Genomic DNA, 56,693 nt, shown 5'->3' with positions numbered 1-56,693 from the left:
GGATTCCGCGTTCGACCAGCCGCTTGAGCTTCAGCCGGACGTTGTTGACGTTGCTGGGCACGATCTCCAGGTCCATCGCCTCGCAGACCGCCCTCTGAGTTCCGCGCCCGCATCCGGGCCGGGACCGGTGCGCCTCAGGGTTTGTGCGACCCGCCGTCGATCTCCGCACCACCCCGCCGTGTGTCGCGGCACATGTCGCGGCACACGGCCCACTCTCGAGGCTGCTTCAGACGAACGCCACCGTCGTCCTGGTACATGGGTCACGCACATCTCCTGGATCTTCGGTCCGCTACGGGTAGGGCGTGCACCCCTTTTCGGAGCCCCCCGGCGCTGCTCCCGTCGGCCTCCCGCTCATTCATCGGGGGCGCCGAGATCCCGGCCCTGCCGTCGGCAGTCCAGGAGGAGCGGGTCGCTCGGGCCGTGCACCGCTTGCATCCCCTCCGGCCACTCACCGCATCTGCCTCCCCTGACCAGGTCGCGGCCGTCCTGAGCCGCGCTTCGTGCTGTCGACGCGGCATGACACTCGGGCGTCACCGCACAGCGCTTTGTCTTCTCCGTCAGAAAGGTTCCCCTACATGACCAGCCTTCCCAGCCGACGCCGTCTGCTGGCCACCGGCGCGGGTGCCGCGCTCGGCTTAGGCACAGCCGCCGCCTCCCCCTCCGCGGCGTCCACCACTGCCCGGACAACGGGAGTCGCCGAGGAGACCCGCACACTCGACGAGCTCTACCAGGCCGCCCTGGCGGAGGGCGGAAAACTCGTGATCTACGCGGGCGGTGACGTCTCGACGCAGGCGGACGGCCTCCGTACCGGCTTCAAGAGCAGCTTCCCCGGGATCGATCTGACGCTTGTCGTCGACTACAGCAAGTACCACGACGTTCGCGTGGACAACCAGTTCGCCACCGACACTCTCGTGCCTGACGTCGTACAACTGCAGACCGTCCAGGACTTCGTGCGCTGGAAGGAGCAGGGGCGTCTGCTCGCCTACAAGCCGGCCGGTTTCTCCCGGGTGTACGCCCCTTTCAAGGACCCCCAGGGTGCCTGGGTCGCCGTGCAGGTGAGTGCCTTCAGCTTCATGTACGGCCCGGCGGCGGTCGGTTCGGACGTGCCGACCAGCCCGCTCGACCTCGTCGATGCCAAGTGGAAGGGGAGGATCGCTTCTTCCTATCCGCATGACGACGACGCGGTGCTCTTCCTCTACACGCTCTATGTGCAGAAGTACGGCTGGGACTGGCTGGCCCGACTGGCCGCCCAGGACCTGCAGTTCGCCCGCGGCAGCTACACCCCCCGGGATGCCGTCACCAGTGGGCAGAAGATGATCGGCGTCGGCGGCTCCGGCGCGCCTCTGGCCACCGGTCCCGTCAAGTGGGTGCTCCCCGACGCGTCGACGCCCTTCATGTCCTGGGGACAGCGGGCCGCGATCCTGAAGCGGGCCAAGAACCCGACCGCGGCCAAGCTCTACCTCAACTGGCGGCTGTCCACCGGGGAACAGCAGTCCGCCACCAACGGCTGGTCGGTCCGTACGGATGTCACCCCGACAGCGGGCTTGAAGCCCATCTGGCAGTACCGGAACGGGAACCTCGACGGATTCCCCCGCTTCATGGCCGACCGTGCCGCGATCGAGCGCTGGAAGCAGACCTTCGCTCTCTACTTCGGAGAGGTCAAGGGCGACCCGTCGCCGGGCTCGCTCGGGGTGCACCCGGGAGCCTGACCCGATCTCCGGTACGGGGACGTTGTGCGCAGGCGGGCCTGGGTCAAGGGCAGCGAGCGGGCCTCGTGATGAAAACGCGGTATCGCCTGGGTCACGGCAGGAGTGACCGGTTCCGCGCCGGTCGGCCTCGGTGGTCGATCACGTCGTCGCGGGGTCTTCAAATGGTCGCCAACGTGCACATGCAGGGCAGTCAGGTGGGTCTCCGACCCGGTCGTCGCGACCCGGTGTCGCAGGCCCACCCCGCACTCGGAAATCGTGCAATCGGTGCTATTCGTTAAGCCGTTGGGGTCAGCCGACGTTCACCGAGTAGGAGCTGCTGCTCAGCTTGCCTTTGCCGCGGAAGACCTCGGTGCCGGCCTCGACGCTGGTCAGGTATGCGGTGTTGGTCAGCAGCCTGCGCTGGACGAGCGCGTCGGCCATGGCGGTGATGTCGGTGGTCGCGGAGTTGGTGTTGGCGACGCGGACGTAGGAGTAGACGTTCCAGCTGCTGACGACCTTGCCCGCCTGGTCCTTGTTGACGATCTTCCCGACGTACAGGTCCCAGGCCGTGCCGCCGACGGTGACCCGCTCGCGTTTCGTGCCCAACGGGCCCGCTCCGCCTTGGCGGTTGAGCCAGATCATCATCTCGTCGTGGGGCTGGTCCTGCCAGTTGGGGTTGGATTTCTGGTGGAACCAGACGTCGTAGGAGACGTTCATGACGGACGGGGTGTTCTGGGTGATGCCGAAGGTCCAGTTGGAGCTGATCTTGCGGCGGCTGTTGAGCTGGACGGGCAGCTTGGTGGTGGTGTCCTTCCAGCCCCAGTGCCACCCGAGCACGACGCTGCCGTACGCCTTGACGCCGTTCGGATTGCCGCCCGACCAGTCGAAGGACGTCTCCCAGTTGACCTTGCCGGCCCGGTAGGAGTTGAGCCAGGTGCACTGCTTGCCGGTGGCGCCGCTGGCGCCCCAGACGTTGTTGTTGAGGTAGTACGGAGACGCCTTGACGGTGTTGAAGGCAGTGCAGTTGTCGGCGGCCTGTGCGGCGGAGGGAGCGAGCAGGAGCGGAGCGGCGACGGCGGCCGCGACCGACGCGGTGAGTGCCTTGAGGGTGAACATCGGTGGCGCTCCTACTTGTAGGTGATGTCGGAGGATTTGTAGATGCAGTTGCGTCCGTCGGGTCCGGATCCGACCTTCGCGGGTTCGCCCGAGGTGACCCCGCGGAACTTCTGGCAGACGACGATCTTGCGCGCCGGGTCGCCCTGGATCGTGATGCGGGACAGGCGGGCGGTGTCGCCGTACGGCGTGGAATTGATGCCGACGATGTCGAGGCCGGGGGACTTCACGGTGACGTTGTCGAGGACGACATGGCGCTGGTACTGCGTCTTGCAGTTGCCGCAGGAGCGGTAGAGCTTGCCGAAGTTCTCGACCTTGAAGTTCCTGATGACGAACGTGCCTGGGCCGTTCTGCTGGAACACCTTGTCGGCGGCCTTGCGGGCGCCGCCGCCGTCGATCGTCATGGTCTGGTTCGCGGCGGTGCCCTTGAAGGTGGCCGCGTCCTCGCCGACGTCCTCCCACCACACGTTCTTCAGCGTGCAGGTGCCCCGGCAGTGGATGCCGTCGGCGGCCGGTGAGCCGATGATCACGTTCGAGACGGTGGCCTTGTCGGCCAGCTCCAGGATCGGCGGCTGGTTCTCGGCCTGGTCGCCGCCGCCGAGCGCGCCGGTGCCGACGAAGCGGGTGAAGTCGAAGTCCCGGCTGCCGGTGACTTTGATCGTGGCGGACACCGGCTGGACGCGCTTGGCGGCCGGCCAGTCGGCGGCGGGGCGGGCGGAGTCGCTGGCGCCCGGGCGGTCGGCCGCCGCGACGGTGCTGGTGACCGAAGGGACGAGTACCGCTGCCGCGAGGACGGCGAGGGGCATCAGGGTGCGTTTTGAGCTGTACATAGTCGGATCGTTGACAGAGGCCCGGTTCCGGCGCGCGCCGAGGCATCCGAATGTATGACCGTCACCCTCGAACGGATGCCTGTTCGTACGCTGATGGTGTGAACGAGGCCTGGCGCCGCCCACGCATGGTCGACGTACCTGGAGTACGAGCACCGCGCGATGGCCGAGGGAGTGGTCGAACCGGGCCGTCCCGTTGGGCGGCAGCCTCGACGCGATCGCCGACTGCCGCCGCCCCCGGACGACTGGGGCCCTGCGACTGAGCGGTGCCCGGCATGGCCCCGGCCGGGACGTTCTCAGGTCAGGCCGGCTGCCAGGAGAGGATCGCCTGGTACTGCGCCTCGATGCCGCCCGCCGCGATGATGCTCGACGGAACCTGGTCGGCTGCGGTGATGTTGTGATTGTTCTCGATCAGGACGCCCTTGCTGTCGTAGTCGGTGGGGCCGCTGGGCCAGTAGTTGCCTTCGATGTCCGTGGGGTCGTATGTCCCGTCGCCTGCGGTGTAGTTGCCGTGTTTGCTGCCCCAGGGGGAGACGTTGATGTTCCATACGGCGTTGCCGAGGATCGACACGTAGGTGGCGCCGTTGTCGGTGTACAGGACGTGACCGCCGGAGGTGTTGAGCTGGTCGTGGACCACGTTGCCGCTGACGTGCTCACCGGTGGCCATGGAGGTGCCGGTGATCCCGTTCGTGTAGACGGCTCCGCCGTCGCCGAGGAGCGACATGTGGTCGTAGATCAGGTTGTTCGAGATGGTGTTGTTGTGGGAGTAGTTGGGCTGTGCGGGCAGGCTCACCTTGTCGGGCCAGCCGCCCCAGCCGATGGAGATGGCTGTGTAGGGGACATGGTCGATCTGGTTGTGGGTGACGGTCGAGGTCTCGATGTATCCGGCGTCGATGGCGACTCCGCCGTGGTACTCGGCGGCGATGTCGTAGAAGTGGCTGTCCTTTACGGTGATTCCGCTGGTGTGCTGGGCGGCGCTGCTGGGCTGGGGGATGTCCACGCCGCCGAGATCGAGGCCGTTGCCGGAGATGTCGGTGAACACGCAGGCGGTGACCGTGGCGTTCTGCGAGCCGTTGCCGAGGTCCAGTCCGGCCGCGCCGAGGTGGACGAAGTAGTCGTGATCGAAGTGGATGCTCTTGTCGTAGGTGAAGCGCACCGCGCCGGGCATCTTGGTCCAGTTGCCGTAGGGGCAGGTGCCGCCGGGGACGAAGTCGCACAGTCCCTGGGTGGCGTAGCCGGTGGTGCCGGTGACCTGGTAGGTGGCCTGGATCTCGGAGAAGCCGGTGCCGGTGTTCGAGGTGGTGTAGTTCGCGTAGCTGAACTGGATGCCCTGGAAGCCGACATGGCTGGGTTCGTCCGAGGCCTTGCCGGAGGACGCCATCAGCGTGTCGAGTGAAGGCGCCTCGACGTCCGCCGTGGCCAGGTTCTCCCCGGAACGCGGGATGTAGTAGAAGCGGTGCTCGCTCTTGTCCAGGTAGAACTCGCCCGCCTTGTCGAGGAGTTCGTAGGCGTTCTCCACCGCCGTCGGCTTCTCGGTGATGGACTTGCGGCCGACCAGGTTGTAGGTGCGGCCGGAGTCGTCGGTGCGCATGACCCGCTGGGTTGAATTGTTCCAGCAGGGCTGGGCCATGGTGATGGCCGTACTCGTCACCGAGGCGACCGGGCAGCGCGGCTCGGTCCACAGTCCCAGGCCGCCCCGGTAGACGAACTCGATCGCCGACGGGTTGCGCCAGCCGGCCATGGGGTCACCGGACGCCGTGGTGTACCCGGTTGCCGTCTGCGTCACCGACACCGGCAGGGCGCCCGTCGCGCGTTGGGCACGCACTCCGTCGACGTAGAGCTGCCGGGTGTCCAGGCCGCTGGGGGCCGGGGCGGACCAGATGTCGCTGCCCGTACTGGTTCTGGCCCAGCCGGTGATGTGGGCGCCGCCGCTGATGACCGGGGTCTGTCCGGCCGCCGCCTTCCACCAGACGGTGCCGGCCGTACCGCCGCCTGAGTCCGCGGCGGTGAAGGTCAGCGTCTTGGTCAGCCGGTAGACGCCGCCGGCCAGGGTCACGGTGATCGGGCCGGACGTCGATGTGTCGATCGCCCGGACCGCGGTCTGTGCCTTGGTGAGGGTGCGGAAGGGGGTGGCGGCGCTGGTCCCCGGGTTGTCGTCACTGCCGGTGGGCGAGACGAAGTAGGTGACCGCACTCGCCGCGTGCGCGGGCAGGGTCAGCACTGCGATGGGCAGAAGGGCACAGACGAAGGCCGCGATGACACGGTAAGACCCGATGAATAACCGGAGTTTCTTCGCGGGTCTCGTGACGTGCGCATGCTCTCTTGTGGGAAACATGCTGGAAAGGTAGGGGTGTTGAGATGAGGCGTCAATGACTGTGACGATGAGACATCGGATCAATTGCTCAGGCTGTCGGGCTGCGTTCAGGCTCCGGTGATACGGGAGTTGACGCGCCGCATCCAGTCCCGGTCGGTGTGCCACATGGGGTGGTGCGGGGCCGCGTTGGAGGTCAGGACGACGCCGTGGAAGCCTGCGGCGAGGCAGCGGTCGACGACGTACTCCGCGATGTCCTTGCCGACGGCGTCCTCCTCGAAGCGGGTGAGGAGGGGGGGTGTAACCCACGACGCTCTCGCCGAGGACGGCCAGGATGCCGCGGTGGCGGGCGAACTCGGCGACGGCGTCGACCCACCGGGCAAGCGTCTCGCGCATGGTCTGCCGGTGCGCCGGATAGTTCTTGTAGAGCAGAGGTCCCAGCGGTCGGGGTCCACCCAGTCGTGTGCGTAGAACAGTTCGCGGGGGATCCCGGTGGCGGCCAGGCGCCAGGGTTCGTCCGGCTGGTAGCCGGCGAAGTCGGGTGCGTCGGGCCGCAGCATGGCGGCCAGTTCGGGGGTGGGCTGGCCCGCGCAGCACATCACCGAGCATGTGCGGACGATCATGTCGGGCAGCGTCGACGAGCTGGAGGCCGCCGCCCGGGAGATTCCGTGAGGTGAGGATCAGGCCGCCCCGTTCCGCAGGGCGGGCAGGGAGGCGGCCGAGGTCAACGGGCGTGGTGCGTTGCCTGGGGCGATGAGGACGACGGTGCGGGTGGCTGCGTGGGTGAGGGCGGTGGTGAGGCTGCCTTTCGCGAACTGGGTGAGGGGGCCGTGCGGTGAGCGCCCGGCTGCCACGGCGCGAGCGCTGGTGTCGGTGTCGGTGGCGTGCCGGGCCAGTACGCGGTCGGCGGCGGTGTGGTCGCCGATGCCGGCGAGGATCTGGCCGGTCGCCGCGACGCCCTGCCGGGCGAGGTGGGCGGTCGAAGTGGGCGGTCACGGCGGTGCGGGCCTGGTCGTGCGTCTCCGTGCCGACGGCCAATTCCCCTACGGCAACGGACAGTTGGACATGTGCGGCTTCGAGCGGGCCGTGCGTGTCGCGGCGTCGACGATGGCCGGCGCCCGGTCATGGGCGGCTACGGCGACGATGACCGGCGGTGTGCCTCAGCTCGCGGCGCTGCCGACGGGGACGAGAACGGGGATGAGGACGGGGGCCGTCAACTCGCCCGCGCCGGTGCGCTGTTCGGCCTCGCGGAGCAGACCGTGACCGCTGGCCAGGACGGGAATCGCGAGCGAGCGGGCAGGCAGGCAGGCGGCGCCCAGGTCGAATGGGGCTGCCGGAACGGGCCGGCGGCAGATCCGTGCGGTGTGCTGATGTGGGCTTGTCCTTCAGGGAGTTGAGCGGGAGGGGCGATACGCCAGGAGGGGGACTGGCGGTCCTGGATCGCTTGAGCCAGGGCGGGGAGGTCGACTTTCACGGCCTGCTGTTCCTGGCCGGTCGACTCCTCGCCTCAAGACCCGTGTCGGCCGCCTCCACCAGGACGCCCAGGCCGTCAGTGCGGTCCGCGGTGCGCCGCGCACCAGGTCCGCGCGCTCCGGCCGGGCGACGAGCTGGGTCATGTTCGGCTGGGAGACGCCCTCGGCCCGGGCCAGGTTGGTGAGCCGGTACAGGCCCTCACGGCCCAGATGTCCCAGCACGGCGGAGGCGGCCGTGCTCAGTCCGCCGGTGACGGAGGGAAATAAGATGTGGTGCTGAAAGGATCCGGCTGCTGCCGGACAGTACGGGGTGTGGAATCCATGACGGAACAGGAGGCGCGCCGGATGCGGCGGGCGCGCTTCGAAGAACTGGCCTATCTGGTGGTGGAACCGCTGCACCGGTATCTGCGGCGACGGACGAGCGCCGACATGGTCGAGGACGTGCTGTCGGAGACGATGCTGGTGCTGTGGCGCCGGCTCGACGACGTGCCCGGGCTCGGCGCGGGTACCGAGCCCGAACCGCCTCCCGAGCCGGACGACGTGCTGCCGTGGTGCTACGGAGTGGCCCGCGGGTGCCTGGCGAACGCCCGCCGTGCCGACGGGCGCAGGCTCCGGCTGATGGAGCGGCTGATCCGGAGCCACGAGCAGTCACCCGAACAGGCCGCCGATCACGGCGAGTTGCACGCCGCGCTCGACGCCCTCGGCGCGCTGGACCGCGAGGTGGTGCGGCTGTGGGCGTGGGAGGGACTGGCGCCGCGGCAGATCGCGGAGGCGACCGGGCTGACCTCCAACGCGGTGAGCATCCGGCTCCACCGGGCGAAGGCGAGACTCGCCGACCGGCTCGGGCGAAAGGATGCAGAACGGGCCGGACACAAGACGGATGAAGGAAGGAGCAGTCGATGAACGACGACGAGTTGCTGGCCAGGCTGAAGTCCGCGGACCCGGCGCTGACCGGCAGCGCTCCGCCACCCGACGTCAACCGCCTTGTGGAGGACACCTTGAACACCGACACCGCACTTCGGTCGGCGACCGCCGCTGCCGGAATCACGGCAGCGGGACGGGGACGCCGTCATGTCTTCGGACTCGCGGCGGCCGCCGCGGTTCTCGTGCTCGGCGGCGGCATCGCCGGAGGAATCATGGCCCACGACGGCAACAACGGCAGCAGCGCCAAGGGCCCTTCGACCCCGGCCGGCGCGCTGCGGCTCACCGCCCAGGGCGGCTCCGGCAAGTGCGCGGTACCGGGCCTGAACACACTCAGCAAGTACCCGGTCCTCTTCGAAGGAACGGTCACGTCCGCCGACGGTTCGACGACCACCTTCCGTGTCGACCGGTGGTTCAAGGGCGGCGACGCGAAGACGGTCGTGGTCGAGAGCGACACCGAGATCCCGGAGACGCTGACGTTCGCGGAGGGTCAGCACTACATCGTCGGCGCCGAGAACGGTTTCGTCCCGCCGTGCGCCGCGATCGACGCCTCGCCCGACACCATCAGCGAGTTCCGCCAGGCGTTCGGCAAGTGACCCGACCCGATCACACGGAGTCTGCCAGCAGACCCCGGGCGAACTCGTGCGCCGGGTCCGCCAGGGTCTGCCGGAGCCCGGCGAAGAGGTCGGCCGCCGTCGTGCCGGACCACGAGGCGGGGAGGAGGGTGCTGGGCAGCCCCGGGTCGAGGTAGGGCAACCGGCGCCAGGCGGTGAGGACTTGGACGTAGTCGACGAACGCGGCCCGGTCGGACACCTCGCCCGGCCCGGCCCAGCGCCGGGCCATCGGGGTGAACTCGGCGACGAAATCGTCGTAGAGCTTCTGGAGTGCCGCCAAGTCCCACCAGCGGCCCACCTGTTCGGCGGGGTCACCGAAGGCCACATAGTCGCCGCGGAAGAGATCGACGTACTGGTCAAGCCCGTGTTGGAGCAGGTGCTCGCGGGTGTCGTCGAGCGCGTGGGCCGGGGCGATCCAGATCCCCGACGAGACCGTGCCGAAGCCCAACCAGGCCAGCCGTGAACGGAGTTGGTGCCGCTGCTGGCGCTCGCTCTCCGGTACCGAGAAGACGGCGATGACCCAGCCGTCGTCGGTGACGGCATGGCGTTCGAAGATGCGCCGGTCACCGGTCTCCAGGACGGAACGGGCGTACGGCGAGAGCGCGTAGCCCGCACGGCCGTCCCGGCGCTCGGCCACCAGGATCTCGCGGCGCTTGAGCCGGGAGATCGACGAGCGGACCGCCGGGGCGTCCACGTCGAGTTCGGCGAGCAGTCGGATCAGGGTGCTCACACTGATCCAGCCGCCGACCTCGCGCGCATAGAGGCCGTACACCGTCACGATCAGGGATCGCGGCGGTGCGGGCTGGCCCGGGCTGTCGTCTTCGAGATCGCTTGCCGTCACGATCGTAGTATTTCAGTGCGCCCTGGAGCTGTCCGATGCAGCCCGGACGTCCGTCGCGCCCAGCGCCGCACGCCAGGCGGTCGGCCAGGGCGCACTGGAACCGGTCTCCTTGTCGGGGACGTGGACGGTGACGTAGCTGCCCCGCGCGGCACGGCGGTGCCGCTCGCCGTCCTCGGACGTGCGCCACACCTCGAAGCCGAAGGTCATCGAGGACCGGCCGAGGCGGACCAGCTCGACCCGCGTCTCGACCTCCTCGCCGAACCGGATCGACGCCTCGAACTCCACCTCGTAACGCACCCTGGGGGCCACCGGGAAGTACCCCGGGACGCCGTACGCGCGCATCAGCTCGGCCTCCGCCGCCTCGGCGAAGCGGACGACGGTGGTGTTGTGGTAGATCCCGGCCGCGTCGGTGTCGATCCACTCCAGGCGGGTCCGGTGGACGCCGAAGGGGCCGCTCATTCCGCCGCCTTGCCCGGAGTCCACCGCAGGTGCACGGCATCCCGTGGCGTCTCCCGAAGCAGCGCGAGACGCGGCCGGACCGCGTCGGTCCGCGACGTCGGCGGCTTCCGCCGCCCGGCCGCGAACTGCGCCGGCCAGTCGGCACCCGCGCCCCGGTACTCCTGCTCGGCCGCCGCCTGCAGCGTCCACTGCGGGTTGTAGAGATGCGTACGGCCGAGCGCGCACAGGTCGGCCCGCCCGGCGAGCAGAATCGAATTCACGTCGTCGTACGACGAGATCGCTCCTACGGCGATCACGGCCGCGCCCGCCGGAGCGGCGACCTCGTGCCGGATGCGGTCGGCGAACGGGGTCTGGTACGAGCGGCCGTACGCCGGCTTCTCGTCCTGGGTGACCTGGCCGGACGACACGTCCACGGCAGCCGCGCCGTGCGTGACGAAGGCGTGCGCGATCTCGACCGCGTCGTCCTCGGTGTTCCCGTCGGGGGTCCAGTCGGTGGCGGAGATCCGTACCGTCACCGGGCGGTCGGCGGGGAACGCGGAGCGTACGGCGTCGAAGACCTCCAGCGGGAAGCGGAGCCGGTTCGCCAGGTCGCCGCCGTACTCGTCGGTGCGGTGGTTGGCCACGGGGGAGAGGAAGGAGGAGAGCAGATAGCCGTGGGCCGCGTGCACCTCCAGCAGGTCGAAGCCCGCGTCGGCGCCGCGCCGGGCGGCGGCCACGAAGTCGGCCACGACCGCGTCCATGTCGGCCCGGGTCATCTCACGCGGCTGGTGGCATCCCGTGCCGTAGGGCAGCGGGGACGGGCCCATGACCTCCCAGTTGCCCTCGGGCAGCGGCTCGTCAATGCCCTCCCACATGAGCCGAGTTGAGCCCTTGCGGCCCGAATGGCCCAGCTGGAGGCCGATCTTCGCCGTGCTGCGGTCGTGGATGAAGGACGTGACCCGTCTCCACGCCTCGCGCTGTGTGTCGTTCCACAGGCCCGTGCAGCCCGGGGTGATGCGGGCCTCGGGGGAGACGCACACCATCTCGGTCATCACCAGGCCGGCGCCGCCGAGCGCCTTCGAACCGAGGTGGACGACATGGAAGTCGTCCGGCACTCCGTCGACGGCGGAGTACATGTCCATCGGCGAGACCACGATCCGGTTCTTCAGCTCCAGGCCGCCGATGCTGAACGGCTGGAACATCGCCGGAGCGGACTCGGCCGCGCCCTGGGCGTCCGCGAAGCCGCGTTCGATCAGGTCGGCGAAGCCCGGGTCGCGGTCCTTGAGGTTGTCGAAGGTGATCCGGCGGGAGCGCGTGAGCAGGTTGAAGCAGAACTGCGCGGGGTCCTGCCCGGCGTAGCGGCCGATGTTCTCGAACCACTTCAGCGAGGCCTGCGCGGCACGCTGGGTCGACTCCACCACCGGACGCCGCTCGGTCTCGTACGCCGTCAACGCCTCGTCCACGGTGGGGTGTTCGTGCAGACACGCGGCGAGTGCGAGGGCGTCCTCCATGGCCAGCTTGGTGCCCGAGCCGATCGAGAAGTGCGCGGTGTGGGCGGCGTCGCCGAGGAGGACCACGTTGTGGTGGTGCCAGCGCTCGTTGCGGACCGTCGTGAAGTTGAGCCAACGGGAGTTGTTGGTCAGGAGGTTGTGGCCCGCGAGTTCCCCGGCGAAGATCTCGCGGATCCGGGCGACCGAGTCCTCGTCGCTGATTCCGGGCGGGAACTGCGTGCCCTCCGTCGAGTCGAGGCCCGCCCTGCGCCACACGTCCTCGGCCATCTCGACGATGAAGGTCGAACCGCCGTCGGAGAAGGGGTAGCCGTGGATCTGCATGGTCCCGAACTCGGTCTGCTTGACGAGGAATTGGAACGCCTCGAAGACCCGGTCGGTGCCCAGCCACATGTACTTGTTGGTGCGTTGGTCGAGGGAGGGGACGAAGGCGTCGGCGTACTTGGTGCGCACGGCCGAGTTGATGCCGTCGGCGGCGACCACGAGGTCGTAGGACAGGCGCAGTTCGTCGACGTCCGGGGCGAGGGTGCGGTAGTGCACGGTGACACCGAGCTCGGCGGCCCGCTCCTGGAGGATGTGCAGCAGGTCCTTGCGGGCCATCGCCGCGAAGCCCTGGCCGCCGACCGTGAAGGGGTGTCCGTCGAACTCGATGTCGATGTCGGTCCACCGCGCGAACCGGCTCTCCATCGCGTCGTGCACGACGGTGTCCGCGTTCTCGATCCCGCCCAACGTCTCGTCGGAGAAGACCACGCCGAAGCCGAAGGTGTCGTCGGGCGCGTTGCGCTCCCAGACGGTGATCTCATGACCGGGGTCGAGCTGCTTCATCAGCGCGGCGAGGTACAGCCCACCAGGCCCGCCGCCCACGATCGCGATCCTCATGCCTGGTTCTCCTTCTCGACGATCCGACGCAGCAGGAAGTGCTGAAGCTTTCCGCTGGTGTTGCGCGGCAGGGCGTCGCAGAAGCGCACCGCGCGCGGGTACTTGTACGGCGCGAGGTGCGCCTTGACGTGGTCCTGGATGTCCTTGACCTTCGCCGCGTCGCCCACGACGCCCTCCGCCAGGACGACGAACGCGCAGACCACAGAGCCTCGTTCGGGATCGGGCTTGGCGACCACCGCCGATTCGACGACGTCCGGGTGGGTGTTGATCGCGGACTCGACCTCGGGACCGCCGATGTTGTAGCCGGAGGAGACGATCATGTTGTCCGTGCGGGTGCGGTAGTAGAAGTAGCCGTCCTCGTCGCGCACGAAGGTGTCGCCCGTGACGTTCCAGCCGTTCACGACGTAGTTCTCCTGGCGCCGGTCGTCCAGGTAACGGCAGCCGACCGGGCCGATCACGGCCAGCCGCCCCTCGATTCCGGGGCCGACCTCCTCGCCGTCCAGGTCGAGGACGGTGGCCCGATATCCGGGAACCGGCCTGCCGGTCGAGCCGGGCCGGATGTCGTCGCCGGCGGCGGAGATGAAGATGTGGATCATCTCTGTGGCGCCGATGCCGTCGATGACCTTGATCCCGGTCTCCTCGTACAGCTGCTGCCACACCTCTTCCGGTATGTGCTCCCCGGCACTGACCGCGGCGCGCAGACCGTGCAGCCGGTCCGCCTTCCCGGCCTTGAGGATCTGCCGGTACGCCGTCGGCGCGGTCGCCAGTACGGTGACGCCCGCCTCGGCGACCAACTCGGCCAGCGGCTCGGGTGCCACGGCCTCCGTCAGCAGCGCGCACGCACCGGCTCGCAGGGCGCAGACGACCAGGATGCCGAGCCCGAAGGTGAAGGCGAGCGGCGCGGTGCACGACACGAGATCGTCGGGCCGCAGCCGCAGGGTGTGCCGGCCGAAGGTGTTGTCGATGGACAGGATGTCGCGGTGGAAGTGGGTGGTGATCTTCGGTACGCCGGTGCTGCCCGAGGTGGGTCCGAAGAGGGCGACGTCGTCGGCGGCGGTGTCGACCGCCGTGAACTCCCCTGGTTTCGCCTCAACTTGGCGCGTCAGGTCGTCGGGTGCGTCGCCGCCGTACGCCACGATCTTGAGGTCCGGCAGGACGGTGTCGCGTACGGCCTCGACGTCCACGGTGAAGCGGTGGTCGACGAGTGCGACGGCCGGGCGGGTCTTGTCGACCACGGGGGTGAGTTCGCGGGCCCGCAGGGCGGCCATGGTGGTGACGACGATGCCGCCGGCCTTCAGGACGGCGAGCCAACAGGCCACGACCCAGGGGTTGTTGGGGGAGCGCAGGAGCACCCGGTTGCCGGGGACCAGGCCGAGGTCGTCGGTGAGGACGTGGGCGATCTGGTTGGCGCGGCGCAGGAGTTCGCCGTAGGTCCACACCTCGCCCTCCGGGGTGCGCAGGGCCGGGCGGTCGGGGCCGAAGGCGGCGGTGGGCACGTCGATGAGTTCGGTACCGGCGTTCAGGCGCTCGGGGTACCGGAGTTCGTCGGTGGTGAACTCCAGGACCGGCCACTGGGCGCGCGGCGGGAGATGGTCGCGGGCGAACGTGTCCGGATGGGCGGAGGGCGAGAGGCCCGTCGGGTCCATCGGTTCCGTCGGTTCGATCGGGTCCAACTGGTCCATCGGGAGGTTCCTTTCCGCAGGCCGGGGGGCGGGCCGTGCAGGGATCAGGAGCTGCGCGGGAGTCAGGAGCTGCGGATCAGGCCTTCCTGGACGACCGTGGCCAGGTGGGTACCGGTGGCGGTGAAGAACCGGCCGAGGGCGAGTCCGCGACCGGAGTCGGCCGCGACGGCCTCCTGGGCGTAGAGGAGCCAGCCGTCCACGGGGCCGGGGCGGTGGAACCACATGGCGTGGTCGAGGCTGGCAGTGACGAGTCCGGGCAGAGCCCAGGGCAGGTCCAGTACGCGCAGGACGGGTTCGAGGATCGTGTAGTCGCAGACGTAGGCGAGCGCGGCGAGGTCGCGCTGCTCGTCGGTCAGGCCCTCGACGGGCCGCAGGGTGTCAAACGGCCTTACCCAGACAGCCTGTTGGGGCACGCGCTCGCCCTCTACCGTGAGGTAGACGGGTCCGGGCACATGCCGCATGTCGAAGCTGCGGCCGCCGCTCCAGTACGCCTCGGAGGTGTCGGTCATCGTGCCGCGGGGCGCGGCGGTATCGCTCAAGTACGAGGCGGAGCTCGGCAGTTCGGCGGGATCCGGGACGCCGACGGGAGGCTCGGCGGCGAAGGTCGCGCCCGGCTCGCCCGCGGCGAAGTTGGCGAGGCAGGTGTAGACGGGCTTGCCGTTCTGGAAGCCACGGACCTGCCGGGTGGCGTAGCCCCGACCGTCGCGCAACAGCTCGACCTCGTAACGGACTTCGGCGCCGATGTCGACCGGCCGCAGGAAGTAGGAGTGCATCGAGTGCAGCGTCTTGCCCTCGACCGAGCGCAGCACGGCGGCCGTGGCCTGGGCGACCATGTCGCCGCCGTAGGCCTTCGGCCAGGGGCAGGGCTGGGTGGTCGCGGTGAAGGCGAGGTCGAAGTGCTCGGGCTCGACGGGGGTCAGGGCGATCGCGTCGGTGAAGACGGCCGAGGTGGGGGTGGAGCGGGCGTCCGCGTCGGTGATCCGGGCGGCGGCTGTGCGCTGGGTGTCGTTCACGGCCGGTCCAGCCAGTCGCGCAGGTCGGCGTCGGCCACCTCGGCGAGGTTGACCACGATGTTCTCCGGAGTACGGGTCGTCATCCAGGTCAGCGGGTTGTTGCGGTCGAGGTTGCACTCGACGTGCGGCATGAACGGCGGGACGAAGACCCAGTCGCCCTCCGTGAGGTCGAGGTAGTCCTCGAACCGCTCGCCGAAATAGATCCGCGCCCGCCCCGAGAGGACATAGCCGCCGGTCTCGGCCTCGCCGTGGTGGTGCGGCACCGAGCGGTAGCCCGACTCGTTGCTCACCTTCCCGAACCACAACTTGGTGGCGGGAGTGTGCTGGACGGACACACCGGAGATGCGGCTCGCGCCGGCTGACTGCCCAGTCGCACCGACCTCCAGTCCCGCGCGGGTCACGACCGGCACGACCAGGCCGGACTCGTTCGCGTACGACGAGTTGTCGCCCTCGAGGACGTACTTGGAGAAATCGGGTTCCATGATCAGCTCCTGGAGTCGGTGCGGCGGACGTGGTTGCGCAGGGTGCCGATGCCGGGGATCTCGGTCTCGACGAGATCGCCGTCGGCGAGGAAGACCGGCGGGTTCATGCCCGAGCCCACGCCACCGGGGGTGCCGGTGAGCACGAGGTCGCCGGGGCGCAGGGTCGTGAAGGTGGAGATGTAGGCGAGCAGGTCGGCGGCGTCGAACACCAGCGTGCTCGTGTTTCCGCGCTGCCGCTCGACTCCGTTGACCCGGCAGATCACCTCGACGCCCGCGACCGGGTCCAGCTCGTCCGGGGTGACGACCACCGGTCCGAGCGGGGTGGAGCGGTCCCAGGCCTTGCCCTGGAACCACTGGAGCGTGCGCTTCTGCCAGTCCCGCACGCTGATGTCGTTGGCGACCGTGTATCCGGCGATCGCCCGCCGGGCCGTCTCCCGGTCGGCGCGCGTGAGCTCGGCCCCGACGACGACCGCGAGCTCCGCCTCCCAGTCCATGTCGAGGCCGGGCGGCAGGACCAGGTCGTCCCCGGGGCCGGTCAGCGTGTCGGCGAACTTGGCGAAGAGCGTGGGGTGTTCCGGCAGCTCGCGGCCCATCTCGGTGATGTGGTCGGCGTAGTTCAGACCGCAGCAGACGACCTTGCGCGGTGAGGGGAGTGGCAACACCGGTACAGCGCCGGGGAGTTCGACCCCCGCGAGGTCCGCGAGGTCCGCGAGGTCCGCGACGCGGTCGGCCGCCGTGGTCGTCAGCAGCGCGGAGAGATCGTCGGTCGGCAGTGCCCGCCAGCGGTCGCCGTCGAGCACGGCGGCCGTGGTGCGGCCGCCGTGGGCCACGGTGGCGAGCTTCATGGTCGTTCTCCCTCGGGGTCGCGACGGTGGTGACGGCGGCAGGGACGGCTGGGGTGACCGGACTGCTGTATAGCGAGATTTTCACGACCGTCGAAAACAGTCAATAGATGGGTTACGCTGCCTGTGTCGTCCCGTCCGGTCCGTCCGAGGAGGAACCCGCAATGTCTCCGATCCCGGTGAACCCGCCCTCGCTCCCCGCACCGAGCGGCTACTCGCACGGCACGCTGAGCGGCAACACGCTGTACCTGGGCGGACAGACGGCCCTGGACGCGGACATGCGGATCGTCCCCGGCGGCATCGTCGAGCAGTTCCGCCAGGCGTTCGGCAACGTGCTCACCACACTGCGCGCGGCCGGCGGCATCCCCGAGGACCTGGTCAGCCTGACCCTCTACCTCACCGACATCCCCGACTACCAGGCCCACGGCAAGGAGATCGGCAAGGCCTGGCGCGAGCTCGCGGGACCGGTCTACCCGGCGATGGCGGGCATCGGCACGACCGCGCTGTGGCAGCCGGAGGCGATGATCGAGATTCTGGGGGTTGCGGTGATTCCGGACGAGCGGGTGATTCGTACGGAGGAGCCGAACGCCTCCGGGGCGTGACGGAACGCCGTGCGCCGGCTTCCCGGGGCGGCGGGAGCCGCGTGTGGGTGTGGGAATGCGCACGGCTGCGTAGGCCGGGTCGCCCGGAGGCGCTTGTGCCCGGCCCGGTCGTGCGCCACGCCGATGCCCAACTCGGCCACGGGGTCGACGTACACCGGTGGTGTGTCGGCGTCCGGGTCCGACAGCGCCTCCGGCGGGAACGGCGGAGTCGGCGCGGAGGGTGACGGTCGGGCTGCCGGGTCGTCGGCATCTGGCGGCTGCCCAGCCCGTCAGGCGCCCGTCGCGAGGCGACCCGCGGCAAGCCGTCGCCACCAGCACGTCGACTTTCGTGGCTCGTGCGCGGTGTCGACCACGCACGAGCCCGTCCGCGCCCGGGGAGTCAGCCCGCAGCGGTGTTGTAGTTGACGATGCGTTCCACGAGGAGGGCCACCGCACCGGACAGTGGGCTGTCCGCTCCCTTGCTCGCCACGTCAGGCAACCGGTGAGCCTCCTCCTCGGTGGCTGCCACCATGCCCCAGAACGCGTTGAAGGCCGAAGGGTCCGTCGGCTTGTCGCAGGCCGCCCGGACGGTCATGACACCGTCCTCCTCGGCCGTGGCCAGCGCACCCATCTGCCGCAGCGTGTCGGGATCCCGCTCCTCGGCGGCCACGACACTCCAACCCGCCACCTCTGTCTGTCGCAACGCGGTGAGAAGACTGCCGGTACTGCCCGCGCCGGAGACAACGATGTCGGGCAGGACAAGAGCCACCGGCCCGTGCGTCATCGGCAGGGCGGACCGGATCGCGCCGTCGAGATCCGGTTCCAACGACTGGTCCTGATAGACGAAGACCATGTGGAAGATCCCGGCGTAGCGCGCGAGATAGCTCACCGTGTCCAGCTTGTGCGTCCCGAACACGACGACCAGGCGCACGTTCAGTCCGCTTTTGGCCAGCTCGACGACGGGCTCCAGACTGCGGTCCAGCACGGTGATCCCGGGAGCCAGACAGTGCAGCTCCTTCGAGTAGGGCGCTCCGAAGCGCGTTCCGGATCCGGCACAGGGAAAGATGATCGAGACATCAGGGAGGGGCACGGACGAACTAGGCATGGAGTGGCTCTCAGATTGTGTTGACGATCGGGAACCTTGCGCTCTTCGCCGGGTGCGGGTACGGGCGGCCCCAGGTCGACGCCGCACAGCGTCGACCTGGAAGCAACATCGGCGCTCACCGTAGCCACCGAGGGCGGTTCCACGCGAGAGGGAGCGGCATGTGTGATCTACGAGACCGGCCACCCCACGGGACTCCAGGACCCGCATCCGTCCGCCGCCGACGTTCTCAACCTCCTTACGGCGGCGCTGACTTCCGCATGCGCCTGGACGAGGGCAAGGAGCGCGAGGATCCCCGCACCCCCGTGATCGGGGACCACTGTCGCGTTCGGTACCACGCGACGTACAGTGCTGCCGCGCACCCGCTGCGGCCGACCCGTCGCCGTCGACGAGGACAGCTCGAAGCCTGGGCGGGCACGAGCTGCAACGTACGGAAGACCGAACGGAAGACCGAACGGAAGACCGAACGGAAGAGGACGCGGAATGCGGGTGCTGTTGTCCACGTACGGGACGCGTGGTGATGTCGAACCACTGCTGGCACTCGCCGTGCGGCTGCGGGAACTCGACGTGGACGTACGGATGTGCGCCCCGCCGGACGACGAGTTCGTGGAGCGGCTGGCAGGTCTCGGGATGGAGTTGGTGCCGATCGGGCCGCCGGTACGGGACCTGATGCGCGGGGCGGCCCTGCCGTCCGCGGCGGATCTGGCCCGGTACCGGACCGAGATGGTCGACGCGCAGTTCGACATCTTCCCGGCGGCGCTCGACGGATGTGACGCGCTGGTGGTGGCCGGCCTGGCACAGATCGCCGCGCGGTCCGTGGCCGAGGCCGTGGGCGTCCCCTACGTGTACACGAGCTATTCGGCGGTCAACCTGCCGTCGCCGCACCATGCCCCGCCGCCGCGGCCGGGCTGGCCGGAACCGGCGGCGAGCGACAACCGGACGCTGTGGGAACTCGACGCACAGAACGTGAACGCGCAGTTCGCCGAGGTGCTCAACGGCCACCGGGCATCGCTCGGTCTGCCCCTCGTGGACAACGTCCGCGACCATGTCCTCACCGACCGGCCGTGGCTGGCGGCGGACCCGGTCCTCGGACCGTGGCCGGAGACGGCGGGCCTCGACGTGACACAGACCGGTGCATGGACGCTGCCGGACGAACGCCCGCTGCCGGACGACCTGTTGGCGTTCCTGGACGCGGGCGCGCCGCCGGTCTACGTGGGCTTCGGCAGCATGCGCCCGTCGCCGGACATCGCCCGCAGGGCCGTCGAGGCGATCCGCAGACATGATCACCGCGTACTCGTCTCCCGCGGCTGGGCGGACCTGGACCTCGTCGACGGCCGGGACGACTGCTTCGCCATCGGCGAGGTCAACCACCAGCGTCTGTTCGCCAGGGTGGCCGCCGTGGTGCATCACGGCGGCGCGGGCACCACGCAGACGGCCGCCCGCGCGGGGGCGCCGCAAGTGGTGGTACCTCTCCAGTTGGCGGACAACCCGTACTGGGCCGGCCAGGTCGCGGCCCTGGATCTCGGCGCCGCACTCGACAGCCCGACGCCGACCACCGAGTCCCTGGACGTCGCGTTCAAGACGGCCCTGGCACCGGAGACCCGCGCGCGGGCCAAGGCGCTGGGCGGGGAGATCCGCACCGACGGAGCGGCGGTCGCCGCGAACCTGCTGCTGGGTGCGCTGCCCGGGACGCGGTAGTCGGCTGCTAGCGTTCCGGCGCATGACAGACGGCGTGTACGTGGGTAATGCGGGCAAAGACGCGGCACTGGACCGGGGATGGCTGCTCGGGCACTTCAAGGAGGACGGTGGTCCGCGCCACAGCGACGCCGTGGAGGTCAAATGGGGCGTCCATCCACGGGGCGATCAGCGAGCGCAGTGGGTGAAGGGCGAAGTGCGTACAGCTCTTCTGGTTCTCATTTCAGGGCGTTTCCGTATGGAGTTCCCCGGCCGTAGCGTGCTGCTGGAAGAACAGGGCGACTATGTCGTCTGGGGTCAGGGAGTCGATCACTCCTGGGCCGCCGAGGACGATTCCGTGGTACTGACCGTGCGCTGGCCTTCTGTGCCCGGATATGCCGTACCGCGCGAGGAAGAGCGGACAAGTTAGCGTTTCTTCCTGTATGTGAATTTCATGGGACTCTTTTTCGGTGTGGGTGCTATGCGAGGTGCCGCGGAATGTCGAGTGTTGACATGCGCTGAGACCGTGATCGATGATTACGGCTGTGTCACGGAGATCCGGGAGGAAATCCGAGTGAGCAGGAAAGTGATGTGACCAGGTAATTTGGCCAGCGATTTCGAGAATCGAATGGTCGAATCGCCTGGCCGCTTTCGACCGCCTCGCCCCGTGGGCTCGTCCCTTCATCAACGACCTGTGTGCCCCGTCTCCCGGTGATCGTTCCGTGATGACGGCGCCCCGCGCGCATCCCGTACGTCGGCCCCGCGTTCACTCCCTCGCGACGCCTGCTCGACGGCGGGCACACCCTGTTCCGGACCGTCGGCAGTCCGGTGATCCCGGCTTGTCGCGCCCGAAGTCACCCAGCCCCACACCGATGGGAAGGCCAGGTACCGCCGGTGCACAACACCCCCCACCCTGTCCCCACTCCGCGCGCGCCCCGCATCCGGCCCGCCTCCTTCGCCCAGCGGCGCCTGTGGTTCCTGTCCCAACTGCCGGGCGCGAACGCCGCGTACAACGAGACGATCGCCTTCTCCCTGACCGGCCCGCTCGACATCGACCTGCTGTCCCGCGCCTTCGACGAGGTGACCGACCGTCATGAGTCGTTGCGGACACGGCTGGTGGCCGTAGCAGGGGAAGTGCACCAGCACATCGACCCACCCGGCGCGGGATTCGCCCTGACCTTCGAGGACCTCACCGCCGCCGACGACTCCGCCGCGCGCGTCGCCGCCCGCCAACTCGACGAGGAACAGCGGCCGTTCGACCTCGAAGCCGGCCCGCTCGGGCGCGGACGCCTGCTCGCCGTGGGCCCGGAGCGTCACGCGTTACTGCTGACGTTCCATCACAGCGTCTACGACGGCGTCTCGATGAACGTCATGATGGACGAACTCAGCCGGATCTACGAGGCGTTCGCGGCCGGCGCCCCGAACCCGCTCCCCCCGCTCGCGGTGCAGTTCGCCGACCACGCGCAGACCCGGCAGCAGGCCGTCCTCGACGGCGCGCTCGCCGCCCAGGAGGAGTACTGGCAGCGCGCGCTGCACGACGCGCCGCCCGTCCTGGAACTCCCCACCGACCGGCCCCGTCCGACGGAACAGCAATACGCGGGCGGCCGGGCCGAGTTCAGCCTCGACGCCGAGGTCACCGCCGGTCTCCGCGGCCTGGCCAGACAGCACGGGGCCACCTCCTTCGTGGCGGTACTGGCAGGCTGGGCGATTCTGCTGTCACGCCTCTCCGGGCAGGACGACATCGTTGTCGGAAGCCCGTTCGCCAACCGGCGTGGCCCCGTAGCCGCCGGACTCATCGGCTTCCTCGTCAACTCCCTCCCGTTGCGCGTCGATCTGTCCGGCTCCCTCACCGTGTCCGAGGCCCTCACCCGCACCCGAGCCGTCGTACGCGAGGCCCTCGCACACCAGGACCTGCCTTTCGAGCGCATAGTCGAGCTGGTCAATCCACCACGCAGCGCCTCCCGCACTCCCCTCTTCCAGACCATGCTGGCCTGGGTCCCCGAACGACAGGACCTGCTGCACCTGCCCGGAGTCGAGGCCCGGCCGCTGCCGATCACCCACGCCCCGGCCAAGTTCGATCTCGCCGTCTCGGCGACCGAGTCCGACGGCCGCATCACCGGGCACCTGGACTACGCGACGGCCCTCCTCGACCACAGCACCGCCGAGCGCTGGGCCGGCCATCTGCGCCACCTGCTCACCGACATGGCCCACCACCCCGAACGGGACATCCGCGCCCTGGAGTTGATGGAGCCCGAGGAACGCCGGCGGGTGCTGCTCGACGGCGACGCCACGCGGCCGGAGACGACCGGATCCGTTCCGTACATGGCCCCCGGGTCCGTCCCGCACATGGCCCTTGGGCCCGTCTCGCACATGGTCCCCGGGGTCGCCCCGCGCACGGCGTCCGGTTCCGCTCCGCACACGGCCCCCGTGCCCGCCTCGCACACGGCGTCCGGGCCCACCCCGGGCGCGACGACCGAGTTCGTCCCACCCCCGGCGACCGGACTCGTCGAACTCTTCGAGGCACAGGTCCGCGCGCGCCCCACGCACACCGCCGTCGTCGACCGCGACGGCACCCTGGACTACGCGTCTCTCGACCGCCGCGCCAACCACCTCGCGCACGCCCTGATCGCCCGGTCCGTCCGCCCCGGCGACGTCGTGGGCCTGCACGCGACGCGGTCCCGCGAGCTGGCCGTCGGCATCCTGGGCATCCTCAAGGCGGGCGCCGCCTATCTCCCGCTCGACCCGGGCCAGCCCGCCGAACGCCTCGCGACCATGGTCGAGGACGCGGCCTGCCCCCTCGTGCTGAGCGACCACGACAGCGCGCAACGAGCCCCCGAATGGCTCGACTTGACGGCCGTAGAGGCCGAGGGGGCCGCTGAGCAGGGACCGCCCGTGGACATCGGCCATGCGCCGGACCGCCTGGCCTACGTGATCTTCACCTCCGGATCCACGGGACGGCCCAAGGGCGTCGCCGTGGAGCACCGCAGCGTCCTCAACCTCTTCGCCACCTGGCACACCCGCATGGGCACCGCGCCAGGAGAGGTCGGCTCGGCCTGGTCCAGCATCGGCTTCGACGCCTCGATCCACGAACTGCTGCTGCCCCTGACCACCGGCGGCGAACTGCACATCGTCCCCGAGGAGTTGCGCGGTGACCCCGAGGCCCTGCTGACGTGGATGCGCGAACACGCGGTGACCCAGGCGTTCCTGCCGCCCGCCTACGTCAAGTGGATCGACGAGGACCCCGCCGTACGACTACGCGGGCTCCAACTCCGCACCCTCCTCACGGGAGTCGAGTCGCTCACCGAAGCCGCGCTGCACCGCATGACCCAGCACATACCGGGTCTGCGGATCTGCTTCGGCTACGGCCCCACCGAAGCGACCCTCTACAGCACCGCCCACTACGAGCCCCGCCCGCTGGAACAGCCCTGCCCCATCGGCCGCCCGCTGCCCGGCACCCGGATGTACCTGCTCGACGGCCGGATGGAACCCGTCCCGCCCGGGGTGGTGGGGGAGGTGTACCTCGGTGGAGCGTCGCTGGCGCGCGGCTATCTGGGCCGCCCCGACCTCACCAAGGAACGCTTCCTGCCCGACCCGTTCGTGCCCGGCGAACGCGTCTACCGCACCGGCGACCTCGCCCGACGGCTGCCGGACGGCCAGGCGCACTACCTCGGCCGCGCCGACGACCAGGTCAAACTCCGCGGCTTCCGCATCGAACCGGCGGAGGTCGAGGCCGCGCTCATGGGCCTGCCCGGCGTCCGCGAGGCCGCCGTCCTCGTCGACCAGGACGCGACCGGCCAGCCCCGTCTGCTCGCCGCCATCGGCCGGGGCACGGCACCGGCCCGCACCGCCCACGACTGGCGCACCGCCCTCGCCCGCCGACTGCCCGACTACATGATCCCCGCCGTCTTCCTCGACCTCGACGCCCTGCCGCTCAACCGCAGCGGCAAACTCGACCGGCCCCAACTGCTGCGCCTGGCCCAGGAGTCGACCTCCGACCAGGTCAACACGGCCAGCCCGCGCGACCATGTCGAACACGGCCTGTACCGGATCTGGCAGCGCATCCTGCTCCACCCCGACATCGGCGTCAGCGACAACTTCTTCGAGATCGGCGGCACTTCACTCTCGGCCATCAAGATGGCCCACGCCGTGACCGAGACCTTCGGCCGCCGCCTCCCGGTGGGCGAGGTGATGACCCGCCCCACCATCGAGACCCTGGCCGCACTGCTGCGCGAGGACGGCACCACCCGCGCGCCCGGCAGCCTCATCGAGTTCCGCACCGGCACCGGCCCGCGCGTCGTGTGCGTCCACCCCGCCGGCGGCACCGCCTTCTGCTACCTGCCCCTGGCCACCCTCCTGCCCGAGAACGTCGGCCTGTACGGCATCCAGTCCCCGGGAGTGAACCCCGACGAGGACCTCCTGCCGAGCGTGGAGGCCATGGCCGAGGAGTACCTGCGCCTGCTCGAACCCGACCGCGAAACGCCCCTGGTCCTGACCGGTCTGTCCTACGGCGGCCTCGTCGCCCATGAGATGGGACGCCTCCTGGCCCGTGCCGGACACCGGGCCGTCAGCGTCGTCCTGCTCGACACCCAGGCCACCGACGACGCGTCCGCACGCGCGGAGATCGGCGCCGTGGACGCGGCCGAGTTCCGCGACAAACTCGTGAGGTTCAACGGGATGTACCCCGGTATCGACGACGCCCAGGTCGACCGCTACTTCCACCTCTACAACCACAACCGCCTCACCGCCCGCGAACACCTCCCGGCGGCCTCCCCGGCACGCCTGGTCCTCGCCCAGGCCGTGCCGGACGGCGACGACACCCCCTTCCACGCCGAGGTCCGAGCCTTCTGGCGACACCGCGCCGAGGGTGACTACCGCGTCGAGACGATGGAGTGCGACCACTGGGAGATCCTGGAGGGCGTCGGAGCGGCCCAGGTCGGCACCCTGCTCACTGCCGAACTGGCCCACCACGGTGCCGAGTTGGCGCTGCCGGTACGGGAGGCGTGATGGATCACGGTCCCGCCGCCCACGGAGTGTTCCCGACTCCTGCGAGAACTGTCTCCCTCGCCGAAGCCGTATTGGCGCAAGGCCGCCGCACCCCTTCCGCCGTCGCCGTCGAGGACGGAGACAGGGTCCTCGACTACGCCGAACTGGAACGAGCCGGCGGCCGAGTCGCAACACGCCTGTACGCGGCAGGAGTTCGCCCCGGCCAGGCGATCGCCGTACACCTGCCCCGCTCCTGGAGACTCGTCTGCGTCATGCTCGGCATCCGCCGCGCAGGAGCCACCGTCGTCCCCCTCGACCGGCTCAGCCCGCCCGACCGGCAGCGGCACATCCTCGACGACTCGGGCGCCGTCGCCGTGGTCCACGACAGCGGGCACGCACCTCAACTGCCGGAACACGTCACCGCGTTGGACGTCCACCTGCTCCTGGACGCCGACGGGTCCGGCCTGCCCGCCGTATCCCAGGAAACCCCCGGCGACACCGCCACGGGCTTCGTCTTCTACACCTCCGGCAGCACCGGGCGCCCCAAGGGCGTCGAGGTCACCGACGACGGGGTGCTGCGCCTGGCCCGGCCGGGCTACCTCGACCTACGGCCGGGCGCCCGCTTCGCCTGCCTGGCCAACCCCGCCTTCGACGCGCTCAGTTTCGAGGTGTGGGTCCCCCTCCTGACCGGCGGCGTCTGCGTCGTGCTCGACGATGAAGAGGTGCACAGCGCGCCCCGGTTCGCCAGGGTGCTCGGCGAGCGCCGCGTCGACACGCTGTTCATCACAACGGCCCTGTTCAACGCGGTCGTCGAGCAGGAGCCCGACTGCTTCTCCACCATCGGGCAGGTACTCGTCGGGGGCGAACAGCTCAACGCCCGGATCATCCGCCGCTGGTATCAGACCAACGCCGCCTCCCGCACCGTCCTGCACAACGTGTACGGCCCGACGGAGGCGACGACCTTCGCCCTCTGCCACCCCATCCCACGCGACTTCGCCGGCGACACCATCCCGATCGGCACCCCGCTCCCCGGCACCGGCGCACTCCTGCGCACCGAGGACGACCGCACCGCCGAACCCGGCGAGGTCGCCGAACTCCTCCTGTCCGGAACGGCGTTGGCCCTCGGCTACCGCAACCTCCCGGAGCAGACCGACCGCGGCTTCGTACGGCTGCCGCACGAGGACGGCGCCGAGCATCGCTGGTACCGCACCGGTGACCTCGTACGCCAGGACACCGAAGGCCGGATCACCTACGTCGGCCGGGCCGACCGGCAGGTCAAGGTCCGTGGCTTCCGTATCGAACCGGGCGAGGTGGAGCGGCAGATCCTCGCCCAACCGGCCGTCCGCCAGGCCTACATATGCACCCGCCGCGACGAGGCCGACCGCAGTGAACTGCTCGCCTTCCTCGTCCTGGGCGCCGAACTCTCCTACGACGCCTACGACCGGCATCTCACCGCCGTCCTGCCCTCGTACATGCGCCCCCATCACACCTACCTCGTCGCCGAGTTGCCCCGGAACGCCAACGGCAAGGTCGACCGGGACGCCCTGCTGCGCGCGGCCGGGACCCCGTGGCGCGGTGCGCGGGACGGCGACGTACCCGTCAGCGCCGAGCAACGGCGGGTGCTGGAGGTCGCCGAGGACATTCTCGCCGTCAACGGCCTGCGCCCCGGGGACCGTTGGGCCGCGAGCGGCGGCGACTCGCTGAAGGCGCTGCGGTTCCGCTTCGAGATCCTCAGCCGCTTCGCCGTCGACCTGCCGCACGACCTCGTCCTGCGGGCCGACTTCGCCGCCCTCGCCGACGCCGTGCACGCCCCGGAGCGGACCGCGGGCGAACACCCACCTGTGCCCGGCTCCTCGGGCGAGCCGACCGCACCGGCCACCAGCGAACAGGAACGCCTCTGGCTCCTGCACCAGCGCGAGCCCGAAAACCCCTCCTACGACGTCCCGTTGGCCTTCCGCGTCCGGGGCCGCGTCGACACGACGGCACTGCGTCGCGCGGTGCGCACACTGGTCGAACGGCATGTGGCCCTGCGCACCCGACTGGCCCCTACCCCCGATGGGCTGCTCCAGCAGACCGGCGATCCCTACGACCCGTGGCAGGCGCTCGAAGCCCACCCCGGGGAGGAGTGGCAGGACACCGCCGACCGGTTCTTCGGCCACCGCTTCAACCTCGGCGAGGCCCGGATGCTGCGGGCCGCCTGGGTGGCGCAGGACGAGGGCGGACTGCTCCTGTTGCACCTGCACCATGTCGCCGTGGACGGCTGGTCGCTCAACCTCCTCCTCCGCGACCTCAGTGACGCCTGCACCAGCGACACTGCCCACCCCCTCGCTGACCTCACCCCCCTCGACTTCGCCCACTGGCAACGCAGTTGGCGCACCAGCCCCGCCTACGAGGACCGCCGCACGCGACTCCGCTCCCACTACGGCCGTGACGGCGAACCGTCGCCCGCCCTGCCGGCCCCCGACGCCCCACGGGCCCGTCTGCTGCGTACCTCGCTCGACCTGGTCCGCCGCAGCGCGCTGGACCGGCGCGCCGCACAACTCGGCCTGACCCGCTTCCAGTTGCTGGTGTCCGCCTTCGCCACAAGCCTCTACGGCGTGACCGGGCAGGGCCGCCCGCTGGTCGCCACGCCGGTGGTGAACCGACCCCGCCCCGAATTCGCGGACACGGTCGGCATGTTCGCCAACACCGTGCTCCTGGACCTGGCGATGGAGCCGCACAGCTCCCTGGACGCTCAACTCGCGGTCCACTCCACCGCCGTGCACACCGTGCTCCAGGACCAGGAGGTCGCCCTCGCCGACGTCCTCGCGGACCGCGCCTTCCGCGAGCGAACTCCCTTGTTCGACTACCTTTTCGTCCTGGAGAACACCGACTTCTCGGCCCTGCGCCTGGACGGCTGTGAGGTACGGCCGCTGTGGCCCGAGCCGCTGGGGGCCAAGTGCGCGCTCACCCTGTCGGTGGTGGAACACGAGGGCGGCTTCGACTGCCTGTGGGAGTACCGCGACGACCTCGGCGCCGAACGCGCCCGAGCCGCCGCCCGCCTCTTCCGCCAGACCCTCGACCAGCTGACCGGCGGCACCGACACCACCGTCCACGAACTGGTCGCCGACTACCGCCGTACCCTGCCTGATCACGGCCAAGGCCCAACACAGGCACCGGACTTCACCAACGTCGCCGACGGCTTCGCCCGGCAGGCGGCCCGTACTCCACACGCCCCCGCCGTCACCACCGGCGAGTTGACCCTGACCTACGCCGAACTCGACGCCCAGGCCGCCGAGTTGGCCGCCGTACTCGGCACCCTGCTCCCGGCCGACCCCGCCGCGCCGGCCGCTGTGGCGCTCTACCTCCAGCCCTCCGCCGAACACGTCGTGGCGCTCCTGGCGGCGGCCCGTCTCAACCTCACCGTCGTCCCCCTCGACCCCGCCTATCCACCACCCTTGCTGCGGCATGTGCTCGACCGGGCCGACCCCTTGTGCGTCCTCGTGGCACCCGAGGACGAAGCCCTCCTCGCCGCGATCGCCCCACCGTCGCTGCCCCGGCATCTCCTCACCCTTGTCGAAACCCCCGCCGCAGTGCCCCAACTGCCCGCGCACCAGGGGCAGCGCCCGCTCTACACCCTGTTCACGTCCGGCTCCACCGGCACTCCCAAAGGCGTCCAGGTCTCCGACCGGACCCTGTGCAACCTGCTGACCTGGCAGCGCACCGACGGCGGACTGAGCGGGCCCGCCGTCACCCAGCAGTTCTCCATGCTGTCCTTCGACGTGTCCTTCCAGGAGATCCTCACCACCCTGTGCTCAGGCGGCCTGCTGCGCCTGGTGGAACCCGCCTGGCGGCACGATGTCCCCTCCCTGCTGCGGGAGTTGGAGACCGGGGGAGCGGAACGGATCTTCCTGCCGTACGTCGCTCTGCAACTGCTCGCCGAGCACGGGGTGCGCACCGGGCAGTTCCCGTCCCGGCTGCGGGAAGTCGTCACCGCCGGGGAGCAGTTGGTGTGCACCGACGCGATCCGCCGCTGGTTCGCCGGTCTTCCGGACGCCCGGCTGTTCAACCACTACGGGCCCACCGAGACCCATGTCGTCAGCGGCCTGTGCCTCGACGGCGACCCCGCCGACTGGCCGCTGCGCCCCGCGATCGGCCGTCCAGTGGCGAACGCCGTCCTGCGGGTCGTGGACGAGGGCGGACTGCCCGTCCCGCCCGGTGTCACCGGCGAGTTGCTGATCGGCGGGCTCATGGTGGGCCGCTGCTACGTCGGCGACGACACATCGCAGCACGACCGCTTCACGGACGACCCGGACCTCGGGACCTTCTACCGCACCGGCGACCTGGCCCGGTTCGACGCGCGGGGTCTGCTGCACTACGCGGGCCGCGACGACGGCCAGGTCAAACTCGGCGGCCACCGGCTGGAGTTGGGGCAGGTCGAGGCCGCGCTGTTGCAGTATCCCGGAGTGACCCACGCGGTCGCGGCGGTGGCGGACGGGCGCCTGGTTGCCTGTCTGCAATGCCGGGGCGGCGACCCCGACGTGGCGGACCTCACGGATCATCTGGCCGGACTGCTGCCGGCCTATGTACGCGTCAGCCGTTTCCGGCGCCTGACCGAACTGCCGCGCACGCCGAGCGGAAAGCTGGACCGCCGGGCGGCACTCACCGCCCCGGGCCGGGAGCTGCGGTCGACCGACGTGACCGCTCCCGCCCTCTCGTCGCTCGAAGCACGGCTGGCCGCCCTGTTCGAGACCGTGACCGGCAAGGCGGTCGGCGTGGAACAGCGGTTCTTCGACGCCGGTGCCACCAGCCTGGACCTGATGCGCTTCCAGCTCCGCTGCGCGGGCGAGGGCGAACTCGCCTTCACCGTCCCGGAGTTGTTCGAGCACGTCAGCCTTCGCGCACTGGCCCGCCTCATCGAGGTGCGTGCAACGGAGGCCACCCACGCGACCGCCGTCGCCCCACCGCCGGGGGAGCGGGCCGGTGAACCTGTCGCCGTCATCGGGATGGCCGTACGACTGCCGGGCGCCCCCGACCTCGCCGCCTTCTGGGACCTGACGGTTTCCGGCGGCCGGGGCATCGAGCACTTCCCGGCGGCGGACGGCCGGGTCGGCGCCCGCAGCCAGCTCGCGGGGCTGCTCGACTTCGACCCGGGCCGCTTCACGATCAGCCCGCACGAGGCCCGGCTCATGGACCCCCAGCAGCGACACCTCCTGATGAACTGCGTCGAGGCACTCGCCCACGCCGGAATCGGGGACCCGTCGGCCCAGCGGGTCGGACTGCTGGCGGCCTGCGGGGAGAACACCTACTTCCAGCGCATGCTGCGCGACGCGGACCCCGCCCAACTGCCCGACAGCTTCCGCCTGGCGCTGCACCACGAGAAGGACTTCCTGGCCACCAAGGCCGCCTATCACCTCGGCCTGACCGGCCCCGCCTTCACCGTGCAGTCCGCGTGCTCCAGCTCGCTCGTCGGCGTGCACGTCGCCGCCGGGCTGCTGCGGCAGGGGGACGCCGATGTGATGCTCGTCGGCGGTGTCCTCGTCGACGTGGACCTGACCGACGGCTACACCTACCGACCGCAGCACATCTTCTCGCCGGACGGCCACTGCCGGCCCTTCAGCGCGGACGCCGCCGGCACCGTCGGAGCCAGCGGCAGTGGCGTGGTCGTCCTCAAGCCCCTCGCCGCCGCCCGCCGCGACGGGGACACCGTCTACGCCGTCATCACCGGCTCGGGCATCAACAACGACGGTTCGGACAAGCTGAGTTACAGCGCCCCGGCCCTGGCCGGACAGCGCGCCGCGATCCGCACCGCCCTGCACCGCAGCGGTCGTAGCGGAGCCGATCTCGGCTATGTGGAGGCGCACGGCACCGGCACCCGGCTCGGGGACCCGGTGGAGGCGGCCGCGCTGCGCCAGGCGTACGGACTGACGGACGACTCGCGGGTGGCGTTGTCCTCCGTGAAGAGCCAGATCGGACACCTGGGCGCCGCCGCGGGCGTCGTCGGCATGGTGCGGGCCGTGCTCGCCGTGCACCACGGGATCGTCCCGCCCACGGCCGACTTCGACCGGCTCAACCCGGAGATAGACGACGGCCCGTTCCGCATACCGGTCACCGCCGAACCCTGGCCGCAGGACGGGCCACGGGTCGCCGCGGTCAGCAGCTTCGGCATCGGCGGGACAAACGCCCACCTGCTGCTGGAGCAGGCGGACGCCCGACCCGCCGTACCCACCGCGTACGAAGCGGTGCCGTGCCTGGTGCTGTCCGGCAGTTCCGAGGCCGCCGTACGCGCGGACGCCCGCCGGATCGCCGCCTACCTCAGAGCGCACCCCGACACCTACCCGCAGGTGCTGCGGCACCTCCAGGCCGGCCGGCCCGCGCTCGGCCACCGGGCGGCGTCGGTCTGCGTGGACGCCGGTTCAGCCGTCGCCTGGCTCGAAATGCTCACCGACATCACGGCACCGCACCCGCGCACCGGCGAGCCCACCCGGGGCTGGGATCCGTACGCGCTCGCCGAGGCCTGGACGGCCGGGCACCCGCTCGTTTGGCCCGAGGGCCCCGCGCCCGCACCCTGGGACTTCCCGCCGCCCGCCTTCGACACGGCGGAGTACGACTTCCAGCTCGCGCCCATGCCGTCGGCCGGCCCGCAGCGGTTGCCCGCCGACCAGTGGCTGCACCAGCCGCAGTGGACGCGGCTGCGACGCGCCCGCACCGGCGGCCACGAACGACAGCGCACCGTCGTGGTGGTCACCGACGCGGGCGGTGCGTCGTGGCGGTTCCTGGAACGGCACTACGCCCGGGTGGTGACCGTCTCCGCCGGCAAGACCTTTGCCCGTCTCGGCGCGGACGCCTATGAAGCCGACCCCGCCGACTCCGCGCAACTCGCCGCCGTGCTGGAGGAGTTCACCCGGAACACCGGGCCCGGCGTCGACTGGCTGCACACGTTGCCGCTGGCCCTTGACGGCGGCCTCGACGAACACGCCCTGGAGGCAGCCCAGTTGGCCTGTCTCGACTCCGTCGCCGCGCTCGCCCGCGCTCTCGCGGACGTCCCGGCCGCCGTACGGCCCCGCGCCTGGCTGCTGTCCCACGGGGCGCAGCCGGTCACCGGCCCCGTCCGCACTCCTGAGGCGGGTCTGCTCGCCGCCGCGCTCGAAGTGCCCCGGCAGGAAATGGGCGTGACCCTCCGCTGGACCGACCTGCCCGGACCAGGTGCGGCCGACTGGGCGGCCCACCTGCCCGACCTGCTCCTGGACGACACGATCACCGAACCGGCGACCGGCCTGCGCGACGGCTTCTGGTGGCGGCGCACCCTCCAACCGGTCGCCGGCCTCAACTCCCCGCAACCCGCCGTCCGTTCGGCCGCACCCGGAACCCACCTGGTGCTCGGCGGCACCGGTGGAATCGGCGCCACCCTGGCCGCCCGCCTCCTGGAGCACCCCGGCAACCGCGTGGTCCTCGTTGCCCGGAGGACCGGGACACCGCTCGCGCTGCGGGCTCACCAGGACCGCGTCACGGTCGTTTCGGCCGACCTCGCCACGGACGAACTGAGCGCGGTCGCGGACCACTTGGCCCCGCACCTCGACGGCCTCGCCGGCATCGTCCACGCGGTCGGCGAGGCCGCCGGGGGACTCCTCGCCCGGCGCGACCCGGCCACCGCCCGCCGTGCCATCGCCGCCAAACTGCGCGGCGCCCTGCTCGTCGAACAGCTCATCGCCGAGTACGACCCCGACTACGCGGCCTACTGCTCGTCAATGGCGGCCGAGTTCGGGGGAGTTGGACAGTTCGACTACGCGGCGGCGAACGCCTGTCTCGACGCCTACGCCCATCACGCATCCCCTGCCGACGACGCCACCACCGTCCGTATGAGCATCGGCTGGGACGCGTGGCGGGACGTGGGCATGGCACAGCACGCCCTCACCACCGACACCCGCCACCAGGAACACCTGAAGGTCGCGCTCACCCCCGAGGACGGCGTCACGGTCTTCGAGCGGGCCCTGCACCTGCAATTGCCCCACCTGATGGTCAACACCACCGCGTTGGTGGAGGCTCGTTTCTTCTACGAACACGAACACGAACACGAGAACGAGCACGAGCGACAGCACAAGCATGAGCTGCTCGCCGACTCCACGCCGATCTCCTCCGTGCCCCCCGCATCCACCGACCCCACGGCCGAACTCACCGATATCCTGGTCGACTTGCTCGGCGTGGAGACCATCGACCCGGAGGCCGCGCTGTACGACCTCGGCGCCGACTCGCTCACCCTGTTGGAACTCATCGACGAGGTGAAGCTCCGCTTCGGCACCGACATCGACCTGTCCCGGCTCAGCCACCGGGTGAGCCTCGCCGAGGTGCTCGGCCATCTCGGCACCGACACCGACACCGGCACTCGTGCGTCCGCCGCGGCAGTGGACGTCGAGGTGTGGCAGCGCGGAACCGGTCCGGACGTCCTGTGCCTGGTCCATCCTGTCGGCGGCGACATCCAGGCCTACCGACCTCTGGTGGCGGCCCTGCCCGACGAGTTGACGGTCTGTCTGATCGCCGACCCGAAACTGCGCGACCCGGCGCAGCCCGCGCGGTCGATAGCCGAGCGTGCCGCGCACTACCTGGAAGCCGTGCGGGTCGCGTTCCCGGACCCCAACGTCCGTCTGGGCCTGGCGGGTTGGTCGTTCGGTGCCTGGACCGCCCTGTCCATGGCGGCACTTGCCGAGGCCGACGGCAGACCCGTCGACGCCGTCCACCTCCTCGATCCGCCACCGCCCGGCGCGGGCCAACGGCTCGCCGCCTACGACGAGGAGCAGGTGGACGCCGTGTTCGCACGGGAGCTGAGCGGCAATGGACACCGGGGTGGTGGCGGACGGCTCACCGAGTCCGGCCGCGTCTACGCCGAACGCCTCGCGCACTGCTGCCGTACGAATCTCGCGGCCATGGCCGACCACCGACTGCCCCGACTGCATCGGACGCCCGCCGAGGTGTGGCTCGCCGAACATCCCGTAGAAGAAGGGGTGTTGGCGCCGGAGCCGACCGCGCCCGGTGCGTGGGACGCCCATCTGCCCCGCCCGTTCCGCCTCCACCACGTCGACGCCACCCACTACGAACTCGTCGCGGAACCCCACGTACAGGCGATCGCCGCCGTACTCGCGGCGGCTCTGCCCGAGGGTGCCCTGTTCCGCCCCGCCGGACGAACCTGAGGAGGTCACCGTGCAGCATGTCCTCACCGACGAACTCACCGTGCGCTGCGTCGAGTTGGTCGACCTCAGGGACCGCGTCACCGACGCCTCCGGCCTGCAACGCCCCGCCTTCTGCCAGGTGGACGACACGATCCACGACAATCGCGCCTTCGGGCGTCTCGTCGTATCCGAACTCCTCGACCGGGGCCTGTAGTTGCAGGCCCTGGGCCCCCTTCCTCGCCCCACCGATGCCACGGAGGTCCCTCATGGAGGACTACGCACTCAAGGCCGTCGAGCGGCTCACCACCCGCCCCGCCGAGCCCTACGACACCCTGTCCGTCGCGCCGATCACCCCGCTGCTGGGCGCGGAGGTCACCGGCCTGGACCTGTCCCGGGAGCTGACACCCCAGCAGGAGAAGGAACTCAAGCACGCGTTCCACACCCACCACGTCCTCGTCTTCCGCGACCAGGACATCACCCCCGAGGAACACAAGCGGTTCGCGGGCGTCTTCGGCGAACTGCACCCCGTGGCCCTCGCGCCCGAGGGATCCGACCCGTACATCCTGGAGATCAAGGCGACCAAGGAGTCCAAGGCCGTGGCCGGCAACGGCTGGCACGCCGACGGCACCGCCGACGCCGAGCCCTCCCTCGGCTCGCTGCTGTACATCACCACCATCCCCGAGGGCGGCAGTGGCGGCGACACCGTCTTCGCGAACATGCACCTCGCCTACGAACTGCTCTCGCCGACGATGCGGAGCTTCCTGGAGAGCCTCACCGCCGTTCATGACGGGGCCCTGCCCTGGATCGCCGCCGGACAGACCCCGCCGCCCGAGTACGAGGTGCCGCGCACCGAACAGCCGGTCGTCGCCCGTCACCCGGAGACCGACCGCAAGCTGCTGTTCGTCAACGCCCCCTACACCTCGCACATCGCCCAACTCTCCCGCACCGAGAGCGACGCGCTGCTGGAGATGCTGTACGCGCACATCGCCCGCACCCCCTTGCTGCACTGCCGGGTCCGCTGGCAGGAGCGCACCCTCGTCCTCTGGGACAACCGCAGCGTCCAACACCACGCCGTCTGGGACTACTTCCCGCACACCCGCGAGGGGCGCCGGGTGGCCGTCAACGGTTCCCGGCTGGAGGCCTGAGCGGGGTCCCGGTTGACCGACGCGAGCGAAGGTGCTCAACTCCGTGCTGTCGTGGGTGTGTTGGCAGACAGGGGTGACTCGCTCCCCACCACGCGACTGGCCGAGGGGTTGCCGGCGGTGCGGGCGTTCGCGCTGCGGACCTTTTGGGGGAGGGTGAAGGCGTCGGCCAGCCAGCCCAGGCCGCAGATACCGAGGGTGCACAGGTGCAGCAGCCCCAGGCGGGTCCTGCCGAGATAGAAGTGGTGAACTCCGAACAGACCGAGGAAGAACCACCAGACATACGCCACGGCGACCGACCGCGGAGCACGCGGGGCGCCGACCTGTCGTAGCGGCGGCGCCGCCGTCGGGCGAGGCCAACTCCCGGGCCGTGCACCCTCGATGGACACATGCGGCAGGACGCGGTCCAGCCAGGCAGGCAGCCACCAGTTCGCCCGGCCCAGCAGGTGCATCAGCGACGGGACCAGCACGGTGCGCAGGACGAAGGCGTCGATCGCGGCGGCCGCGGCCAGTCCCACGCCGTACTCGGCGATGACCCGCTCACCGCCGAGGACGAAGGCGGTGAACACGCAGATCATGATCAGGGCGGCGGCGTTGATCAGCCGGCCGGTCTCTGCCTGGCCGACGCGGACGGCGCGGTGGTTGTCGCGGGTGCGTTCCCACTCCTCGTGCATCCGGCTGACCAGGAAGACCTGGTAGTCCATGGACAGGCCGAACAGGATCGCCAGCATGATCACCGGAAGCTCGGCCTCCACCGGCCCCGCCTTGCCCAGGCCGAGGAGTTCGGAGCCCCAGCCCCACTGGAACACGGCGACCACGACCCCGAAGGACGCGGCCGACGCGAGCAGGTTCATCACGGCGGCGGTCAGCGGTACCAGGACACTGCGGAAGGCCACCATCAGCAGCAAGCAACCGAGCCCGACGATCACCCCGAGGAACATCGGCAGCTTGCCCGCCAGCAGATCGGCCAGGTCACCGGCGGCGGCGGTCGAGCCGCCGACGTGGACCGTCAGACCGCTTCCCCGCTCGGCGGCGGGGACAACGTCCTTGCGGAGGTGGGTGATCAGGGTGCTGGTCGACTCGTCCTGGGGTGCGGCGGTCGGTACGACGTCGATGGCGGAAAGGCGTGTCGCGGCGGTGACCGGTTCCGCCGTGGCCGAAGCCACCCCGGGGGTGGCGCGCACGGCCGAGAGCAGCCTGTCGAGGGCCGACCGGTCGCTGGGCGCGGTCAGTTGGGCGACCAGCACCAGCGGGCCGTTCGAGCCGGGGCCGAAGCCCTGGGCGAGAAGGTCGTAGGCGGCTCGGGTGGTGGTGCCCCGGGGGTCGTTTCCGGCGTCCGAGGTTCCCAGACGCAGGGACAGCGTGGGGAGGGAGAGCACCGTGACGACAAGGAGTGCGATCAGGGCGAACAGGGCCTTGTGACGCTCCACTTGCCCGGCCCAGCGGCCTCGGGCACGTGTCGTACCGCGCTGCTGCGGCTCGCCCGTCTCCGGGGTGCGGGTGGTCAGGGCTCGTCGCTGACGCCTGGTCAGCAGCCGACTGCCGAAGAGGCCGAGGAGCGCAGGCAGCAGGGTCACCGCCGCGATCACCGTGGCCAGTACGGCCGTTGCGGCGCTGATGCCCATCGCGCTGAGCGGGCCGATCCGCAGGACGAGCAGGCCGAGCAGGGCGGTGACCACGGTGAGTCCGGCGAAGACCACCGCCCGCCCGGAGGTGTCGAGCGCCCGGATCACCGCCTGCTCCGGTGTCAGTCCGTTCCGCAGGCCGGTGCGGTGCCGGGTGACGATGAACAGGGCGTAGTCGATGCCGACTCCGAGCCCGATGAGGGCCGCGACCGTCGGGGCGTCGCTGCCCAGGGTCATCACTTGCGAGGTCAGCCCGACGGTGAGCAGCCCGGCACCGAGCGCCGCGACGGCGACCAGCAGGGGCAGGAGCATGCCGAGCAGTGAGCCGAAGGCGGCGAAGAGGATGATGCCGGCGGCGACCAGCCCGATGGCCTCGGTGCTGCGCGTCCTGCCCTCGGCGGCGGAGCTGATGGCCTGTCCGCCGAGTTCCACCTGGAGGTCCGCGTCACGAGCTGCCCGGGCGGTGTCGATGACCCGGGTGACATCGGCGGCCGGTATCCGTTCGGCCTGCGCGTCGAACGTCACCGTGGCGTAGGCGGTCCGGCCGTCCTCGCTGATCCGGACCGCGCCTTCGGGGCCGTACATGCTGCTGACCGAGGCGACGGAGGGGAGCGTGGCGACCCGGTCGAGCATGGAGGTCACCTTGTGTCGTACGGCGGTGTCCCGGATCGAACCGTCATGGCGCAGGTGCACCACGATCTGGTCGGTGTCCCCGGCCTGTCGGGGCTCGGACGCCTGGAGCCGCGCCTGCGCCTTGGAGGACTCCAGGCCCGGCAGGCTGAAGGCGTCGGAGTAACTGGTGCCGAGTGTCGCGTACGGCACGGCGAGCGCGACCAGGAGGGTTGCCCAGATACCGATGACGAGGAGGCGGTGCCGGAAGCACCATGTGGCCAGTGCGGACATGGCTGAACAACGTCCTTTGAGATAGGGGGAGTTGGCGAGTGCGGGAAGCGGGATGGAGCGGCTTCCGCGCTCATGAGCCGGTCGGCGTGGCGGGGAGCGGCTTGTCGAGCATGGTGCAGACCGCGGTGTTGAGCAGGGCCTCGGTGACGGCGGCGGGCCTGGGTGCCGCGATGCCGAAGATGGTCGGGACGAAGACCGAGACGGTGCGTCGGCCGGTGCTGTCGGTGTAGTCCCAGCTGGAGTAGCCGGGGGCCTGGCCGTCGTGGCCCCAGACCGGGCCACAGGGGGTGGCCCTCTTCTCCAGGCCGAGGCCGTAGCGGTTCGGGTTGCCGCTCTCCTCCGCGACGGTGGTCTTCATCTCCTTGAGCTGGGCGGCCGGCAGGAGCTTGCCGGACATCAGCGCGGTGTCGAACCGGGCCCAGTCCGCCGCGGAGGAGACCATGCTCCCTGCGGCCCACTCCGTGTTCTCGTTGACCCCCGTGACGTCCAGGTAGCCGGCGGGCCGGGCGGGGCCGACGAACACGGTCCCGGCGGGGATGCCGGGCCACAGCACCGGGGCCAGATGTTTCGGGTCGGGTTCGTAGTCGTGGGCGAGCCGGGGGCTGTCGGTCCGATCGGAGCCGTTGACCAAGTAGCTGTTCTCTAGGTGCAGCGGGCCGGCGATCCGCTCCTGGACCAAGTCGCTCAGGCGATGTCCGGTGGCCTTCTCGGCGACCAGGCCGAGCGCGATGTAACCGGTGTTGCTGTACGAGTACTTCGTACCGGGCGGGAACAGCGGGTCGTGCCCGACGCCCACGGCGAGCAGTTCCTCGGGGGTCCACTGCCGGTTGTCCTGACCGGTGAACGTCCTCAGGACGTCGGCGTCGTCAGGGATGATGTTGTACAGGCCGCTGGTGTGGTCGAGCAGCATCCGTACGGTGATCGCGGACCCGTCGGGGACGAGGCCGGGCAGCCATTTCTCGACCGGGTCGGTCAGCTTGAGCCGGTGCTCGGCGACCAGTTGGAGAACGACGGTGGCGATCATCGTCTTGGTGTTGGAGCCCATCCGGAACTCGTCGCTCACGGTCAGGGCGTGGTCGGTCCTCGCCCAGGGCGTCTGCCGGGCGATCACGGTCGGCTGTCCGCGGCCGTTGTCGACCCGCACGAGCACGCCGGGGGCACCGGCGTCCACGACCTGCTGGGCGAGCGTTGTCAGTTGGGCCTTCTGGGCCGCTGTCACGCCGGGCCGTCCGGCCGAGGTGCGGACGGGGTCCTGCGCCGCGGTCGCCGCCGTGCAGGCCATGAGCGTGCCTGTCAGCGCCGTGGCCAGGGCCAGGGTCAGGCAGGCCTGCCGAGTGGAGCGCGGGCAGGGGGTGTTCCGGGGCATGAGATGTCCTCCTCGATACGGGGCACGGTTTGCCGGGACGGCCGAGGAGAGGATCCCTGGGGGCTGCCGCACCATCGCCTTCCGACGGCTCCAGGCTTCCGGCGACGCGGACGAAGAACACTGATGCTGGGCCCCGGCGATGGTGGAGGTATCCCCAGTGCGCGGACCGGAGTCGGCGGGTCATCATCATCTTCCGGCGCGTGATGAACTGCCGTCCCGTCACGGCGACTTCCCGTCGGTCGGCCGTTCTACGCGCTACCGACGCACGACGATGGAGCGTGATGACCCGTACCGGCGAGCATCAAGTCCCGCTCAGCGCGGGGCAGTTGGGGGAACGTCCCACGCCCGGCGTCGGCCGACGGGCCGCTGTCGCCCTACGGGTGAGCCTGCTGGGCTGGTCGTTCGTGCTGCTGCTCGGCTCGGTCCTGGGTTTCACCCTGCTCACCGTGTGGACCACCTCCCTGACGGTCGTCGTGTTCTGGGTCGGTGTCCCGCTGACTCTGCTCTCGACCGTCCTGGTGCGCTGGTTCGCGGACCTGCACCGCCGATGGGCCGCCGACCGACTCGGTGAACCGGTGGCGCGGCCCTACGTGCCGACACCCGAAGGCAGTTGGCCGACGCGGCTGTGGGCGATCGCCCGCGACCCGGCGACCTGGCGGGACTGGGCCTGGCTGGCGGTCAACTCGATCACCGGGTGGTTCACCTACGGGCTGTCGTTCCTGTTCTTCGTCTGCGGTGTCGTCTACCTGAGCTATCCACTGCTGATCGCGCTGACCCCGCCTACGGTGTTCCGCACACCGCTGGGCAACGGCTTCCGGCTGCACAGCGTCCAGGAGTCGTTCGCCGTGGTGCCGCTCGGACCGGTGTTCCTTCTGCTCTGGTACACCACGGCCGTACGGCTGGCGAACCTCAACGCGCTGGTGATCCGTACCCTGCTGGCGCCCACCGCGCAGGCCCAACTACGGGCCCGTGTGGCACAGTTGGCCGCCTCGCGGGCCGAGACCCTAGACACCCAGGCGGGCGAACTGCGCCGGATCGAACGGGACCTGCACGACGGCGCGCAGGCCCGACTGGTGTCGCTGGGCATGAGCCTGGGCCTGGCCGAACAGCTCCTGCCCCAAGATCCGCAGGCCGTCGCGGAGTTGCTGGCCGAGGCCCGCGCGTCGACCGCCGGCGCCCTGGCCGAACTACGGGACCTGGTACGCGGCATCCATCCGCCGGTGCTCGCGGACCGCGGCCTCGACGGCGCCCTGAAATCCCTGGCGCTGGCCAACCCGATACCGACGACGGTGGTCACCAGCCTGCCCGGACGGCTGCCCGCGCCGGTCGAGTCGGCGGCCTACTTCGCCGTGGCCGAGGCGCTGACGAACGCCATCAAGCACGCCCGGGCCCACCACATCGAGATCGGCGTGGAGTTCACGCCCCGCCCCGGTACGACGGCGGGGCTGCTGACCATGCGGGTGTACGACGACGGCCGCGGCGGCGCCGCTCTCGACGCCGGTACCGGTCTACGGGGTGTCGCCCGCCGTCTGTCGGCCTTCGACGGCACCCTGACCGCCGACAGTCCGCCCGGCGGACCCACCGAGATAAGGATGTCGCTGCCGTGCGCATCGTCATAGCCGAAGACCTCGCCCTGCTCCGCGACGGCCTGATCAGGATCTTCCGGGCCAACGGCTTCGAGGTCGCCGACGCGGTCGACAACGGCCCTTCCCTGATACGGGCGTTGACGACCCACCGGCCCGACGTCGCGGTCGTCGACGTACGGCTGCCCCCGGCCTTCACCGACGAGGGGCTGCGGGCGGCGATCGACGCACGCAAGCTGATCCCCGCCCTGCCCGTCGTGGTGCTCTCGCAGTACGTCGAGCAGCTCTACGCAAGGGAGTTGATGTCGGACCGCGCCGGAGCGGTGGGCTATCTGCTGAAGGACCGGGTCATGGCGGTCGACCAGTTCGTCGCCAACGTCCGCCAGGTCGCCGCCGGCAGTACGGTCATGGACCCCGACGTGGTCGCCGCCCTCCTCACCCACCGCTCGACGGACCCCCGCCTGCTGGAACTGACCCCGCGCGAGCACGAGGTCCTCTCGCTCATGGCCCAGGGCCGCACCAACGCCGCCATCGCCGCCCGGATGTACGTCAGCGAGAAGACCGTCAGCAAACACAGCTACAACATCTTCACCAAGCTCGGCCTCGAACCGTCCGAGGACGACCATCGCCGGATTCTGGCAGTGCTCGCGTACTTGGAAGGCTGAACTGCCGCGCAGTACCTGCCTGCCTGGAAGGCCACGCCGGTGGGTGGTCGACGCAACTCGCCCGACTGTGGACGGAGTTACCGGAATACACGGATTCCGCCGCTGGACCGTCGCTTCGGCGCTACGCTGAGTAGCCGCGTCGGTGGGGGAGGGGGCGGCTCATTTGTCCGGTGCCGCAGGTGTGCCGTCGTCGGGCGCGGGGCCTGTTGTGGCGGCCTCCGCCGGCTCGCCCCGGCCAGGGTGGTGGGCCGCACCCTTACGGCGGCGGCTGTCGGTTCGGGGCAAGGCTGTCGCCCTGGCCCTGTCCGGCGCGGTGTTCGGGACGTACGTACTGATCGTGACCGCACCGGGCCGGTACACCACCACGACCACGATCCTGTTCTCGGGAGCTGTCGGCGGCCTGTATCTGGGCGCCGGACTGCTGGCGCGCCTGCGTCGGCCCGCCAATCGTGTCGGGCTGATGATGCTGTTGGTCGGGATCGGCTGGTTCGCGGAGGACCTGCAGATCAGCCTCGATCCGGTCGTGCACACCGTGGGGCTGCTTGTCCGTTCGGCGTCCAGTGGGTTCCTCATACCGCTGTTGCTGATGTTCCCGGACGGCCTCTTGAGGTCGCGGACCGATCGGGTGCTGGCCGGTGCCGGATATCTGACAGCCTTCGGGCTGATGCCGGTGAGCGTCCTGTTCTCCACCTCGGTCGTGGAGAACCTGCTGCTGGTGCACCCCGTGGACTGGCTGCGCCAGTTGACCGACGTGGTCCAGTTCGTCATGAGCGGAGCCGTGGTCGCCGTACTTCTGGTCCGCTGGACGACCGCCACACGTCCGGCCCGGCGCGTGCTCACCCCGCTCTTCGCCGTGGGCCTGATGGGCGGTCTCGCCTCCGCGCTGGACGGGATGCTCGGGACCGGGCCCTCATGGACGCACACCCCTCTCATCAACATCGCGCATGTGGCCGTACTTCTGCTGCCGTTGGCGTTCCTGGCCGGGGTGTGGCGCGTCCGGATGGGCCGGACCGCCGTGGCCGATCTGCTCCGCCGGATGCCGCTCGCCTCGAAGGAACAACTGCGGGACGCGCTCGCGAGAGCCCTCGGCGACAGCTCCGTACAGGTCGGATTCCCCGCCCCCGACGCGGCCGGATACGTCGACAGCCAGGGCCGTACGCTCAGCGCCGCACCTGGACAGCAGGTCAGCCCACTGGAACGGAACGGCCGACGGGTCGGTGTCCTGCTCCACGACCCGGCGCTGCGCGAGGACCGCTATGTGCTGGAGGCGGTCGTGTCCGCGGTGGCCCTGGAACTGGACAACCAACGGCTCGCCGCCGAGGTGCGGGCGCAGTTGGCCGAGGTCCGTGCCTCCCGCGCCCGTATCGTCGAGGCGGGCGACGAGCAGCGGCGGCGGATCGAGCACGACCTGCACGACGGAGCGCAGTCGAGGTTCGTCACCGCGCTGGTGACGCTGCGGCTGGCCCGGCAACAGTTGGCGAACCGGCGGGTGTCCGAATCGTCCGAACTGGATGACCTGGCCGAACTGCTCGACCGTATCGGCGAGTTGATGGGCGAGGGCATGGACCAACTGCGCGACCTCGCGCACGGAATCCACCCGGCGGTCCTCAGCGAGACGGGACTGGTGGCGGCCCTGGAGATGATCGCCGCCCGGTCCCCCTGCCCGGTCCGGGTCAGCGCGACGGCGGTGCCCGAGCTGCCGCGGCCCCTCGCGGCCACCGCGTACTTCGTGGCGGCGGAAGCGGTCACCAACACCCTGAAGCACGCCCACGCGACGAGCATCGACATCGAGGTCCGGCACGAGGACGGCGTGCTGCGTCTCACGGTCACCGACGACGGCGTCGGCGGCGCCGACCCGGACGCCGGCACCGGGCTGCTCGGTCTTCGCGACCGGGTCGCGGTGTTCGACGGCGAGATGACCGTCACCAGCGCGCCGGGTCAAGGGACGGTCGTGACCGCCGAGTTGGTGACCGGACGCCCCGGGCCGACAGGTGTCGAGGACGCGCGCTCCGGGCGGACGGCTCCGGCCGAGGGGGAGGACGGACGAGGATGACGGCTTCGGGACCGCCGCCGGAATGGACGTCGAAGGGAGATACACCCAGGACACGCCCTCTGCGTATCGTGCTCGCCGACGACGAGCGGCTGTTCCGGTCCGCGCTCGCCGCGCTGCTGGAGAGCCGAGGGCACCGGATCACCGCCCAGGTCGGCGACGCCGACGCGCTGCGCGCCGCGGTCGCCCGTACCGACCCCGACCTCGCGGTGATCGACATCAGGATGCCGCCCACGAAACGGCTGGAAGGCCTGCGGGCCGCGGTGGACATCCGGCAGTCCCATCCCGGTGTGGGGATTCTCCTGCTCTCCCAGAGCGTCCAGGTCACCCATCTCAGCGAACTGACGGGCTCTGGAGTCAGGGGCGTGGGCTATCTCCTCAAGGAGCGGGTGGCCGACGAGCACTTCCTGGACACGGTGCGCCGCATCGCCCAGGGGGAGTGCGAGTTCGACCAGGAGGTGCTGGGCCTCCTCTTCAACGGCCGTCACCGGCACGAGGGTCTGGCGAGGCTCAGCGCACGGGAACTGGAGGTGCTGAAACTCATGGCCCAGGGACTGACCAACCCGGCCATCGCGAGCCAACTGGTGGTCAGCGTCAAGACAGTTGAGACCCATGTCGGCGGCGTCTTCAGGCGGCTCGGACTCCCCGACGAGAGCGAGGGCGAGTACCACCGGCGCGTCCTCGCCGTCCTCACCTACTTGCAGTCCGACCGTTCCGACTGACCATCGCGGCCGCCTCAGGACTCCGCCGCGAAACGGGACAGCGCGGCGGCCGACAGTCGCGCCTTCGGCAGGAAACCGGCCGCCGGAGAGCAGGCGATCCGCCCGCCGAACTCGTCGGCCTCCCGCACCGAACACAGCACGATCACCACGCCCGCCGCGAGCGCGTCGAGCTCCCGGGCGGCGGCGAACACGTCCTCGCCCGGGAGCCCCAGGTCCAGCAGCACGAGGTCGGGGCGATTCCCCCCGGCGATCCTCGCGACCGCGGCCGAGGCCGAGACGGCCTCCGAGACGGCGTATTCACCGTCGGCCTCCAACAAGGCCCGTACGGCGGCCCGGTAGGCGGGATCGTCGTCCACGACAAGCACGCTGCGACCCATGACCTCATGCTGACGGATCCCCTGACCTAGGGCATCAGGGCCAGCACTGAGAACACCGGTCCCGAGACGGGTGGCTGCCCCGAAGACCCGGACCGGCCGCGAACTCAGACTGGTCGGACAGCCCATGGGCGCGGGCGTGACCGGGAGTGAAAGGCCCGGCGTACGACCCGTGGATCGGGATTCGTTTTCGGGGGGAACGTATGCGGGGTTCCATGGTGAGGCTGCTCGCGCCGGTACTGCTCGCGGCGCTGGTGGTCACCGGTTGCAAGAAGCCGGCTGACGGGCTGTCGGGTTCCTTCAAACCCAACTTCCTGCCGGTGACCTTCACGATCGACTCGTCGGGGCGCATCAGCGTCAGCGCGGACGCGTCGATCGTCACGCCGCTGGGCGAGGTCTCGGTGTCGGGATTCCAGCAGGAGCTGGGCAACCCCAAGCCGTATCTCGTGGCGGCCATCCGGCATCTGGTGGGGGGCGCGGCAGCCGATCAGAGCGCGTTCGTGGACCGGACCACGGGGCCGGTCCACGCCGCGTACGCGGAATATACGGATTACACGAACTATGCGGAAGGGGGTGCGCGGTCGGTCAACTACACGGAGGCGGGTGCGCGGTCGGTCAACTACGCAGAAGGGAGCGTGAGTTCGGTCTACTCCCTGTACAAGATCGCGGCGGAGGGTCGTAGCGTCCAGCCCGCACTGAACGGACAGCCGCTCGCCCTGGCGAAGAGCGGCACGATCGTCGTCGATGCCACGCACACGAAGCCCGGCAGCGTGACCGAGGTGCAGATAGCCGACACCGAGGACCAGGACTCGCCCGTGCCCTCCGGTACGGCGTCCTCCTGTGCGGGGACCGACGCCATCGGCATCACGCTCCCCGAGGTTTCGGCAGGAGCCGAAGTCGCCGACACAGTCGCGGAGTTGACGGCCGACTGCCTTCAGGTCCAGTACGCGGCGGAGCCGGCCGACGGGGTGACGGAGGGCACCGTCGCACGGGTCGTGATCCCGACCGAGGGCTCGGCCGACCCGGTGCGGTTGCCTCCGGTGGACGAGGGCGCACCGGGGCCGGGGGACCATGTGACGGTGAGCCGACGGTCGCCGGTCACGGTGTATGTCGCGGCGACGGCACCCTCGCCTTCGGCCTCGTCCTCGACTTCGCCCTCGCCTTCGTCGAGCAGTACTGACGAACCCTCCGGGGAGCCTTCCGAGACGGTTGTGCCAGGAACTGCCCTGGTGGAGGCTGCCGCGTACGCGCCCGTACGCACGGCCCCCGGCACGACCGGTGAACAGGCCAGCCACATCGAGCCGGGAGCCCAGTACCGGGCGGTGTGCGTGACGCACGGCGGGTCGGTGCAGGCCCACGGCTACGCGAGTGACCTGTGGGTCGAGTTGCTCCTCAACGCGGGCGGCACCGGCTGGGTCACGGCCACGGCGCTCACCGGCGGGCCCGACGGTCTGTCACTGTCCGAGTGTCCGGGCACCGGAACCGACACCTTGTCGCCGACGCCCTTGGACACCACACCGACCGGCTGACGGCTGACGCCCACAGGAACCGGTCGCCCATCCACGGTTCGTCCCCGTGGGTGGGCGGCCGGTTTCGTGTGGGACGCGATCGCGGTACGTCGGCCGGTGCGCGCGTGAGGACCGGTCTCTCAATTGTCTTCTCCCGCCCCATTGTGGTGCGCCCTGCACACCTTTACTGTTCGACTTTGCCTGAGTCTGTTTGATGCTGTTCGCCCAGTCGGTCTGGAGGCCGCCGTGCGGGGTAGTCGGAACGGTTCAGAGGGTGCGAGATCCGGTCGGCGTCGGTGGTGGAGGGCGGTCCTGGCGACGGCCGCGACCATCGCCCTGGCGGCGGGCCTGACCGCGCCGGCCACCGCGGCGGCGCAGGACATCGGAGAGCGGCCGCCCGCAGTCAGTGCGCAGCCGCCGGCCGTCAGTCCGCAGCCCCACACCGTGACCCTCGACGGCTACTCCTTCCTCGTCGACGGCAAGCGCACCTATCTGTGGTCGGGCGAGTTCCACTACTTCCGGCTCCCGAGCCAGGACCTGTGGCGCGACATCTTCCAGAAGATGAAGGCCGCCGGCTTCAACTCGACCTCCCTGTACTTCGATTGGGGCTACCACTCGCCCAAGCCGGGCGTGTACGACTTCACCGGGGTGCGGGACGTCGACAAGCTCCTCGACATGGCGCAGGAGGCGGGCCTCTACGTCATCGCCCGTCCGGCGCCGTACATCAACGCGGAGGTCGACAGCGGCGGACTGCCCGGCTGGCTGACCACCAAGGCCGGTAACAACCGCAGCGACGACCCGCAGTTCCTGAAGTACGCGGACGAGTGGCTGACACAGATCGACCGGATCATCGCCCGCCACCAACTGACCAACGGCACCGGGTCGGTGATCGCCTATCAGGTCGAGAACGAGTACTACAACGGCTCGACCGCCGGCCGCTCCTACATGCAGCACCTGGAGGACAAGGCCCGCGCCGACGGCATCACGGTCCCGCTGACCGGCAACAACAACGGCACCTTCAACTCCGGTACCGGCGCATTGGACGTCGACGGCCCGGACTCCTACCCCCAGGGCTTCGACTGCTCCAACCCCTCGAAGTGGAACGGCGTCCCGGACATCAGCTACGACCACCCCGCCGGAAAACCGCTGTACTCACCGGAGTTCCAGGGCGGCGCCTTCGACCCCTGGGGCGGACCGGGCTACGACAAGTGCGCCCAGCTCATCAACGACCAGTTCGCCAACGTGTTCTACAAGCAGAACATCGCCGTGGGCGCGACCGCGCAGAGCTTCTACATGACCTACGGCGGCACCAACTGGGGCTGGCTGGGCATGCCGCAGAACTACACGTCGTACGACTATGGAGCCGCGATCCGGGAGACCCGGCAACTCGACCCGAAGTACGACGAGGACAAGCTCATCGGGTACTTCACGCAGGCGGTCGCCCCGCTGACGAAGACCGAGGCGATCAGGGCCACGCCACCGGACGACTCGGCGGTCGTGGACACCGCCCGGATGAACCCGGACACCAAGACGCAGTTCCACGTCCTGCGGCACGGCAACTCCACCTCCACCGCGGTCGACAGGACGCACATCTCACTCGACTTCAACGCCCAGCCGTCCGCCGACACCACCTACACCTGGGACGACCCCGACTCCGCGCTGCAGTACGCCGGTTCGTGGTCACACGTGGCCAACACGAGCTACACCGGGGGCGATTACCAGCACACGGAGTCGTTCTCGAACAAGGCGGGCGACTCGCTCACCGTCCCCTTCGACGGCACCGCGATCCGCTGGATCGGCTCGAAGACCAACAACCACGGCTACGCCGACGTCTACCTCGACGGCACCAAGGCGGCGACGGTCGACGACTCCGGCAGTGAGAGCCACGCGGTGCTCTTCCAGAAGACCGGTCTGACCCCCGGCGCGCACACGCTGAAGATCGTCGTCGCCGGGAACCACGCCTCGGGCTCCACGGACAACTACGTGGCCGTCGACGCCATCGACGTGCCGACGGCCGAGGCCGGCGCGGAGCCGACCTACCCGGTCGTGCCGCAGCAGCCCGGCACCGCGATCACGCTCGACGGCCGCGACTCGCATGTGATCGTGGCCAACTACCGCCTCGGCGAAGCGCAGTTGCAGTACTCGACCTCCGAGATCATGACCGACGCGACCATCGGGGACCGGGACCTCGCCGTGCTCTACGGCGACGAGGACAGCGACGGCGAGACCGTTCTGCGCTACGCCACCGAGCCCACCGTGACCGCCAACGGCGGTACGGTCGCGACCACTTGGGACCCGGCCACCGGGGACCTGCGCCTCAACTACACGCACAAGGGCCTGATCCGGATCACCGTCAACGGCGACGGGAACCGCCCGCTGCTCCTGCTCGTCGGCGACAAGGACACGGCGAAGACGTTCTGGCGCCAGGACACGGCGAGCGGCCCGGTGCTCGTGCGCGGCACCCACTTGCTGCGGACGGCGACCAGCCTGCACGGCGGCCGCACCCTGGCGCTCACCGGCGACAACGCCGACGACAAGAACATCGAGGTGTTCACCTCCGCCGCCCAAGTCACCTGGAACGGCAGGGCGTTGGGCGCTCCGGCAGTCAACAGGGCAAGCATCGCCGGGAAGATCGCGGTGGCCGCCCCGATTCACCTGCCGACACTGACCAGTTGGAAGCACGCCGAGGAATCCCCCGAAGCGGCCCCAGGTTTCGACGACACCGGCTGGCAGGTGGCCGACAAGGCGACCACCAACAGCGTCTCCGGCGTCAACTCGCTGCCGGTGCTCTACGCGGACGACTACGGCTTCCACACCGGCAACACGTGGTACCGCGGCCGCTTCCGCGCCGGCGGCAAGGAGACCGGCATCCACCTGGTGTCGGACTCCGGGGGAGGCGCGCAGGCGTTCTCCGTGTGGCTCAACGGGACCTTCCTGGGCAGTTCCACCACCGGCAGCGGTGACTTCACCTTCCCGGCCGGCTCGGTGAAGTCCACGGGCGACAACGTCCTCTCCGTGCTCACCGTCAACATGGGGCACGAGGAGGACTACAACTCCACCAACGGCAACAAGACCGCGCGTGGCCTCACCAGCGCCTCCCTCGTCGGCGCGCCACTGACGTCCGTCACCTGGCGCCTCCAGGGCGTACGGGGCGGCGAGGACCTCCAGGACACGGTCCGCGGCCCCCTGTCGACGGGCGGCCTCTACGGCGAACGGGCCGGCTGGTCCCTGCCGGGCTACCCGGACAGCGGCTGGAACCGCGTGTCCCTCCCGACGACCGACACGACACCCGGAGTCTCCTGGTACCGCACCGACGCCAAGCTGGACCTGCCGCACGGCCAGGACACCTCGCTGGGCCTGACGTTCACCGACGACCCGTCCCGCAAGTACCGCGCCACGATCTTCGTGAACGGCTGGCAGGTCGGCAACTACGTCAACTACCTGGGCCCGCAGCACACGTTCCCGGTCCCCAACGGCATCCTGAACCCCGACGGCCACAACAGCATCGCCATCGCCGTGTGGAACCTCGACGGCAGCACCGGCGGCCTCGGCAAGGTCTCGCTGACCGACTACGGCAGTTACGCCTCGTCCCTCCGCGTCGCACAGAACGACAGCCCGCGCTACGACGCCCGGACCTACGCGATGCCGAAGCGCCCGGGAGCGGATGTCACCCTGGACGCGCCGGACACCGCGCAACCCGGGCAGGCTTTCACCGCCCGGGCGACGGTACGGGTGCCGAAGGACCGACCGGCCGCGTCCGGACTGACGGCGGCGCTCTCCGCCCCCGACGGCTGGAGAGTGAGTGCCACGAGCCCGACGTCGGTGGAGCGGCTGCGGCCCGGCGGGTCGGCCACCTTCACCTGGAAGGTCGCGCCGCCGACCGGAACACTGCCCTCCGCCTCGGCACTCAGCACCACCGTGCGCTACCGGCAGAACGGACGGCAGGCCACGGGCGGTGACGAACGCATCGTCCGCGGGATCCCGCCGGCTCCACCGGCCGGGACGAGCGATGTGAGCGCCCTGTCGTTCCTGTCGTCCACCAACGGATGGGGCCCGGTGGAACGGGACACCAGCGTCGGCGAGCAGGCGGCCGGTGACGGCCGTCCGATCACCATCGCCGGCGTCGGTTACACCAAGGGGCTGGGCACCAACTCCGTCAGCGACGTCGAGCTCTATCTCGCCGGACAGTGCTCGCGGTTGACGGCGGACGTGGGCGTCGACGACGAGACCGGCGGTGCGGGCACGGTGACCTTCTCCGTCATCGCCGACGGCAAGACGCTGGTCACCACGCCGACGATCCACGGGAAACAGGCCGCGGTGCCGATCGACGTCGACGTCAGCGGCGCCCAGGTGATCGACCTCAAGGTCGGTGACGCGGGCGACGGCAACGGCAACGACCACGGGGACTGGGGGATGCCGACGCTGACGTGTGACTGAGTGGGCGCCGTGCCCGTCTGCTCCCCGTCCTTCTCATGAGTCCCTTCGGGGGCGACGCGAAGAGCTGTCTTGCTACGCGTCGCCCGAACCGTCGAGGAAGCGAAGCAACTCGGCGGTCTCGGCGCGGAGTTGTGCGGCTCGGTGCGCGGGCGCGGTCAACTGCGCGGCGACCTCCAGCCGCTCGGCGGCTTCCGCTTTCACTACCTCGACCACACTCTCCTCGCTCAGCTCACGCCGGGCCGCTTCGGTGGCGCCGGCACCGAAGCGGCGATTGCCCCGCACATGCGGACACTGGTTCGAAGAGCGGGGCAACCGGAACCGTCCCTCGTGGGTCTAGCCATCGATGACACACCATCAGGTTCCGCCGTACGGGGAAGCGGCGAACCCAGCGTCCCGAGGGGGGACTTCATGCGCATCCGCCCGACCGTCGCCGTCACTTTTCTGACGGCCGCCCTTTCCGCATCGGTGCTTCCGGCCACCGCCCACGCGGCGGACACGGCCGTTGCCGACCAGACCACGTTCTCGAACGTCGTGGTGAACGGCGGCAAGGACATCGTGCTCGGCCTGACCACCAGAAAGACCGTCACGATCACATGGACGGCCCACGACCCGGAGGCCGTCGTCGCGTCCTGGGCCTACCTGTGGCACGGTCCCAACACCGACGACGCCGACGGCATCCTGCCGCTGTACCCACCGGCGGGAACCTGCGCGGTGTCGGCGGCCGACCCGACCACTTCCACGTGCAAGGTGAGCTTCGGCGTGGACGCCGCACGGGACTTCGACCACAACGCCCTCGCCGGTACCTGGAAGGTGCTCGCCGGGGCGCAGGACAGCACCGACGACTGGACGGAGATCGACGTCTCCGGCACGGCCGACTTCAAGCGGGCCGCCAAGGTGACCGTCAACGCCTCGCCGGAGCCGGTGAAGAAGGGCAGGACGATCACGGTCACCGGGAAGCTGACCCGCGCCAACTGGGAGAGCGGCACCTACACCGGCTACCAGAGCCGACCGGTCCAGCTGCAGTTCCGTAAGAAGGGCAGCTCGGTCTACACCGCGCTGAAGACCGTCACGAGCGGTGTCGGCGGCAAGCTGAAGACCACCACCAAGGCCAAGTCCGACGGCTACTTCCGCTACGTCTTCACCGGCACCGCCACCACCGGACCGTCCACGGCGACGGGTGACTTCGTCGACGTCAGGTGATGGACCGCGCTCGCTCCCGCCCGTCGGCGGCGTGGCGCGGGTGCTAGGGGCCGGGTCGGCGTTCATCCGGGGTGGACGCCGACCCGGCGTCGAGCGGACGTCGGACGTTCGATCCGGTTGCCTGCCGCAGGGCGTGCGGGCGAGTGCCGTGGGGTGGCCGGCCGTACTGTCCTCGGCGACCTCCGCACCCAGCTCCCTCGCGGGTATTCCGCCTCGCAGTCGACGTGCGACGTGCTGGTGGCCGTCTCCAACCCGCTCGGACGAAGTGAGCCCAGAGGTTCCGAAGGAGTGCCCTCTCCCCTTGCCGCCGCGTCGAAATGCCGTAGCCGCCGCCGTCTCCCGGCGGTGTCGGCCCGGCCGACGGATGCGGAAGTCGCAGCTGGAGGCGACCATGAGCCTCATCGAGGCGAGTGGAGATGCCCGTATGACGTGTTCCGCCGAAGCATCGTTCGGTACGGCTGCGCGGACCCTGATCGCGCCTGCCCGCTGTGGACTCCGTCCACCGCCTGCTCCGCCACCGGGCCGGGCGTGGGCGACCGCCACCTCGTAACCGCACACGGCTCGGAAAGGGCACCGATGTCCGGAACTGGAACCTCCTCCTCGTCGCGTCGGCTGACGCTGACCGCGATGATCTTCGCGGTGGCGATGACGTTCATCGACCAGACGATCGTGTCCATCGCCGCACCGAACATCCAGGCGGAGCTGGGCCTGACGAACACCGGCGTGCAGTGGGCCATCAACTCCTACCTGCTCGCGATGGCCGCCCTGTTCGCCTTCGGAGGACGGCTCGCCGACACTGTCGGGCACCGGCGCATGGTCGTCCTCGGGGTGGTCGTCTTCGCCGCGGCGTCCGCACTGTGCGGGCTGACGCCCAAGGGCGGCGCAGCCGAGGGATGGCTGATCGCGTTCCGGGCGCTCCAGGGGGCGGGCGGCGCGCTCATGTACCCGGCGGCCCTGGCCATCGTGGTCAACTCCTACGCGTTGCAGGAGCGCGGCAAGGCGCTCGCCCTCTTCTTCGGGATCGCGGGCGGTCTCACCGCGGTCGGACCGATCCTCGGCGGCTGGCTGACGCAGTGGACCTGGCGGGCCATCTTCTGGGTCAACATCCCCGTCGCCGTCGTCGCACTGGTGCTCATCGCGATGGCACGCCCGCACACCCCGAACCGCCCGGCCCCGATGGACTACCGCGGACTGGCACTCATCGTGGCCGGTGTGGCCCTGAGCATCTTCGGTTTCCAGCAGTCCTATCTGTGGGGCTGGGACTCCGCGGCGACCTGGCTGTGCATCGTCGTGGGCCTGCTGCTGCTCCTGGTCTTCGTCCTCGTCGAGAAGCGAACGACCCATCCGCTGCTGGACGTCGACCTGTTCCGTGACCGGGCCTTCCTGGTGCAGAACATCGTCCTGGGCGTGGCCATGGCGGCCTTCGTGCCGGTGTTCTTCTTCACCAGCGTGTACGCGGAGGTCGCCCTCGGGAAGAAGGCCTCCGAGGCCAGCCTCGACCTCCTCTACGTCTTCCTCGGCTTCGTCGTCGCCGCGCAGATCGGCGGACGGATGCTCGACCGGATCGGCGCCAAGCGACCCGTGGTGCTGGGCTGCGCACTGGCCTGCGTCGGCTTCTTCCTGTGGGCGGGCCGGGTGACCGAACTGAGCGAGAGCCGCATCGTGTGGTGCATCGTGCTCGCGGGTGCGGGCATGGGCCTGATGCTGGGGCAGTCCAACACCGACGCGGTCAACCGGGTCTCCCAGCTCTCCTACGGCGAGGCGACCGGAGCCACCCAGACCGTGCGCAACTACGGCTCCAGCCTGGGCCTGGCCGTCCTCGGCACGATCTTCGCCTCGGTGCTCCAGTCACGGATCACCGATTCGCTGATCGCGCAGGGAATGGGCCATGCGGCGGCGAGCCGGGAGGCCAAGTCGATCTCCCAACTGAGTTCAGGACAGGGCAGCGGCAGCACCGCGTCCATTCCGCACTTCGTCCGACTGGACGTGGCCGAAGCCACGCGCTCGGTTCTCCTCGGTATGGGTGTGATCATGGCTGTCGCCTTCGTGGTCGCCCTGTTCGGCCTGCGCCGCGGAGTCCAACAGGAACTGCCCACCGACAAGCGGGAGTTGAGGGCCGCCCAGGCATCGGACACAGGAGACTGAAGGCACGGCACGGGACGAAAGAGGAGACCGGAATCTCTTCCATCGACCCGTGAGCGGTTGAGGCGCCGGGCGACGGTCACCGCTCAGGGAATCGGCCCGGTGGTCCGGATTCAGATGGTGTCCGACGGCTGCCAGGTGGCCCGGACCAGTGCCCGTTCCGTACCGGCCAGATAGACGGCCGCCGCGAGCCAGGCCCGTGCGTAACCGTCCGGATCGGCTTCCTCCGTACGGCCGAAGACATCGCGGCCGCGCCGGTCCGCCTCCGAGGCGAGGGCGTGCGACAGGTCCGCGGCTGTCCGGAAACCGGCCCGCCGCAGCGTCACGACGGCTCCGGCCCGGTCACCGTCGCGCGCGGGTTCGGCGGCGGCCCTGCGGCCGCCGGACACGGCGACCTCGACCAAGCGCCGCAGCCGCCACAACGGCGCCTCGGCCACCGGGTCCGGCGGGACGGAGAGGAACCCGGGCGTCTCCGACAGGGCGTCGGCGGGCGGTAGATGAATGCCCTCGATGCGGTCGTAGCCGAGATCGGCGTGGCCCAGCCATTCCGTCGGCAGACGCAGCGTCGCCGTACTCTCGTCCGGCACCGGGCCGACGGCGAGTGGCCGGAGCGTGGCCGCGCGATCGGGGTCGAGGCGGCCGACGACGCGCAGCCGCAGCCCGGGGCGGGCGGCCAGTCGGCGAAGGTTCGCGGTGTGGGCGAGGTCGGGGTGGCCGTTCGACGGCAGCAAGCGGATCAGGAGGCCGTCCGTCTCCGGCCGGCCGGGGGTCAACTCCTGTGCGAGCAACTGGTGGTCGACCACTCCGACGATGACCAGATCGCAGCCGATGAGCTCACCGTCCGTCCGCTCGGCCTCCTCCGGGTCGCTCACCGGAACGTTCCCGAGCCGGGCGGCGACGGCCTCGGCGAGCGGCCGGGCGAACAGGGCGGCCAAGGGGCCCGATGTCCAGGAGAGGCCCGAGAGCGGCGTCGCCCGGACTCCCTTGCCGGCGCCGAGACGGCCGTCCGAGGACAGCGTCGCCCCCGAGATCAGCAGCCCGCCACGGGAGAGCCCGGCATGGTCGAGGCTGCCCGAACCGAGCGCGACGGTGGCCGTGGCGGCGCCGCGCGCACGGGCGACCCCGCCCGGTTTCACATCCGCGACGGTGAACCAGCGCCCGTCGTCGGCGATGAGATGCGTGACCACACCGCCGTACCCGGTGGCGGAGATCACCGGCTCGCGGCACACCCCGTGCACGCGCAAGGAGCCTTCCGGCCGGTAGGCGCGGCGGGCGGTTCCGACCAGCGCCGGGGCCGGATCGGCTGCCGCCAACAGGCTTGTGGTGAGCAGGAGTTCACGCAGGGCGGCGACCAGATCGGCCAGCCGGTGGCCGTCGTGGCGGGACCGGGCGCCGCGCACTCCACGGACCACCCGCAGCGCCGCCGCCTCGGCACGGTGCAGCCCGGCGAGTCGCGCGGTGTGCGAGGCGCGCAGCACCTCAGCCTGCGCCACCGCACCTGCCGCGGGCACCCCGGCGGCCAGCACCGCGGCCCCGGCGGCCCACAGTGAGCGAGCGGCTGCGAGCTGCGCGTCCGTGGGGCCCGCCTGCGGCGCCGCTACGGTATCCACTCCGGGCACATCGACGTCGGCGTCAACAGTGTTCCGCTCCGGCGACTCGACCTCCTCGGCTACGGCTGCCTCCGCGTCGGCCACCGGACAGGCGCCCAGCACGGCGGCGCGGTGCAGACACCGTGGCGCCAACAGGCAACTGCACACGGCCTGTTCGGCATCCGTGACCGCACCCGAGGGACCCGGAGCGAGGACGACCTCCGCGTCCTCACCGCACCGCACCCGTCGTACGGCTCCCTCGACGGTGACGGGCGCGGCCGCGTACGTCTCGATCGCGGCGTCCAGCTTCTTGCGCAGGCGTGAGGTCAGGGCCTCCACGGCGGCAGCGGCCACCTCGGGTGCCACCGGGGGCAGTTGGGGGTTCATCGGGTCTCTCCGCGGAGGCGTTCGCCCACCCAGCGGGCGAGGGCGAGGGGACTGAGGGCGGCGACGGGCATCCCGGCCGCGACGAGTTGCTGCGCGACGGGCACGGAGTAGCGCGGCGTACCGGTGTCGTCCAGTGCGGCACAGCCCATCAGGTGCACCCCGGAACTCGCGAGCGCCCGTACCTCGCCGAGGAGGCCGCCCAATGGGTAGCCCTCCTCGAAGTCGCTCACCACCACCACGAGGGTCCGGCTGGGCACGGTCACCAGGGAGCGGGCGTGGGCCAGACCGGCCGCGATGTGGGTGCCACCGCCCACCCGCACCTCCAGCAGCAGGGACAACGGGTCCTCGACCCGGTCCGTCAGGTCGATCACGTCCGTCGAGAACGCCAGGAAGTGCGTGCTGAGCGTGGGCACGCCGCCCAGTACGGCCGCGGTCAGCGCCGACCAGATCACGGAGGCCTCCATCGACCCGGACACGTCGACCACGAGGATCAGCCGCCAGTCCGCCTCCTTGCGTGAACGCGTGCTGAACACCGGCCGTTCCGGCACGACCAAGGTGCTGCCGTCGGCTCTCTTGCGGGCGTGCGCCAGGTTGGCCCGCAGGGTGCGCGGCAGGTCGATCCGGCCTCCCGGGCGGCGGGTCGGGCGCGGGGTGGCCAGTCCGGACAGCGCGGGGCGCAGCCGGGTGGCCAGCTCCTTGGCCAGTTCGTCGACCAGTCGGCGCACCAGCGGGCGCAGCCGGGCCAGTTGCTGCTCGGGCATCCCGCCCGCGAGCGTCAGCACGGAGGTCAGCAGATCCACCGAGGGACGCACGGAGTTGGGATCCAACTCGGCCAGTACGTCGCTACGGCCCTGGTCGGCGGCGCGGGCGGGATGCCCGAGCAGCA

General features: G+C 70.4%; 38 protein-coding genes and 2 pseudogenes. 20 read left to right on the top strand and 20 right to left on the bottom strand.

Going from position 1 to position 56,693, the window contains the following annotated elements:
* Nucleotides 1-575 precede the first annotated feature (575 nt).
* Nucleotides 576-1,709 carry an ABC transporter substrate-binding protein gene (locus JHN63_RS04220; RefSeq protein ID WP_200677295.1) on the top strand — a complete coding sequence of 378 codons (1,134 nt, stop codon included), beginning with the start codon at nucleotides 576-578 and terminating at the stop codon, nucleotides 1,707-1,709.
* A gap of 288 nt (nucleotides 1,710-1,997) precedes the next feature.
* Here JHN63_RS04220 and JHN63_RS04215 read toward each other — a convergent pair whose 3' ends face one another.
* The 4 genes from JHN63_RS04215 to JHN63_RS04200 form a co-directional block, all read right to left on the bottom strand.
* Nucleotides 1,998-2,804: an endo-1,4-beta-glucanase gene (locus tag JHN63_RS04215; RefSeq protein WP_200677294.1), complete on the bottom strand. Its 807-nt coding sequence runs from the start codon at nucleotides 2,802-2,804 to the stop codon at nucleotides 1,998-2,000.
* Nucleotides 2,805-2,815: 11 nt separating this feature from the next.
* The gene (locus JHN63_RS04210) at nucleotides 2,816-3,631 is read right to left on the bottom strand and encodes a pectate lyase (RefSeq protein WP_234476114.1); all 816 of its coding nucleotides are present in this window, start codon (nucleotides 3,629-3,631) and stop codon (nucleotides 2,816-2,818) included.
* Nucleotides 3,632-3,929: 298 nt separating this feature from the next.
* Nucleotides 3,930-5,963 carry a fibronectin type III domain-containing protein gene (locus tag JHN63_RS04205; protein ID WP_200677293.1) on the bottom strand — a complete coding sequence of 678 codons (2,034 nt, stop codon included), beginning with the start codon at nucleotides 5,961-5,963 and terminating at the stop codon, nucleotides 3,930-3,932.
* 86 nt (nucleotides 5,964-6,049) lie between these two features.
* On the bottom strand, nucleotides 6,050-6,562 hold the full coding sequence (locus JHN63_RS04200) for a hypothetical protein (RefSeq protein ID WP_234476121.1): 513 nt from the start codon (nucleotides 6,560-6,562) through the stop codon (nucleotides 6,050-6,052).
* Between JHN63_RS04200 and JHN63_RS52385 the strand changes: the two are divergent.
* A pseudogene (locus JHN63_RS52385) lies at nucleotides 6,522-6,611 on the top strand (antibiotic acetyltransferase); the annotation flags it as partial. The gene JHN63_RS04200 and the pseudogene JHN63_RS52385 overlap by 41 nt on opposite strands.
* Before the next feature lie 8 nt (nucleotides 6,612-6,619).
* On the opposite strand, the gene JHN63_RS54205 reads toward JHN63_RS52385, so the two are convergent.
* Nucleotides 6,620-6,793 carry a hypothetical protein gene (locus JHN63_RS54205; protein WP_200677292.1) on the bottom strand — a complete coding sequence of 58 codons (174 nt, stop codon included), beginning with the start codon at nucleotides 6,791-6,793 and terminating at the stop codon, nucleotides 6,620-6,622.
* Nucleotides 6,794-6,863: 70 nt separating this feature from the next.
* Between JHN63_RS54205 and JHN63_RS54200 the strand changes: the two genes are divergently transcribed.
* Complete coding sequence (locus JHN63_RS54200; RefSeq protein ID WP_200677291.1) at nucleotides 6,864-7,202, top strand: hypothetical protein; 339 nt, start codon at nucleotides 6,864-6,866, stop codon at nucleotides 7,200-7,202.
* 154 nt (nucleotides 7,203-7,356) lie between these two features.
* On the opposite strand, the pseudogene JHN63_RS52375 reads toward JHN63_RS54200, so the two are convergent.
* A pseudogene (locus JHN63_RS52375) lies at nucleotides 7,357-7,681 on the bottom strand (MarR family transcriptional regulator); the annotation flags it as partial.
* Nucleotides 7,682-7,732: 51 nt separating this feature from the next.
* On the opposite strand from JHN63_RS52375, the gene JHN63_RS04185 reads away from it, so the two are divergent.
* Nucleotides 7,733-8,314 carry an RNA polymerase sigma factor gene (locus tag JHN63_RS04185; protein WP_234476113.1) on the top strand — a complete coding sequence of 194 codons (582 nt, stop codon included), beginning with the start codon at nucleotides 7,733-7,735 and terminating at the stop codon, nucleotides 8,312-8,314.
* Nucleotides 8,311-8,928 carry a hypothetical protein gene (locus tag JHN63_RS04180; protein ID WP_200677289.1) on the top strand — a complete coding sequence of 206 codons (618 nt, stop codon included), beginning with the start codon at nucleotides 8,311-8,313 and terminating at the stop codon, nucleotides 8,926-8,928. Before JHN63_RS04185 ends, JHN63_RS04180 begins: the two co-directional genes overlap by 4 nt.
* A 10-nt stretch (nucleotides 8,929-8,938) precedes the next feature.
* Here JHN63_RS04180 and JHN63_RS04175 read toward each other — a convergent pair whose 3' ends face one another.
* The 7 genes from JHN63_RS04175 to JHN63_RS04145 all read right to left on the bottom strand — a co-directional run bounded on the left by JHN63_RS04175 (nucleotide 8,939) and on the right by JHN63_RS04145 (nucleotide 16,634).
* Nucleotides 8,939-9,787: a PaaX family transcriptional regulator C-terminal domain-containing protein gene (locus tag JHN63_RS04175; protein WP_307781810.1), complete on the bottom strand. Its 849-nt coding sequence runs from the start codon at nucleotides 9,785-9,787 to the stop codon at nucleotides 8,939-8,941.
* Nucleotides 9,788-9,799: 12 nt separating this feature from the next.
* A complete protein-coding gene (locus JHN63_RS04170) occupies nucleotides 9,800-10,246 on the bottom strand; it encodes a thioesterase family protein (RefSeq protein ID WP_200677288.1) in 447 nt (148 codons plus the stop codon).
* Complete coding sequence (locus JHN63_RS04165; RefSeq protein ID WP_200677287.1) at nucleotides 10,243-12,612, bottom strand: bifunctional salicylyl-CoA 5-hydroxylase/oxidoreductase; 2,370 nt, start codon at nucleotides 12,610-12,612, stop codon at nucleotides 10,243-10,245. Before JHN63_RS04165 ends, JHN63_RS04170 begins: the two co-directional genes overlap by 4 nt.
* The gene (locus tag JHN63_RS04160; RefSeq protein WP_234476112.1) at nucleotides 12,609-14,294 is read right to left on the bottom strand and encodes an AMP-binding protein; all 1,686 of its coding nucleotides are present in this window, start codon (nucleotides 14,292-14,294) and stop codon (nucleotides 12,609-12,611) included. The genes JHN63_RS04165 and JHN63_RS04160 overlap by 4 nt, the downstream gene beginning before the upstream one ends.
* Nucleotides 14,295-14,356: 62 nt before the next feature.
* A complete protein-coding gene (locus JHN63_RS04155; protein WP_374222891.1) occupies nucleotides 14,357-15,307 on the bottom strand; it encodes an acyl-CoA thioesterase in 951 nt (316 codons plus the stop codon).
* A complete protein-coding gene (locus JHN63_RS04150; protein ID WP_200677286.1) occupies nucleotides 15,304-15,789 on the bottom strand; it encodes a cupin domain-containing protein in 486 nt (161 codons plus the stop codon). Before JHN63_RS04150 ends, JHN63_RS04155 begins: the two co-directional genes overlap by 4 nt.
* A 2-nt stretch (nucleotides 15,790-15,791) precedes the next feature.
* Complete coding sequence (locus tag JHN63_RS04145; protein ID WP_200677285.1) at nucleotides 15,792-16,634, bottom strand: fumarylacetoacetate hydrolase family protein; 843 nt, start codon at nucleotides 16,632-16,634, stop codon at nucleotides 15,792-15,794.
* 161 nt (nucleotides 16,635-16,795) lie between these two features.
* Between JHN63_RS04145 and JHN63_RS04140 the strand changes: the two genes are divergently transcribed.
* Nucleotides 16,796-17,233, top strand: coding sequence for a RidA family protein (locus JHN63_RS04140; RefSeq protein WP_200677284.1), 438 nt, complete (start codon nucleotides 16,796-16,798; stop codon nucleotides 17,231-17,233).
* A 379-nt stretch (nucleotides 17,234-17,612) separates the two neighbouring features.
* Here JHN63_RS04140 and JHN63_RS04135 read toward each other — a convergent pair whose 3' ends face one another.
* Nucleotides 17,613-18,197: a hypothetical protein gene (locus tag JHN63_RS04135; protein WP_200677283.1), complete on the bottom strand. Its 585-nt coding sequence runs from the start codon at nucleotides 18,195-18,197 to the stop codon at nucleotides 17,613-17,615.
* Nucleotides 18,198-18,797: 600 nt separating this feature from the next.
* On the opposite strand from JHN63_RS04135, the gene JHN63_RS04130 reads away from it, so the two are divergent.
* From JHN63_RS04130 to JHN63_RS04105, 6 genes are all read left to right on the top strand, one after another.
* Nucleotides 18,798-20,012 carry a glycosyltransferase gene (locus tag JHN63_RS04130; protein ID WP_200677282.1) on the top strand — a complete coding sequence of 405 codons (1,215 nt, stop codon included), beginning with the start codon at nucleotides 18,798-18,800 and terminating at the stop codon, nucleotides 20,010-20,012.
* Nucleotides 20,013-20,034: 22 nt separating this feature from the next.
* Entirely contained in the window at nucleotides 20,035-20,418 is a 384-nt protein-coding gene (locus tag JHN63_RS04125) for a signal peptidase I (protein ID WP_200677281.1), read from the top strand.
* Between the two features lie 464 nt (nucleotides 20,419-20,882).
* Nucleotides 20,883-24,992, top strand: coding sequence for an amino acid adenylation domain-containing protein (locus tag JHN63_RS04120; protein WP_307781809.1), 4,110 nt, complete (start codon nucleotides 20,883-20,885; stop codon nucleotides 24,990-24,992).
* On the top strand, nucleotides 24,992-34,135 hold the full coding sequence (locus tag JHN63_RS04115; RefSeq protein WP_200677280.1) for a non-ribosomal peptide synthetase: 9,144 nt from the start codon (nucleotides 24,992-24,994) through the stop codon (nucleotides 34,133-34,135). Before JHN63_RS04120 ends, JHN63_RS04115 begins: the two co-directional genes overlap by 1 nt.
* 10 nt (nucleotides 34,136-34,145) lie before the next feature.
* Complete coding sequence (locus JHN63_RS04110) at nucleotides 34,146-34,328, top strand: hypothetical protein (protein ID WP_200677304.1); 183 nt, start codon at nucleotides 34,146-34,148, stop codon at nucleotides 34,326-34,328.
* 52 nt (nucleotides 34,329-34,380) lie between these two features.
* Complete coding sequence (locus JHN63_RS04105; protein WP_200677279.1) at nucleotides 34,381-35,259, top strand: TauD/TfdA family dioxygenase; 879 nt, start codon at nucleotides 34,381-34,383, stop codon at nucleotides 35,257-35,259.
* A 35-nt stretch (nucleotides 35,260-35,294) separates the two neighbouring features.
* On the opposite strand, the gene JHN63_RS04100 is transcribed toward JHN63_RS04105, so the two are convergent.
* Nucleotides 35,295-37,784, bottom strand: a complete 2,490-nt coding sequence (locus JHN63_RS04100) for an MMPL family transporter (protein ID WP_200677278.1) — start codon at nucleotides 37,782-37,784, stop codon at nucleotides 35,295-35,297.
* Between the two features lie 70 nt (nucleotides 37,785-37,854).
* A complete protein-coding gene (locus tag JHN63_RS04095; RefSeq protein WP_234476111.1) occupies nucleotides 37,855-39,150 on the bottom strand; it encodes a serine hydrolase in 1,296 nt (431 codons plus the stop codon).
* 281 nt (nucleotides 39,151-39,431) lie between these two features.
* On the opposite strand from JHN63_RS04095, the gene JHN63_RS04090 reads away from it, so the two are divergent.
* The 4 genes from JHN63_RS04090 to JHN63_RS04075 all read left to right on the top strand — a co-directional run bounded on the left by JHN63_RS04090 (nucleotide 39,432) and on the right by JHN63_RS04075 (nucleotide 44,170).
* Nucleotides 39,432-40,769 carry a sensor histidine kinase gene (locus tag JHN63_RS04090; protein ID WP_200677277.1) on the top strand — a complete coding sequence of 446 codons (1,338 nt, stop codon included), beginning with the start codon at nucleotides 39,432-39,434 and terminating at the stop codon, nucleotides 40,767-40,769.
* Nucleotides 40,754-41,398 carry a response regulator transcription factor gene (locus JHN63_RS04085; protein WP_200677276.1) on the top strand — a complete coding sequence of 215 codons (645 nt, stop codon included), beginning with the start codon at nucleotides 40,754-40,756 and terminating at the stop codon, nucleotides 41,396-41,398. The genes JHN63_RS04090 and JHN63_RS04085 overlap by 16 nt, the downstream gene beginning before the upstream one ends.
* Before the next feature lie 208 nt (nucleotides 41,399-41,606).
* The gene (locus JHN63_RS04080) at nucleotides 41,607-43,451 is read left to right on the top strand and encodes a sensor histidine kinase (RefSeq protein ID WP_200677275.1); all 1,845 of its coding nucleotides are present in this window, start codon (nucleotides 41,607-41,609) and stop codon (nucleotides 43,449-43,451) included.
* A 59-nt stretch (nucleotides 43,452-43,510) separates the two neighbouring features.
* Nucleotides 43,511-44,170 carry a response regulator transcription factor gene (locus JHN63_RS04075; protein ID WP_200677297.1) on the top strand — a complete coding sequence of 220 codons (660 nt, stop codon included), beginning with the start codon at nucleotides 43,511-43,513 and terminating at the stop codon, nucleotides 44,168-44,170.
* Nucleotides 44,171-44,184: 14 nt separating this feature from the next.
* On the opposite strand, the gene JHN63_RS04070 is transcribed toward JHN63_RS04075, so the two are convergent.
* On the bottom strand, nucleotides 44,185-44,547 hold the full coding sequence (locus JHN63_RS04070) for a response regulator (RefSeq protein WP_200677274.1): 363 nt from the start codon (nucleotides 44,545-44,547) through the stop codon (nucleotides 44,185-44,187).
* Nucleotides 44,548-44,759: 212 nt separating this feature from the next.
* On the opposite strand from JHN63_RS04070, the gene JHN63_RS04065 reads away from it, so the two are divergent.
* Both JHN63_RS04065 and JHN63_RS04060 read left to right on the top strand, forming a co-directional pair.
* Nucleotides 44,760-46,073: a hypothetical protein gene (locus tag JHN63_RS04065; RefSeq protein ID WP_200677273.1), complete on the top strand. Its 1,314-nt coding sequence runs from the start codon at nucleotides 44,760-44,762 to the stop codon at nucleotides 46,071-46,073.
* Between the two features lie 225 nt (nucleotides 46,074-46,298).
* Nucleotides 46,299-50,489, top strand: coding sequence for a beta-galactosidase (locus JHN63_RS04060; RefSeq protein WP_200677272.1), 4,191 nt, complete (start codon nucleotides 46,299-46,301; stop codon nucleotides 50,487-50,489).
* A gap of 72 nt (nucleotides 50,490-50,561) precedes the next feature.
* Here JHN63_RS04060 and JHN63_RS04055 read toward each other — a convergent pair whose 3' ends face one another.
* Nucleotides 50,562-50,771 carry a hypothetical protein gene (locus JHN63_RS04055; protein ID WP_374222890.1) on the bottom strand — a complete coding sequence of 70 codons (210 nt, stop codon included), beginning with the start codon at nucleotides 50,769-50,771 and terminating at the stop codon, nucleotides 50,562-50,564.
* Between the two features lie 126 nt (nucleotides 50,772-50,897).
* On the opposite strand from JHN63_RS04055, the gene JHN63_RS04050 reads away from it, so the two are divergent.
* Nucleotides 50,898-51,689, top strand: coding sequence for a hypothetical protein (locus JHN63_RS04050; protein ID WP_200677271.1), 792 nt, complete (start codon nucleotides 50,898-50,900; stop codon nucleotides 51,687-51,689).
* A gap of 576 nt (nucleotides 51,690-52,265) precedes the next feature.
* On the top strand, nucleotides 52,266-53,834 hold the full coding sequence (locus JHN63_RS04045) for an MFS transporter (RefSeq protein WP_200677270.1): 1,569 nt from the start codon (nucleotides 52,266-52,268) through the stop codon (nucleotides 53,832-53,834).
* A gap of 110 nt (nucleotides 53,835-53,944) precedes the next feature.
* Here the strand turns inward: JHN63_RS04045 and JHN63_RS04040 are convergent, their stop codons facing one another.
* Together JHN63_RS04040 and JHN63_RS04035 are read right to left on the bottom strand one after the other, a co-directional pair.
* Entirely contained in the window at nucleotides 53,945-55,807 is a 1,863-nt protein-coding gene (locus JHN63_RS04040) for an SWIM zinc finger family protein (RefSeq protein ID WP_200677269.1), read from the bottom strand.
* Nucleotides 55,804-56,693, bottom strand: an 890-nt coding sequence (locus tag JHN63_RS04035) for a VWA domain-containing protein (RefSeq protein WP_234476110.1), incomplete at its 5' end; no start/stop codon positions are given. The genes JHN63_RS04040 and JHN63_RS04035, both read right to left, overlap by 4 nt.

The sequence above is a fragment of the Streptomyces sp. MBT65 genome (assembly GCF_016612545.1).
GTDB lineage: Bacteria > Actinomycetota > Actinomycetes > Streptomycetales > Streptomycetaceae > Streptomyces.
The sequence above is the reverse complement of the archived record's forward strand: the minus strand, read 5'-3'. Positions and strand labels throughout refer to the sequence as shown.

Coding starts and splice junctions, on each gene's coding strand:
- JHN63_RS04220 (WP_200677295.1), top strand. CDS start 576: ATGACCAGCCTTCCCAGCCGACGCCGTCTGCTGGCCACCGGCGCGGGT.
- JHN63_RS04215 (WP_200677294.1), bottom strand. CDS start 2,804: ATGTTCACCCTCAAGGCACTCACCGCGTCGGTCGCGGCCGCCGTCGCC.
- JHN63_RS04210 (WP_234476114.1), bottom strand. CDS start 3,631: ATGTACAGCTCAAAACGCACCCTGATGCCCCTCGCCGTCCTCGCGGCA.
- JHN63_RS04205 (WP_200677293.1), bottom strand. CDS start 5,963: ATGTTTCCCACAAGAGAGCATGCGCACGTCACGAGACCCGCGAAGAAA.
- JHN63_RS04200 (WP_234476121.1), bottom strand. CDS start 6,562: ATGATCGTCCGCACATGCTCGGTGATGTGCTGCGCGGGCCAGCCCACC.
- JHN63_RS54200 (WP_200677291.1), top strand. CDS start 6,864: ATGCCGGCGAGGATCTGGCCGGTCGCCGCGACGCCCTGCCGGGCGAGG.
- JHN63_RS04185 (WP_234476113.1), top strand. CDS start 7,733: ATGACGGAACAGGAGGCGCGCCGGATGCGGCGGGCGCGCTTCGAAGAA.
- JHN63_RS04180 (WP_200677289.1), top strand. CDS start 8,311: ATGAACGACGACGAGTTGCTGGCCAGGCTGAAGTCCGCGGACCCGGCG.
- JHN63_RS04170 (WP_200677288.1), bottom strand. CDS start 10,246: ATGAGCGGCCCCTTCGGCGTCCACCGGACCCGCCTGGAGTGGATCGAC.
- JHN63_RS04165 (WP_200677287.1), bottom strand. CDS start 12,612: ATGAGGATCGCGATCGTGGGCGGCGGGCCTGGTGGGCTGTACCTCGCC.
- JHN63_RS04160 (WP_234476112.1), bottom strand. CDS start 14,294: ATGGACCAGTTGGACCCGATCGAACCGACGGAACCGATGGACCCGACG.
- JHN63_RS04150 (WP_200677286.1), bottom strand. CDS start 15,789: ATGGAACCCGATTTCTCCAAGTACGTCCTCGAGGGCGACAACTCGTCG.
- JHN63_RS04145 (WP_200677285.1), bottom strand. CDS start 16,634: ATGAAGCTCGCCACCGTGGCCCACGGCGGCCGCACCACGGCCGCCGTG.
- JHN63_RS04140 (WP_200677284.1), top strand. CDS start 16,796: ATGTCTCCGATCCCGGTGAACCCGCCCTCGCTCCCCGCACCGAGCGGC.
- JHN63_RS04130 (WP_200677282.1), top strand. CDS start 18,798: ATGCGGGTGCTGTTGTCCACGTACGGGACGCGTGGTGATGTCGAACCA.
- JHN63_RS04125 (WP_200677281.1), top strand. CDS start 20,035: ATGACAGACGGCGTGTACGTGGGTAATGCGGGCAAAGACGCGGCACTG.
- JHN63_RS04115 (WP_200677280.1), top strand. CDS start 24,992: ATGGATCACGGTCCCGCCGCCCACGGAGTGTTCCCGACTCCTGCGAGA.
- JHN63_RS04105 (WP_200677279.1), top strand. CDS start 34,381: ATGGAGGACTACGCACTCAAGGCCGTCGAGCGGCTCACCACCCGCCCC.
- JHN63_RS04100 (WP_200677278.1), bottom strand. CDS start 37,784: ATGTCCGCACTGGCCACATGGTGCTTCCGGCACCGCCTCCTCGTCATC.
- JHN63_RS04095 (WP_234476111.1), bottom strand. CDS start 39,150: ATGCCCCGGAACACCCCCTGCCCGCGCTCCACTCGGCAGGCCTGCCTG.
- JHN63_RS04090 (WP_200677277.1), top strand. CDS start 39,432: ATGACCCGTACCGGCGAGCATCAAGTCCCGCTCAGCGCGGGGCAGTTG.
- JHN63_RS04070 (WP_200677274.1), bottom strand. CDS start 44,547: ATGGGTCGCAGCGTGCTTGTCGTGGACGACGATCCCGCCTACCGGGCC.
- JHN63_RS04065 (WP_200677273.1), top strand. CDS start 44,760: ATGGTGAGGCTGCTCGCGCCGGTACTGCTCGCGGCGCTGGTGGTCACC.
- JHN63_RS04050 (WP_200677271.1), top strand. CDS start 50,898: ATGCGCATCCGCCCGACCGTCGCCGTCACTTTTCTGACGGCCGCCCTT.
- JHN63_RS04045 (WP_200677270.1), top strand. CDS start 52,266: ATGTCCGGAACTGGAACCTCCTCCTCGTCGCGTCGGCTGACGCTGACC.
- JHN63_RS04040 (WP_200677269.1), bottom strand. CDS start 55,807: ATGAACCCCCAACTGCCCCCGGTGGCACCCGAGGTGGCCGCTGCCGCC.